The sequence below is a fragment of the Kribbella sp. NPDC020701 genome (assembly GCF_055562215.1).
The window spans coordinates 111,589-166,480 of the sequence record NZ_JBVHFT010000003.1 but is presented as its reverse complement, the minus strand read 5'-3'; the positions used below and the strand labels follow the sequence as shown (position 1 = coordinate 166,480).

56 protein-coding genes and 2 tRNA genes (1 of these 58 cut by a window edge) are annotated in these 54,892 nt (G+C 68.3%); 39 read left to right on the top strand and 19 right to left on the bottom strand.

The features are described 5' to 3' along the window. Nucleotides 1-100 precede the first annotated feature (100 nt). Nucleotides 101-397 (bottom strand): putative quinol monooxygenase, encoded by a 297-nt coding sequence (locus tag ACZ3HV_RS07845; RefSeq protein WP_465681985.1) that lies wholly within the window; start codon nucleotides 395-397, stop codon nucleotides 101-103. Between the two features lie 171 nt (nucleotides 398-568). Here ACZ3HV_RS07845 and ACZ3HV_RS07840 point away from each other — a divergent pair, with 171 nt between their 5' ends. Beyond that, nucleotides 569-1,363: a class I SAM-dependent methyltransferase gene (locus ACZ3HV_RS07840; RefSeq protein ID WP_465681983.1), complete on the top strand. Its 795-nt coding sequence runs from the start codon at nucleotides 569-571 to the stop codon at nucleotides 1,361-1,363. Here the strand turns inward: ACZ3HV_RS07840 and ACZ3HV_RS07835 are convergent. Both ACZ3HV_RS07835 and ACZ3HV_RS07830 read right to left on the bottom strand, forming a co-directional pair. Then, entirely contained in the window at nucleotides 1,360-2,163 is an 804-nt protein-coding gene (locus ACZ3HV_RS07835; RefSeq protein ID WP_465681981.1) for a TrmH family RNA methyltransferase, read from the bottom strand. The two genes, ACZ3HV_RS07840 and ACZ3HV_RS07835, sit on opposite strands and share 4 nt — an antisense overlap. A 13-nt stretch (nucleotides 2,164-2,176) precedes the next feature. Beyond that, on the bottom strand, nucleotides 2,177-3,253 hold the full coding sequence (locus ACZ3HV_RS07830) for a LacI family DNA-binding transcriptional regulator (protein WP_465681979.1): 1,077 nt from the start codon (nucleotides 3,251-3,253) through the stop codon (nucleotides 2,177-2,179). 212 nt (nucleotides 3,254-3,465) lie between these two features. Between ACZ3HV_RS07830 and ACZ3HV_RS07825 the strand changes: the two genes are divergently transcribed. From ACZ3HV_RS07825 to ACZ3HV_RS07780, 10 genes are all read left to right on the top strand, one after another. Further along, entirely contained in the window at nucleotides 3,466-4,755 is a 1,290-nt protein-coding gene (locus ACZ3HV_RS07825) for an ABC transporter substrate-binding protein (protein WP_465681977.1), read from the top strand. A gap of 8 nt (nucleotides 4,756-4,763) precedes the next feature. Then, nucleotides 4,764-5,699, top strand: coding sequence for a carbohydrate ABC transporter permease (locus tag ACZ3HV_RS07820; protein ID WP_465681974.1), 936 nt, complete (start codon nucleotides 4,764-4,766; stop codon nucleotides 5,697-5,699). Next, a complete protein-coding gene (locus tag ACZ3HV_RS07815) occupies nucleotides 5,689-6,567 on the top strand; it encodes a carbohydrate ABC transporter permease (protein ID WP_465681972.1) in 879 nt (292 codons plus the stop codon). Before ACZ3HV_RS07820 ends, ACZ3HV_RS07815 begins: the two co-directional genes overlap by 11 nt. Nucleotides 6,568-6,590: 23 nt before the next feature. Next, a complete protein-coding gene (locus ACZ3HV_RS07810) occupies nucleotides 6,591-7,355 on the top strand; it encodes an SDR family NAD(P)-dependent oxidoreductase (RefSeq protein WP_465681970.1) in 765 nt (254 codons plus the stop codon). Next, nucleotides 7,343-9,052 (top strand): heparinase II/III domain-containing protein, encoded by a 1,710-nt coding sequence (locus ACZ3HV_RS07805; protein WP_465681968.1) that lies wholly within the window; start codon nucleotides 7,343-7,345, stop codon nucleotides 9,050-9,052. Before ACZ3HV_RS07810 ends, ACZ3HV_RS07805 begins: the two co-directional genes overlap by 13 nt. Beyond that, nucleotides 9,052-10,974 (top strand): heparinase II/III family protein, encoded by a 1,923-nt coding sequence (locus ACZ3HV_RS07800; RefSeq protein ID WP_465681966.1) that lies wholly within the window; start codon nucleotides 9,052-9,054, stop codon nucleotides 10,972-10,974. The genes ACZ3HV_RS07805 and ACZ3HV_RS07800 overlap by 1 nt, the downstream gene beginning before the upstream one ends. Then, nucleotides 10,971-11,588, top strand: a complete 618-nt coding sequence (locus tag ACZ3HV_RS07795) for a YesL family protein (RefSeq protein WP_465681964.1) — start codon at nucleotides 10,971-10,973, stop codon at nucleotides 11,586-11,588. The genes ACZ3HV_RS07800 and ACZ3HV_RS07795 overlap by 4 nt, the downstream gene beginning before the upstream one ends. Nucleotides 11,589-12,103: 515 nt before the next feature. After that, complete coding sequence (locus ACZ3HV_RS07790; protein WP_465681962.1) at nucleotides 12,104-12,868, top strand: GDSL-type esterase/lipase family protein; 765 nt, start codon at nucleotides 12,104-12,106, stop codon at nucleotides 12,866-12,868. 10 nt (nucleotides 12,869-12,878) lie between these two features. Continuing rightward, on the top strand, nucleotides 12,879-15,188 hold the full coding sequence (locus ACZ3HV_RS07785) for a polysaccharide lyase 8 family protein (RefSeq protein ID WP_465681960.1): 2,310 nt from the start codon (nucleotides 12,879-12,881) through the stop codon (nucleotides 15,186-15,188). 10 nt (nucleotides 15,189-15,198) lie between these two features. Then, complete coding sequence (locus ACZ3HV_RS07780) at nucleotides 15,199-16,176, top strand: acetylxylan esterase (protein WP_465681958.1); 978 nt, start codon at nucleotides 15,199-15,201, stop codon at nucleotides 16,174-16,176. On the opposite strand, the gene ACZ3HV_RS07775 is transcribed toward ACZ3HV_RS07780, so the two are convergent. After that, nucleotides 16,142-17,320 (bottom strand): hypothetical protein, encoded by a 1,179-nt coding sequence (locus ACZ3HV_RS07775; RefSeq protein ID WP_465681957.1) that lies wholly within the window; start codon nucleotides 17,318-17,320, stop codon nucleotides 16,142-16,144. The genes ACZ3HV_RS07780 and ACZ3HV_RS07775 overlap by 35 nt on opposite strands. Before the next feature lie 61 nt (nucleotides 17,321-17,381). Then, nucleotides 17,382-18,380 carry a LacI family DNA-binding transcriptional regulator gene (locus ACZ3HV_RS07770; RefSeq protein ID WP_465681955.1) on the bottom strand — a complete coding sequence of 333 codons (999 nt, stop codon included), beginning with the start codon at nucleotides 18,378-18,380 and terminating at the stop codon, nucleotides 17,382-17,384. A gap of 164 nt (nucleotides 18,381-18,544) precedes the next feature. On the opposite strand from ACZ3HV_RS07770, the gene ACZ3HV_RS07765 reads away from it, so the two are divergent. The 4 genes from ACZ3HV_RS07765 to ACZ3HV_RS07750 are packed head-to-tail and all read left to right on the top strand — an operon-like array spanning nucleotide 18,545 to nucleotide 23,504. After that, nucleotides 18,545-20,407 (top strand): glycoside hydrolase family 127 protein, encoded by a 1,863-nt coding sequence (locus tag ACZ3HV_RS07765; RefSeq protein ID WP_465681953.1) that lies wholly within the window; start codon nucleotides 18,545-18,547, stop codon nucleotides 20,405-20,407. Between the two features lie 2 nt (nucleotides 20,408-20,409). Continuing rightward, the gene (locus ACZ3HV_RS07760; protein WP_465681951.1) at nucleotides 20,410-21,720 is read left to right on the top strand and encodes an extracellular solute-binding protein; all 1,311 of its coding nucleotides are present in this window, start codon (nucleotides 20,410-20,412) and stop codon (nucleotides 21,718-21,720) included. Continuing rightward, on the top strand, nucleotides 21,717-22,667 hold the full coding sequence (locus ACZ3HV_RS07755) for a carbohydrate ABC transporter permease (protein ID WP_360378598.1): 951 nt from the start codon (nucleotides 21,717-21,719) through the stop codon (nucleotides 22,665-22,667). The genes ACZ3HV_RS07760 and ACZ3HV_RS07755 overlap by 4 nt, the downstream gene beginning before the upstream one ends. A gap of 6 nt (nucleotides 22,668-22,673) precedes the next feature. Next, nucleotides 22,674-23,504, top strand: a complete 831-nt coding sequence (locus ACZ3HV_RS07750) for a carbohydrate ABC transporter permease (protein ID WP_465681949.1) — start codon at nucleotides 22,674-22,676, stop codon at nucleotides 23,502-23,504. A 181-nt stretch (nucleotides 23,505-23,685) separates the two neighbouring features. Here the strand turns inward: ACZ3HV_RS07750 and ACZ3HV_RS07745 are convergent, their stop codons facing one another. Continuing rightward, the gene (locus ACZ3HV_RS07745; RefSeq protein ID WP_465681947.1) at nucleotides 23,686-24,894 is read right to left on the bottom strand and encodes a TerC family protein; all 1,209 of its coding nucleotides are present in this window, start codon (nucleotides 24,892-24,894) and stop codon (nucleotides 23,686-23,688) included. 222 nt (nucleotides 24,895-25,116) lie between these two features. Between ACZ3HV_RS07745 and ACZ3HV_RS07740 the strand changes: the two genes are divergently transcribed. Next, entirely contained in the window at nucleotides 25,117-25,725 is a 609-nt protein-coding gene (locus ACZ3HV_RS07740) for an acyl-CoA-like ligand-binding transcription factor (RefSeq protein ID WP_465681945.1), read from the top strand. Nucleotides 25,726-25,800: 75 nt separating this feature from the next. Next, nucleotides 25,801-27,330 carry an FAD-dependent monooxygenase gene (locus ACZ3HV_RS07735; RefSeq protein ID WP_465681943.1) on the top strand — a complete coding sequence of 510 codons (1,530 nt, stop codon included), beginning with the start codon at nucleotides 25,801-25,803 and terminating at the stop codon, nucleotides 27,328-27,330. Here the strand turns inward: ACZ3HV_RS07735 and ACZ3HV_RS07730 are convergent. Beyond that, nucleotides 27,297-27,860, bottom strand: a complete 564-nt coding sequence (locus ACZ3HV_RS07730) for a helix-turn-helix domain-containing protein (RefSeq protein ID WP_465681941.1) — start codon at nucleotides 27,858-27,860, stop codon at nucleotides 27,297-27,299. The two genes, ACZ3HV_RS07735 and ACZ3HV_RS07730, sit on opposite strands and share 34 nt — an antisense overlap. Nucleotides 27,861-27,899: 39 nt before the next feature. Here ACZ3HV_RS07730 and ACZ3HV_RS07725 point away from each other — a divergent pair, with 39 nt between their 5' ends. After that, nucleotides 27,900-28,421 carry a GNAT family N-acetyltransferase gene (locus ACZ3HV_RS07725; RefSeq protein ID WP_465681939.1) on the top strand — a complete coding sequence of 174 codons (522 nt, stop codon included), beginning with the start codon at nucleotides 27,900-27,902 and terminating at the stop codon, nucleotides 28,419-28,421. Here the strand turns inward: ACZ3HV_RS07725 and ACZ3HV_RS07720 are convergent. After that, nucleotides 28,418-29,077 carry a M15 family metallopeptidase gene (locus ACZ3HV_RS07720; protein WP_465681938.1) on the bottom strand — a complete coding sequence of 220 codons (660 nt, stop codon included), beginning with the start codon at nucleotides 29,075-29,077 and terminating at the stop codon, nucleotides 28,418-28,420. The genes ACZ3HV_RS07725 and ACZ3HV_RS07720 overlap by 4 nt on opposite strands. Before the next feature lie 37 nt (nucleotides 29,078-29,114). Between ACZ3HV_RS07720 and ACZ3HV_RS07715 the strand changes: the two genes are divergently transcribed. The 3 genes from ACZ3HV_RS07715 to ACZ3HV_RS07705 all read left to right on the top strand — a co-directional run bounded on the left by ACZ3HV_RS07715 (nucleotide 29,115) and on the right by ACZ3HV_RS07705 (nucleotide 31,425). Continuing rightward, nucleotides 29,115-29,777, top strand: coding sequence for a response regulator transcription factor (locus tag ACZ3HV_RS07715; RefSeq protein ID WP_465681936.1), 663 nt, complete (start codon nucleotides 29,115-29,117; stop codon nucleotides 29,775-29,777). Next, nucleotides 29,774-30,856 (top strand): sensor histidine kinase, encoded by a 1,083-nt coding sequence (locus tag ACZ3HV_RS07710; RefSeq protein ID WP_465681934.1) that lies wholly within the window; start codon nucleotides 29,774-29,776, stop codon nucleotides 30,854-30,856. Before ACZ3HV_RS07715 ends, ACZ3HV_RS07710 begins: the two co-directional genes overlap by 4 nt. 77 nt (nucleotides 30,857-30,933) lie before the next feature. After that, nucleotides 30,934-31,425: a GNAT family N-acetyltransferase gene (locus tag ACZ3HV_RS07705; RefSeq protein WP_465681932.1), complete on the top strand. Its 492-nt coding sequence runs from the start codon at nucleotides 30,934-30,936 to the stop codon at nucleotides 31,423-31,425. Nucleotides 31,426-31,575: 150 nt separating this feature from the next. Here ACZ3HV_RS07705 and ACZ3HV_RS07700 read toward each other — a convergent pair whose 3' ends face one another. Next, nucleotides 31,576-32,475, bottom strand: a complete 900-nt coding sequence (locus ACZ3HV_RS07700) for a M23 family metallopeptidase (protein WP_465681930.1) — start codon at nucleotides 32,473-32,475, stop codon at nucleotides 31,576-31,578. A 316-nt stretch (nucleotides 32,476-32,791) separates the two neighbouring features. Between ACZ3HV_RS07700 and ACZ3HV_RS07695 the strand changes: the two genes are divergently transcribed. Both ACZ3HV_RS07695 and ACZ3HV_RS07690 read left to right on the top strand, forming a co-directional pair. Further along, entirely contained in the window at nucleotides 32,792-32,905 is a 114-nt protein-coding gene (locus tag ACZ3HV_RS07695) for a putative leader peptide (protein ID WP_465681928.1), read from the top strand. Between the two features lie 90 nt (nucleotides 32,906-32,995). After that, on the top strand, nucleotides 32,996-33,589 hold the full coding sequence (locus ACZ3HV_RS07690; RefSeq protein WP_465681926.1) for an ABC transporter permease subunit: 594 nt from the start codon (nucleotides 32,996-32,998) through the stop codon (nucleotides 33,587-33,589). Between the two features lie 359 nt (nucleotides 33,590-33,948). Here the strand turns inward: ACZ3HV_RS07690 and ACZ3HV_RS07685 are convergent, their stop codons facing one another. Next, nucleotides 33,949-34,281, bottom strand: coding sequence for a hypothetical protein (locus ACZ3HV_RS07685; RefSeq protein WP_465681924.1), 333 nt, complete (start codon nucleotides 34,279-34,281; stop codon nucleotides 33,949-33,951). A gap of 20 nt (nucleotides 34,282-34,301) precedes the next feature. On the opposite strand from ACZ3HV_RS07685, the gene ACZ3HV_RS07680 reads away from it, so the two are divergent. After that, nucleotides 34,302-34,628 (top strand): DUF1684 domain-containing protein, encoded by a 327-nt coding sequence (locus tag ACZ3HV_RS07680; protein WP_465681922.1) that lies wholly within the window; start codon nucleotides 34,302-34,304, stop codon nucleotides 34,626-34,628. Then, nucleotides 34,607-34,795 (top strand): hypothetical protein, encoded by a 189-nt coding sequence (locus ACZ3HV_RS07675; RefSeq protein WP_465681920.1) that lies wholly within the window; start codon nucleotides 34,607-34,609, stop codon nucleotides 34,793-34,795. Before ACZ3HV_RS07680 ends, ACZ3HV_RS07675 begins: the two co-directional genes overlap by 22 nt. Here the strand turns inward: ACZ3HV_RS07675 and ACZ3HV_RS07670 are convergent. After that, nucleotides 34,792-35,424 (bottom strand): DUF899 family protein, encoded by a 633-nt coding sequence (locus ACZ3HV_RS07670; protein WP_465681918.1) that lies wholly within the window; start codon nucleotides 35,422-35,424, stop codon nucleotides 34,792-34,794. The two genes, ACZ3HV_RS07675 and ACZ3HV_RS07670, sit on opposite strands and share 4 nt — an antisense overlap. A gap of 191 nt (nucleotides 35,425-35,615) precedes the next feature. Here ACZ3HV_RS07670 and ACZ3HV_RS07665 point away from each other — a divergent pair. From ACZ3HV_RS07665 to rpmG, 3 genes are all read left to right on the top strand, one after another. Continuing rightward, nucleotides 35,616-35,688 (top strand) — tRNA-Thr (locus ACZ3HV_RS07665). A 50-nt stretch (nucleotides 35,689-35,738) separates the two neighbouring features. Then, nucleotides 35,739-35,812: transfer RNA gene (locus tag ACZ3HV_RS07660), tRNA-Met, on the top strand. Between the two features lie 66 nt (nucleotides 35,813-35,878). Next, a complete protein-coding gene (rpmG, locus tag ACZ3HV_RS07655; RefSeq protein WP_360364232.1) occupies nucleotides 35,879-36,046 on the top strand; it encodes a 50S ribosomal protein L33 in 168 nt (55 codons plus the stop codon). Between the two features lie 60 nt (nucleotides 36,047-36,106). On the opposite strand, the gene ACZ3HV_RS07650 is transcribed toward rpmG, so the two are convergent. Then, nucleotides 36,107-36,853 carry a hypothetical protein gene (locus tag ACZ3HV_RS07650; protein ID WP_465681916.1) on the bottom strand — a complete coding sequence of 249 codons (747 nt, stop codon included), beginning with the start codon at nucleotides 36,851-36,853 and terminating at the stop codon, nucleotides 36,107-36,109. A gap of 71 nt (nucleotides 36,854-36,924) precedes the next feature. Between ACZ3HV_RS07650 and ACZ3HV_RS07645 the strand changes: the two genes are divergently transcribed. The 10 genes from ACZ3HV_RS07645 (at nucleotide 36,925) to ACZ3HV_RS07600 (ending at nucleotide 47,523) form a co-directional block, all read left to right on the top strand. Beyond that, nucleotides 36,925-37,347, top strand: coding sequence for an FAS1-like dehydratase domain-containing protein (locus ACZ3HV_RS07645; RefSeq protein ID WP_360364228.1), 423 nt, complete (start codon nucleotides 36,925-36,927; stop codon nucleotides 37,345-37,347). Next, nucleotides 37,344-37,751, top strand: coding sequence for a MaoC/PaaZ C-terminal domain-containing protein (locus ACZ3HV_RS07640; RefSeq protein WP_360364226.1), 408 nt, complete (start codon nucleotides 37,344-37,346; stop codon nucleotides 37,749-37,751). Before ACZ3HV_RS07645 ends, ACZ3HV_RS07640 begins: the two co-directional genes overlap by 4 nt. Next, a complete protein-coding gene (locus ACZ3HV_RS07635; RefSeq protein ID WP_465681913.1) occupies nucleotides 37,748-38,773 on the top strand; it encodes a UDP-N-acetylmuramate dehydrogenase in 1,026 nt (341 codons plus the stop codon). The genes ACZ3HV_RS07640 and ACZ3HV_RS07635 overlap by 4 nt, the downstream gene beginning before the upstream one ends. Before the next feature lie 152 nt (nucleotides 38,774-38,925). Beyond that, on the top strand, nucleotides 38,926-39,798 hold the full coding sequence (locus ACZ3HV_RS07630; protein WP_465681911.1) for a DUF559 domain-containing protein: 873 nt from the start codon (nucleotides 38,926-38,928) through the stop codon (nucleotides 39,796-39,798). A 163-nt stretch (nucleotides 39,799-39,961) separates the two neighbouring features. After that, nucleotides 39,962-41,263 (top strand): ABC transporter substrate-binding protein, encoded by a 1,302-nt coding sequence (locus ACZ3HV_RS07625; RefSeq protein WP_465681909.1) that lies wholly within the window; start codon nucleotides 39,962-39,964, stop codon nucleotides 41,261-41,263. Then, complete coding sequence (locus tag ACZ3HV_RS07620) at nucleotides 41,263-42,192, top strand: carbohydrate ABC transporter permease (RefSeq protein ID WP_360364219.1); 930 nt, start codon at nucleotides 41,263-41,265, stop codon at nucleotides 42,190-42,192. The genes ACZ3HV_RS07625 and ACZ3HV_RS07620 overlap by 1 nt, the downstream gene beginning before the upstream one ends. Beyond that, the gene (locus ACZ3HV_RS07615) at nucleotides 42,185-43,006 is read left to right on the top strand and encodes a carbohydrate ABC transporter permease (protein WP_465681907.1); all 822 of its coding nucleotides are present in this window, start codon (nucleotides 42,185-42,187) and stop codon (nucleotides 43,004-43,006) included. The genes ACZ3HV_RS07620 and ACZ3HV_RS07615 overlap by 8 nt, the downstream gene beginning before the upstream one ends. Beyond that, the gene (locus ACZ3HV_RS07610; protein ID WP_465681905.1) at nucleotides 43,003-44,382 is read left to right on the top strand and encodes a hypothetical protein; all 1,380 of its coding nucleotides are present in this window, start codon (nucleotides 43,003-43,005) and stop codon (nucleotides 44,380-44,382) included. The genes ACZ3HV_RS07615 and ACZ3HV_RS07610 overlap by 4 nt, the downstream gene beginning before the upstream one ends. Nucleotides 44,383-44,401: 19 nt before the next feature. Beyond that, nucleotides 44,402-45,313 (top strand): MurR/RpiR family transcriptional regulator, encoded by a 912-nt coding sequence (locus tag ACZ3HV_RS07605; RefSeq protein WP_465681903.1) that lies wholly within the window; start codon nucleotides 44,402-44,404, stop codon nucleotides 45,311-45,313. Between the two features lie 14 nt (nucleotides 45,314-45,327). Then, nucleotides 45,328-47,523 carry an FAD-dependent oxidoreductase gene (locus ACZ3HV_RS07600; RefSeq protein WP_465681901.1) on the top strand — a complete coding sequence of 732 codons (2,196 nt, stop codon included), beginning with the start codon at nucleotides 45,328-45,330 and terminating at the stop codon, nucleotides 47,521-47,523. Between the two features lie 45 nt (nucleotides 47,524-47,568). Here the strand turns inward: ACZ3HV_RS07600 and ACZ3HV_RS07595 are convergent, their stop codons facing one another. Genes ACZ3HV_RS07595 through ACZ3HV_RS07585 form a run of 3 tightly spaced genes read right to left on the bottom strand, consistent with a single transcriptional unit; the run spans nucleotide 47,569 to nucleotide 50,477 of the window. Continuing rightward, a complete protein-coding gene (locus tag ACZ3HV_RS07595) occupies nucleotides 47,569-48,219 on the bottom strand; it encodes a hypothetical protein (RefSeq protein ID WP_465681899.1) in 651 nt (216 codons plus the stop codon). 15 nt (nucleotides 48,220-48,234) lie between these two features. Beyond that, nucleotides 48,235-48,864: a 2'-5' RNA ligase family protein gene (locus tag ACZ3HV_RS07590; RefSeq protein ID WP_465681897.1), complete on the bottom strand. Its 630-nt coding sequence runs from the start codon at nucleotides 48,862-48,864 to the stop codon at nucleotides 48,235-48,237. Between the two features lie 32 nt (nucleotides 48,865-48,896). Next, nucleotides 48,897-50,477 (bottom strand): hypothetical protein, encoded by a 1,581-nt coding sequence (locus tag ACZ3HV_RS07585; protein WP_465681895.1) that lies wholly within the window; start codon nucleotides 50,475-50,477, stop codon nucleotides 48,897-48,899. A 285-nt stretch (nucleotides 50,478-50,762) separates the two neighbouring features. On the opposite strand from ACZ3HV_RS07585, the gene ACZ3HV_RS07580 reads away from it, so the two are divergent. Further along, the gene (locus tag ACZ3HV_RS07580) at nucleotides 50,763-51,266 is read left to right on the top strand and encodes a hypothetical protein (RefSeq protein WP_465681893.1); all 504 of its coding nucleotides are present in this window, start codon (nucleotides 50,763-50,765) and stop codon (nucleotides 51,264-51,266) included. A gap of 13 nt (nucleotides 51,267-51,279) precedes the next feature. Here ACZ3HV_RS07580 and ACZ3HV_RS07575 read toward each other — a convergent pair whose 3' ends face one another. The 4 genes from ACZ3HV_RS07575 to ACZ3HV_RS07560 form a co-directional block, all read right to left on the bottom strand. Further along, a complete protein-coding gene (locus tag ACZ3HV_RS07575; protein ID WP_465681891.1) occupies nucleotides 51,280-52,650 on the bottom strand; it encodes a TrpB-like pyridoxal phosphate-dependent enzyme in 1,371 nt (456 codons plus the stop codon). Between the two features lie 63 nt (nucleotides 52,651-52,713). Continuing rightward, the gene (locus tag ACZ3HV_RS07570; protein ID WP_465681889.1) at nucleotides 52,714-53,289 is read right to left on the bottom strand and encodes a histidine phosphatase family protein; all 576 of its coding nucleotides are present in this window, start codon (nucleotides 53,287-53,289) and stop codon (nucleotides 52,714-52,716) included. Beyond that, the gene (locus ACZ3HV_RS07565; RefSeq protein WP_465681887.1) at nucleotides 53,289-54,332 is read right to left on the bottom strand and encodes an adenosine deaminase; all 1,044 of its coding nucleotides are present in this window, start codon (nucleotides 54,330-54,332) and stop codon (nucleotides 53,289-53,291) included. The genes ACZ3HV_RS07570 and ACZ3HV_RS07565 overlap by 1 nt, the downstream gene beginning before the upstream one ends. A gap of 37 nt (nucleotides 54,333-54,369) precedes the next feature. Further along, nucleotides 54,370-54,892: the end of a pyridoxal phosphate-dependent aminotransferase gene (locus ACZ3HV_RS07560; RefSeq protein ID WP_465681885.1), read on the bottom strand. The gene runs 671 nt beyond the window's last position; 523 of the gene's 1,194 nt are visible here — the last part of the coding sequence; its start codon lies off the right edge, out of view; its stop codon occupies nucleotides 54,370-54,372.

Genomic DNA, 54,892 nt, shown 5'->3' with positions numbered 1-54,892 from the left:
ACCCCCAACCCCCCCCCCCCCCCCCCCCCCCCCCCCCCCCCCCCCCCCTCCTCCCCCCCCCCCCCCCCCCCCCCCCCCCGGGCCAGGTCGGCCTGCGTGCTCACAGGCTGACCAGCAGTTGGTGGTCGATCTCGACGAACTCCACGATCAGGTCGGCGAACCGCCCCGCGATCAGCTCCTTGTACGCCGCCGATCCGGTGTGTGCGTCGTACGCCGCCTGGTTCGCGAAGTGCTCGACGAACAGCAGGTAGTCAGGGTTGGCCGGATCGCGGTACACCCGGAACGACAGCGTCCCCTCCTCGGCACCCGGCCCCTTCGGCGCGAACTCCTGCACGATCTGCTCGGCCACCGCCTGGTTGCCGTCCTTCAACTTGATCGGAAACACCTTTGCCAGCACTTGATTCCTCCTGAGGTGGTCTCTGGTACCCCTCAAGATTCGCCCGCGGACCCACCCCGGGTCTGGCCATATTCGGTCATCTCCGCCTGCTCGCCATATGAGACGATATGTCTCACAAAACAAGATTCTGAGTTAGCGTAAGGCTTGCTGGCGAGGGCAAAGGAGCCTGGGATGAACAACGTGTACACGCACGGCCACCACGAATCGGTACTGCGGTCGCACAGCTGGCGCACCGCGGAGAACTCGGCCGGCTACCTTCTTCCCCATCTCCGGCCCGGCATGTCGCTGCTCGATGTCGGCGCCGGCCCCGGCACCATCACCGCGGACCTGGCCCGCCTGGTCGAGCCCGGCCGGACCACCGCGCTGGAAGCGAGCGAAGCCGCCCTCGACATCACCAGGTCGACCTTCGCCGAACTCGACGTGAAGGTCGAGTTCGCCGTTGGTGACGTCCATGCGCTGGACCTTCCGGACGACACGTACGAAGTCGTCCACGCACACCAGGTCCTGCAGCACGTCGCGGATCCGGTGCAGGCGTTGCGGGAGATGCGGCGGGTGTGCAAGCCCGGCGGGATCGTCGCGGTCCGGGACTCCGATTATCACGGCTTCGTCTGGTACCCGGAGTTGCCCGAGCTGGACGAGTGGATGGCGCTCTACCAGCGGATGGCCCGCGCGAACGGCGGCGAGCCGGACGCCGGCCGGCGACTGCTGTCCTGGGCGCTGGAGGCCGGCTTCGAGAAGGTCGACGCAACCGCGACCAACTGGGCATTCACGAACGAAGACGATCGCGCGTGGTGGGGCGGCATGTGGTCGGACCGCATCCTGAAGTCCGCGCTGGCCGATCAGGCTCGCGGTGCCGGCGTACCCGAGGAGGCGCTCACCGCCATCTCCCAGGCCTGGCAAACCTGGGCCGCCCGTCCCGACGGCTGGATCTCCGTCCTGCACGGCGAACTCCTCTGCATCGCTTAGCGCGAGCGCTGTCGGGAGATCTCGTACAGGACTGCCGTTGCTGCGTTGGCGGCGTTGAGAGAGCTGGCTGAGCCGGTGATGGGGATGCGGACCAGTTGGTCCGCGGCTTCTTTCCACGCGGCGCTCAGACCAGCTGTCTCGTTGCCGATCAGGAGCAGCGTGGGCTGGGTGAAGTCGAAGTCGAACACGTCGACGGATCCGTGCTCGTCGGTGCCCACGACCACGATCGGTACGGCGTGCCGTCGTACCCAGTCGAGGACCTCACGATGCGACGGCACTCGTACGGCGGGAACCGCGAAGAGCGACCCGGTCGTCGCGCGGACCGCCTTCGGATCGTAGACGTCAGCCGCGTGCCCGGTGACGATCACGCCATGCGCACCGAACGCGTCCGCGGACCGGATGATCGACCCGATGTTTCCCGGTCCGGTCGGCCGGTCGAAGACCACGCCCAGGAAGTCCGGCCGGACCTCGATCCGGTCCAGATCGTCGGCCGGCAGTTCCAGCACCGCGATCAGCTCGGGCGCGGCCTCGCCCTTCTCGCCGAGCTCGGCCAGCAGCTCGCCCGCCATCGCCACCCGCTCCACGCTGGGTAACCGCTGCAACAGGTCCTGTGCCCAGCGTGACAACGGCCGGGAGGCATCGGTGATCACCGTGCGCACCGGCCATCCGTTGTCCACGGCAACCGAAATCGGCCGGACCCCCTGGACCAGGAACTCCCCGGCCCGCTGCCTCTTGGTCCGGTTGGTCAGCAACGCCTGCCACACCTGAAACCGGGCATTCCGAGCCGTGATCCGCTGCACCCGACCACCCTACTCAGGACGGCGGCGCTGCCGTCGACTCGCGGACGATGAGCTCCGGACGGAACAACAGCGACTGACCCTGCTTCGGACCGGAGTCGTCCAGCCGGGACCGGAGTTGGCTGAACGCGGCCGCCGCCATCTCCCGCATCGGCTGGCGGACGGTCGTCAGGGTGGGCGCGTACAGGTCGGCGAGCACGATGTCGTCGAAACCCACCACCGACACGTCCTTGCCGACCTCGAGCCCGCCGTCGCGCAGCCCACGGCACACCCCGAGCGCACACATGTCGTTGATCGCCACGATCGCGGTCGGCGGATCGTCCAGCGCCACCAGTTCCGCGGCGGCCGCGCGCCCCAGTTCGGACGCCTCGACATCGCCGAAGTCGTCGGCCCCGGTGCCGGTCGGCGCGCGCAATGCCTCCGCCGGATCGAGGCCGGCCTGCTCGAGCCCGGCGACGAAACCGCGATAGCGCTCCTTGCGGTTCACGCTCGCCAAGGCCCCCGAAACGAAGGCCAGCCGGCGGTGGCCGAGGTCGGTGAGGTGCTGCGTGGCGAGCTGGCTGCCGATCGCGTTGTCCACACTGATGCTCACCAGTGACGCGGGATCGCCGGCTTGCGACGTACGGTCGAAGGCGACCAACTGGAGTCCGCGCTCGACCAGCGGTAGCACGTGCTCGAGCGACGGCAGCGACGAGCACAGTACGACGCCGTGGACGCCGTCGGCCCACAGTTCGTCGATGTAGTCGCGTTCGCGGCGTGGATCGCGCTCGGAGTTGCAGAGCAGCACGTGATAGCCCTCGGCCAGGGCGGCGGACTCCAGGTGCCGGGCCAGCGCACCCCAGAACGGGTTGCCGACCGACGGGACGACGAGCCCGATCGTGGTGTTCCGGCCGGTGCGCAACTGCCGGGCGGCGCGGTTCGGCCGGTAGCCGAGCTTGTCGATCGCCGTCTCGATCCGCTGCCGGGTCTCCGGCAGCATCCGATGGTTCCGCCCGTTCAGCAGGTTCGACACCGTGCTCGGCGAGACGCCTGCCTCGGTCGCCACCTGCTGGATCGTCACCTCACCCATGCCCACCCGCGCATTCTTCCTCACCTTCGCCCCGTCGTTCTGCCATGTCGCAGTGCAACGATGCATCACGAATCGGCGAAAGTCCAGCAGAAGCCGATCGAGCTCAGCCTCTTGACGATCGCCGGAATCGCTTCCTAGCATGCGGTGCATCGTTGCACCAGCTCGCATCCGCAGCGCCGCTGCGGCTGGTAGATCGTTGCACCACTCCCATCTCGCAGCACCACGAAAGGCGCGCCATGGAGTACTCCCGCAGATCAGTCCTGACGGCCCTCGGCCTCGGCGCGTTCGCCGCCGCCACCGGGTGTTCCGCATCGCCGTCCGGGGACGGGCAGGCGGCCGCCGAGGGTCCCGCCGAGGGCGAGATCACGCTGCTCACCCCGATCTTCGAGGGCAGCACCGGCAAGCAGTTGCTCGAGGGCAAGCTGCTGGCGGCGTTCAAGCAGAAGAACCCGAACGTCACGGTCAACGTCGACTACACGACGTACGCCGCGCTGAACGAGAAGCTCACCACCGGCCTGGCCGGCGGCCTGATGCCGGACGTCGTCATGCTCGGCGTCGGCTGGATCCCGCCGTTCGCGCACAAGAAGGTGCTCGCACCGCTGCCGGACGAGCTCGCGAAGCGCTACCAGTACGAGGACCGCGTCCTCGAGCCCTCCCGGTACGACGGCAAGCTGTACGCACTCCCGTTGGTGCTCGACACCCGGATCGTCACCTACCGCAAGGACATGTTCGCCGAGGCCGGGATCACGCAGCCGCCGAAGGACTGGGCCGAACTGCGCGAGATGGCCAAGGAACTGGCCCGGGCCGACGGCTCCGGCAAGCTGACCCGGGTCGGGTTCGACCCGTTCTCGATCGACCTGCGGCAGTGCTGGGAGACCTTCCTGTTCGCGAACGACGGCAACCTGTTCGACGAAGCCGGTCAGCAGGTGAGGTTCGACGACGAGCGCGGGGTCGAGGCGTTGCAGCTGTTCCTCGACGTGATCAAGGACAAGTCGGGTGACTACTCGTTCAAGTCGTCCGCCGGTCAGCCGAGCACGCTCGCACAGGGTCGCTCGGCGATGATGATGGCGAACAACTCGCTCTGGGTGCAGCTGCAGCAGCAGAATCCGGAGCTGCTGAAGGAAGACAAGGTCGGCGCGTTCATCCTCGCCAACAAGGTGCCGGCGATGCTGCAGGGCGGGACCCTGGTGGCCCGCTCCGCCTCGACCAAGCACGCCGCGGCGGCCCAGGCCCTGGTGGAATTCATGGGGACGCCGGAGAGCATCCTGCCGACCGCCCAGCAGCGCGGTTCGGTGCCCGGCGTGCAGGACCTGCGGACCTCGGACTACGTCAAGAACAACGGCTTCGTGAAGCTTGCCCTGGACAACATGAGCAAGGCTCGCTCCGAGGGCGGTACGCCGGCCTGGATGGAGATCCGGGAGAAGATCAAGACCACCTTGGAGACCGCGGTCGTCGGCCAGAAGACCGCCAAGGAAGCGATCGACGAGCTGGCGAACCTGAGCAAGCAAGCGATCTCCCGGTTGTGAGCGGCACGATGGTGTCGACACTGGAGAAGGTGCGCGAAGTCGCACCCGGTCCGGCCACCAGCCAGCCCCGTCGCCGCCTCTTGCGCAGTCGGAGACGGGCCGGGCTGCTGATGGTCGCGCCCGCGCTGCTGCACGCGCTGATCTGGATCGGGATCCCGCTGGTCGCCGCAGTCGTCCTGAGCTTCACGTCGTACGACGTCCTGACGCCGCCGCGCTTCGTCGGCCTGGAGAACTTCCGCGACCTGCTCGCCGACGACGTGTTCCGGCGCGCGGTGCTGAACACCAGCGTCTACACGTTCTTCACCGTCCCGGTGGCGATGTCGATCGCGTTGCTGATCGCGCTGATGCTGAACACGAAGCTGGCCGGCCGGGCGATCTTCCGGACCGCGATCTTCATCCCGCAGGTGACCGCGACGATCGCGGTCGCGCTGGTCTGGTTGTGGATCTACGATCCGCGCAGCGGCCTGGCGAACGCCGTACTGTCGTTCCTTGGTCTGGACGGCCCGAATTGGCTGTCCTCGACGCACTGGGCGATGCCGGCGGTGATCGTGGTCGGTGTCTGGCAGGGCATCGGGCTGAAGATGCTGATCTACCTGGCCGCGTTGCAGAGCCTGCCGACCGAGCTGTACGAGGCGGCGTCGGTGGACGGCGCCTCGAAGGTCAGGCAGTTCTTCAGCCTGACCGTGCCCCTGCTGAAGCCGGCCACCTTCTTCGTCTTCGTCACCTCGGTGATCGGCGCGTTCCAGTCGTTCGACCAGGTGTACATCCTGACCGATGGCGGCCCGGCCAACAGCACCACGATGATGACGTACGAGATCTACAAGTCCGCGTTCCGGGAGTTCCGGATGGGTTACGCCTGCGCGCAGAGCCTGGTGCTGTTCGCGCTGCTGCTGGTCCTGACCCTGGTCAACCGGCGGATCACCGGAGGCGACCGTGCCCGTTGACGGCCTCCGCCGGATGAGGGCCGGCCGGATCGCCCTCTACCTGACACTGACCGCGATCTCCCTGGTGATGATCGTCCCGTTCGTCTGGATGCTGCTCACCTCGCTGAAGACGCCGACCGACATCGCCGCGGTGCCACCCCGGCTGTTCCCGACGAAATGGGCCTTCAGCAACTATGCCGACGCGTTGCACGCCGCCCCGTTCGCGACGTACGCGCGGAACAGTTTCGTCATCGCGGCCAGTCACACCCTGCTGAACGTGCTGATCGCCTCGATGGCCGGGTACGCGCTGGCGCGGCTGCGGTTCCGCGGCAGCTCGCTGATCTTCCTCGGGTTCGTCGGTGCGCTGATGATCCCGACGTACACGAAGATCCTTCCGGAGTTCCTGATCGTGCGGTTCATGCCGCTGTTCGGTGGCAACGACATCACCGGTCAGGGTGGGACCGGCTGGCTGGACACGTGGTGGGCGCTGATCATCCCGGGCGCGGTCAGCCCGTTCTCGGTGTTCCTGTTCCGGCAGTTCTACCTGGACCTGCCGGTCGAGCTCGAGGAGGCGGCCCGGCTGGACGGCCTCGGCGAGTTGGGCATCTACGCCCGGATCATGACGCCGCTGGTGAAGCCGGCGTTCATCACCGTCGCGCTGCTGACCTTCGAGGGCTCGTGGAACAACTTCCTCTGGCCGCTGCTGGTGACCAAGAGCGACAGCCTGCGGGTGATCCAGGTCGGGTTGTCGGTGTTCCGGACCGAGAACGACACCCAGTGGGCGTTCCTGATGGCCGGTACGACGCTGGCCACCGTGCCGATGGTGGTCTTGTTCCTGATCGGGCAGCGCTACTTCGTCCAAGGTTTCGCGACCGCGGGCATCAAATGACACTCAGCGAAAGGAACGTACCTATGACCGGGGAACTGCAAGGCACGCGAGCGCTGGTGACCGGGGCCGGGCACGGCATCGGCCGCGGGATCGCGCTCGGTCTGGCGGCCGCCGGAGCGGACGTCGCGGTCCACTACGGCAAGTCCGCGGACGCCGCCGCGCAGACCGTCGCCGCCATCGAGGATCTCGGCCGGAAGGCGATCGCGGTCGGTGCCGACGTCACGAATACGGCGGACGTCAACCGGCTGCTCGACGATGCGGTCGGTTTCCTCGGCGGGCTCGACGTCCTGGTCTGCAACGCCGGCCACCTGATCGGCCGGGTCAAGGTCGAGGAGATGTCCGACGAACACTTCCAGCAGGTCGTCGACGTGAACCTCGGCGCCACCTTCCGCACCACCCGGGCCGCGATCCCGTACCTGGCGCAGTCCTCCAACCCGCGGATCATCACGATGGCCTCGCTCGCCGCGCACAACGGCGGTGGCCCCGGTTCGGTGATCTACGCGGCGGCCAAGGCGGGGATCCGTGGATTCACCAAGGGCCTGGCGAAGGAGCTCGGCCCGCAGCGGATCACGGTCAACTCGGTCGCGCCGGGCTACATCGCGGAGACGGCGTTCCACCAGACCTTCTCCACCGAGCAGGCCCAGGCGAACATGGTGGCCGGTACGCCGATCGGCCGCGCCGGTCAGGTCGAGGACGTGGCGAACGCGGTCCGGTTCCTCGCGCTGCCGGCGTCGGGCTACTTGACCGGGATCACCATCGACATCGACGGTGGCACATGGCCTCGCTGACCGGACATCCGCCGACCGAGCGCGGTGGCTGGTGGCACGAGTACGTCTGCCCGGCGCACGGTGTCGAGCTCGAGCACGTCGAGTTCGAAACCGGTGAGTTTCCGGTCGGCGGCGTACCGTGCTCGTACGGCTGCCGCGTCGACACCCCGGCGGTGCGGGGCGCCTGGCGGGTGCTCGCGCATCACTGGTGGGCGCGGCGGATCCGCTTGCTCTCGTACGACGGTGGCGGCGCCGAGCTCCTCACGTCGTACGCGCGGCTGTATCAGGACCTCACGAGATCCGGGGAGCACGAGCAGGCGCAGGGGTGGATGCAGCGCGGGCGGCTGTTCCACCAGGCGCTGACCGATGCGGTCTGGGGCGTGCCGATCGCGCACGCGATCCTCAACCTCGTCGGGCACGCGGGGTTGGCCGAGACATTGCCGATGCTCGACGACATGGTCGCCGGGGCGCGGCGGGCGCGGGACGCGATGGTTGCCCAGGACAAGTTCTCCTCGAACTACACGGCGTGGTTCAACGCGCTCGGTACTGTGGCCGGACAGGCCGCGGCCGCCGTACGGGGTGAGCCGTGGGAAGGCGACAAGGAATGGCTGACCGGAGAACATGGTCAGTTCGCGCACTTGGAGATCGCGACCGGCGAGGATGGCTGGGAGTGGGAAGCCAGCACGTATTACCACGGCTTCGTCCTCCGGGCTTATCTCCTCAGCCTGCGGGGTGCCGATCCCGCTGACGTCCCCGACCGGCTGGGCGCGATGATCGGCGCGCTCGCCGGGATCGCGACCGACGGCGGCATCCTGCCCGCACTGCACGACGGTCCGTACCGTCGCGTCCCGCTCGCGCTGGAGTGGCTGGAGATCGTTGCCCTCGCACGTCAGTTCACCGCTAACCACGGGCTGGACGCCGTTGCCGCCCACGCCCGCGCGGAAGTGGGCGCGGAGTACGACGGTCTCGAGGACAGGTTCGGCGGGTGGTTCGCAGGCCCACCACGCTCGGGCGCGGTGCAGCTCCGCCCGCTGACCGGTTGCTATGCGGTGATTCGCGCCGGCGGCATTCACGCGATCCTCGACCATGGACCGCACGGTGGATCGCACGGTCACCATGACAAGCTCTCGCTCTACCTGTACGGCGGGACCACGCCGTGGCAACCCGACCCGGGGCAGGTGCCGTACGGGCATGCCGAGTGGCGGCGCCACTACAAGTCCGCGGCCGCACACCCGACGATCCGCATCGATGGCCTCGAGCCGAACGAGGCGACCGGTGTTGTCACGACGGACGACATGTCGGTAACGGCGGAGGTCGCCGATTGGTACGACGGTGTCCGCGCGACGCGGCAGGTGATCGCAGGAGACGGCTATCTCGTCGACGTGGTCCGGGTGATGGCAGATCAGGAACGCGAGATCGTGCTGCAGTTCCGCCCCGATGTCGACCTGACCGTGGAGGTGGGGCCAGGTGTGGTCCGCACAGTGTGGGCGGGCCAGGAAACGCTGTATGGCTACCACCTTGGTGTTGGGGTGCCGGTGACTCAACCGGGACCTGGGCCGGCAGATGACCCACAGCGGACACGAACTGTTCTCGACTGGACCGTTGTCGGCACCTCCGCCACCTTCTGTTCTGTCTACTCGACCACCGACGTTGCCGTCGAGGTGACCGGCGACGTGGTCACGGTCGGCGGGCATGTGCATCGGATCGGGGGCCGTTGATGCTGATCGACAAGCGTCTGGACGACCTGCGCGACAGACTGGACGGTCAACATGCCGCGCGCTGGCGGCGGCTGCGCGAGCAGTGCGACTGGTACCGCACTCAGACCCCACCGACCGAGCACCCATCCGCGAGCATCACCTACTTCGGCCCGGCCGCCGCGAACCTCGCCCTGGCCTACCGCCTGACCGGCAACCCCGGCTACCGGGCCGAGGCCGCGCGCTGGATCTCCGCGGCGATCGGGTTCCCGCACTGGGGCAAGGCGCACCTGCCCGACCACGACCTCGACGCCGGCTGGCTGCTGCACGGGCTGTCGCTCGCACTTGCCTGGCTCGGTGACGACTTCGAGCTGGCCGACGAGTTGCGCGCGAAGCTGGAGCTGCAGGGATCGCGGTTGTACGAGTTCGCCGTCGAGTCCGAGGGGTCCTGGTGGAGTTCGTCGTACTGGCAGAACCACAACTGGATCTGCTACACGGGCCTCGCCGCGGCCGGCTATGCGCTCGGCAAGACGGAGTGGACCGAGCGGGCGAAGGAGAACTTCGCGACCGTGATCGACCTGCTGCCGGCCGACGGGTCCGACATGGAGGGTGTCGTCTACTGGCGGTACGGCGTCCCGTGGCTGGCGACGTACCTGGATCTGCTCCAGGACCAGGAAGGGCTGGACTGGTGGAACCGGTGTCCCTTCCTCGCCAACACGTTCTCCTATCGGCTGCAGCAGTGTGCGCCCGGTTTCGAGGAGAACATCGACCACGGCGACTGCCACGATCGCCGCAGCGGCCACAGCGTCGCGCTCTACTACAAGCTCGCCTCCGCCTACCGGATCGGCGAGGCGCAGTGGCTCGGTGATCTGGTCGCCGACCGTTTCTTCTGGCGCGAGGCGTACGCGAGTGGCGTGAAGCCCGGCGTGCTGCCCGAGGCCTACCTCGAGCTGCTCTGGTACGACGACTCCGTCCGGGCAACGCCGCCGGAGGAGAAGACGCCGTTGTCGGCGTACTTCCCTGACCTCGGCCTCGTCACGGCACGGACCGGATGGGACGACGAGGCAACGATGGTGTCGTTCAAGGCCGCACCGGGCGGCGGGCATCGGGCCTGGGAGACGTCGCACCGGCTCGACCGCGAGCGTGGTTGGGACACGCTGAGTGCCGGGCATCATCATCCGGACGCCGGGTCGTTCGTGCTCACCTCGCGGGGTGCCTTCCTGGCGGTCGACGAGGGGTACAGCAATCGCAAGCGGGCCGGAGACCACAACCTGATCCTGGTCGACGGGCAGGGTTTCGCCGACGAGGATCGGTACCACGTCTACAAGGGTGCGCCGTACGAGCGCCAGGCCCGGATGGTCGACGTACTCGCGGCGGGCGGGATGCTCCACGCGACCGCGCGGATCGCCGCGATGTATCCGGCTGAGCTGGAGATCACCCGACTCGATCGAACCCTCGTATTCACGCCCGCCGGCCGGCTGGTCCTGCTTGACCGGTGTGCCGCTGGGTCGCCGCGGGACTGGACGTTCCTGCTGCACGCCGACTGGCCGCTCGAACTCGACGACGAGATCGTGCTGCGCTCGGGCGGCGCGCAAGCCTGGGTCCGCCTGCACACGCCGCTGACCGTCGAGTCGGCCGTCACCGAAGTCGAGGCGAATCCCACCTCGAGCACCCCGAGCCTGCGCCTGACCCGCACTCTGCACACCCTCCGCGCCACCGCCGAACGTCGTGCGGCGGCGACCTTGCTGACGACGATCGAACCAACCTCGGCTCTCCGCCCGGCACCACCCACCGCACGCCGCCTCGACCTCACCCGAGGCTTCGGCATCGCCTTCGACGGAGAAACCGTCCTGTTGGCCGACGACGACGGCGTCATCGAGGGCGAGGGCTTCGCCGAGCAAACCAAGGCCGTCATCCAGACCGCCGACCGGAGGATCACGGTATGAGCCGCCGGGGCGATCACCTGGTGACCCGCCGGGACGGTCTTGGGGTGACTCGGCGGGCTGTCGACTGGCTGGGGTGGTTGGCGAGTCCGGTGCTTGCGGGGGCGGCGTTCTCGATCCTGTGCTTGGGCGTGGTGACCTGGTTGCCGGCGCTGGCGGCGGTCGGGTTCGCGCTCAACCGGTGGCGGACCGACGGCGACACCCGGTGCTTCGCCGGGGTCTTCACCGGATGGCGCGTGTACTGGCGTCCGTTGTTGCCGCACTCCGTCCTGATGACTGTTGCGGCAGTGGTTGCTGCCAGCAACTTGTCCTTCCTCTCCGGCCATTCCGGGCCGGTCGTGCTGACCTTGTTCATGATCCACGTCGGGCTGGTCGCGGCCGCGGTCACCTACCACCTTGCGCTGGCCGTTGCCGCCGGTCGCGACCCGTCCGGCTCGGCATCCAGCTGGCGTCGTACGGCGTTCCGGCTCGCCTTCACCTCCGTCCCGCGCGGTACCGCCCTGCTCGGCGCGGCCGTCGCGGCCCCGATCGTCTCGCTCGTCGTTCCGGCGGGCCCGCTGCTCCTCGGCACCACAGTCCCCGTACTGGTCGGGCTCCTGGTCGCCGACCACGCATAGCCCCGCCAACCGCCCGACAGGAGGACCACTATGTCCAGAGCCGTCCCGATCCCGCTCCCAACCACCACCTGCTGATGCCCACTCCCTCCCGCCGAGACCTCCTCACCGGAGCCCTAGGCGGACTCCTAGGCGGCACAGTCCTCGGCAAACCAGCCACAGCCCACGCCGGCTCGCCCGCCGCTCCGGTCCCGACGACCCCACACCCTCGGTGGATCACCAGCTGGGCCGCAGCTCACACAGCCCCAACCCCCACCGATCTCGACGCCACCACCGGCTTCACCAACACCACAATCCACAACACCATCCACCTATCCGCCGGGACCGCGCCCGGCAGAACCGCCTCCGCCCAGCTTCGGCTCCGTTTCGCCAACCCTTTCGGCTCGGCACCTCTCCTACTGGGCCCCGTGACAGTAGCGGGGGCCCACCAACCGGTTGCTGCGGCTTCTGCCACCACCTCCCGTCGCGTGTTGTTCGGCGGTGATGAGCAGGTCGTGCTGGCTGCTGGGGCGACTGTGGTGAGTGATCCTGTTGATCTGGCCGTACCGGACGGCAGCGACTTGGTAGTGAGCATGTACTTGCCGGGTCCGACAGGCCCGGTGAGCTTTCACCGGAACGTGCATGCCACTGGGTTGATCGGTGATCGGCCGACGAAGTCGGTGTTCCTGCTGAGTGGCGTCGACGTACTCGCGAACGGCCGGCAGACGCTGGCGGTTCTCGGTGACTCGATCACCGAAGGAGTAGGAACCCCGGACGACGCCAACCTTCGCTGGCCGGATCAGTACGCCGCGCGGTTCCGGCATCGACCCGCGGTCGCCAACCTCGGGATCAGTGGGAACCGACTGCTGCTGGACGACGCCCGCTTCGGCCCAAGCGGTCAAGCACGCTTCGACCGCGACGTCCTCGCACTACCAGGACTCCAAGCGGTACTGGTCTTCCTCGGCATCAACGACATCCAGCAACCACCGAGCCAGACCGACCCCGCGCGACTCCTGGCCGGCTACGAACAGCTCGCCCGCCGGGCCCGCGACCACCACCTGAAGGTGCTCGGGGCAACCATCGGCCCCTTCAAGGGCTGGATCCGTTACACCGAACCGCTCGACCAGATCCGCCACCAGGTCAACGACGTACTCCGATCCGGCCGCATCTTCGACCGCATAGCCGACGTCGACGCCGTACTGCGTGATCCGGCCGACCCCGCGCAGTTGCGACCGGCCTTCAACAGCGGCGACGGCCTGCACCCGAACGCCGCCGGAGCCAAGGCGATCGCCTTATCCGTTTGAGAGGACTCACATGCCAGACCTCACCCTCCGCCGCCGGACTGTGCTCGGTGGCATGCTCGGCTCGGCCGCGCTGCTGACCGTGCCGACCCCGTCCTGGGCCGACGACTCGACCGACGAACTCCGCCGCCGTTGGCAAGTGCGGCTCACCGGCGGTCCAACCGTCGATCCAGCCGACCCCGACCTGGCCGTCGCGATCGCGCGGATCGACAAACTCGCACGCTCCGCCCTGACCACCCTCGATCGCTCCGCGACCCGTACGGCGCTCTGGCCGGATCTCGCGAGTACGACGCTGTCGAACCACGTCGCGTCGAACTTCCGCCGGATCGAGCAGATCGCGGTCGCCTGGGCCACGAGCGGCTCGGCGTACCAGGGCAACGCGAGCGTCGCCACGGACATCCTCGGCGCGCTCGACTGGATGCACACCAACCGCTACAGCCCGAGCCTGCCGCGGTACGACAACGACTACGACTGGGAGATCGGCGCCGCCTCGGCGTTCGCGGACACTCTTGTCCTCCTGTACGACGTGATCCCCGCCGGCCTGCGGACGACGTACACGACCGCGATCGACCACTACACTCCGGACCCGAACCTCTGGCGTGCCGACCGGCAGATCGCAACCGGCGCGAACCGCGTCTGGATCGCCACCGTGGTCGCGATCCGCGCGGTCCTCGACGGCGACACCGCGGCACTCGTGCGCGTCCGGGACGCGATCAGTGATGTGGAAGGCGGCGGTGCGAACAGTGTCCTCGCGTTCAACGACGCCCCCGGCCGGATCGACGGCACCGGCGAAGGCTTCTACAGTGACGGCTCGTTCCTCCAGCACTACAAGCACCCGTACAACGGCGGCTACGGCAAGGAACTGCTGGGCACACTGTCGTCCCTGCTCTACCTGCTCGGCGGTACGCCGTGGACCGTCACCGATCCTGACCTCGACAACATCTACCGCTGGATCGACGACGCGTTCGACCCGTTGATGGTGCGCGGCGACCTGATGGGCTCGGTCTGCGGTCGCGAGATCGCCCGTCCCAGCAAGCAGAACCACGCGCCGACCCAGACGATCATCGAAGGCACCCTCCGGCTGATCCCGGCCGCGCCGGCCGACCGGGCGGCGCGACTCACCGGGCTGGTCAAGCAGTGGATCACCGAGGACACGTTCCGCGATTTCCTGACCGTCACCGACCCGGCCTCGCTGGTGGCGGCCCGGGCCGTCCTCGCGTCGACCACGCCGGCTCGTGGGGCACTTGTCGTACACAAGCAGTACCCGCTGATGGACAAGGTGGCGCACCACCGCCCGGCCTTCACCGTCGGGCTGAGCGCGTACTCGTCCCGGATCTACAACTACGAGTCGATCCAGAACGAGAACCTGCACGGCTGGCACCTGTCCGACGGGATGGTGCTCGTGTACGACGACGACCTCGGCCACTACTCGGGCGACTACTGGCCGACGGTCGACCCTTATCGGTTGCCGGGGACAACGGTCGACACCCGGCGGCTGGCCGACTCGTACGGCTTCCGCACGACGAGCGAGGCCGACTGGGTCGGCGGCGCGGCGATCCCCGGCCGGACGATCGGTGCCTACGGCATGGATCTCAGAAGCTACGGGACGAACCTGAAGGCCCTGAAGAGCTGGTTCCTGATCGACGACGCGGTGGTCTGTCTCGGCTCCGGCATCACCGGCGACGGCGCGGTCGAGACCATCGTCGAGAACCGCAAGCTGCGCGTCGGCGACGAGACGTTCACCGCCGCACCCGGGTGGTGTCACCTGGCCGGCACGGGCGGCTACATCTTCCCCGACCGAACGCCGATCCGGACGCTGCGCGAGAACCGTACGGCGACCTGGCGCGAGATCAACCTCAAGTACGGCACCGACGTTCCGGTCACCCGCCCGTACCACACCGTCTGGATCGACCACGGCACCACGCCCGTTGCCCAGGGCTACTACTATGTGCAGTTGCCGACGGCCACCTTGGCTCAGACGAAGACGTACGCGGGCAAGCTGCCGGTCCAGAAGCTCCGCGCCGACGCCACCGCCCACGCTGTCCGCCTGCGCAACGTTCTTGCGGCCAACTTCTGGACCGCGGGCACGGTCGCCGAACTGACAGCCGATGGTCCAGCCTCCGTGGTCGTAGCGGCCGGCACGATCGCGATCTCGGACCCGACGCAAACCCGTTCGTCGGTCACCGTCGACCTCAGCCGGCCCGGCCTGCGCCTGGTGAGCGCCGACGACGGGGTACAGGTCAGTCGCCACGGTTCCGGCTGGCGCCTGGTAGCCGACACCTCGAACCTCCATGGCGCCAGCCTGACCGCGACCTTCCACTGAGGAGACCTTCATGCTCGTTGACATGCCCCTCGACCGGTTGCGCGAGTACCGGCCCGAACCCGAGGAGCCCGCGGACTTCGACGCGTTCTGGAAGCAGACGCTGGACGACGCGGCCGCCCACTCGATCGACGCCCGGTTCGAGCCGTACGCCGCGCACCTCGCGACCGTGGACGTGCAGGACGTGACGTTCCGCGGATGGAACGGTCAGCCGGTGAAGGCCTGGCTGCTCCTGCCACGCCATCGCAGCGGCCCGTTGCCCGCGGTCGTCCAGTACATCGGCTACAACGGCGGCCGCGGCATCCCGTACGAGTGGCTGACCTGGAGCGCAGCCGGCTACGCCCACCTGGTGATGGACAACCGCGGCCAAGGCGGTGGCGGCAAAACCGTCGCGGACACCCCGGACGTCGCGCCGGACGGCCACGGCTCGTCGTCACCAGGCTTCCTCACCCGTGGCATCGAGGACCCCTACAAGCACTACTACCGCCGGCTGATCACCGACGCGGTGCGCGCCGTCGACGCGGTCAAGAGCAGCCCGGACGTCGACAGTGACCACGTCGCCGTCCTCGGTGGCAGCCAGGGCGGTGGGCTCGCGCTCGCGGTCGCCGGGCTGCGCGACGACCTGTCCGCCGCGATCGCCGACGTACCGTTCCTGTGTCACTACCGGCGCGCGTCGCAGATCACCGACAACGGCCCGTACGCCGAGATCGCGCGCTGGCTGAAGGGGCACCGTTTCGCCGTCGAGACCGCGATCGGCACCCTGTCGTACTTCGACGCGGTGAACTTCGCGGCCCGCGCGGTCTGTCCGGCGTGGTTCTCGGTCGCGCTGATGGACAACGTCTGCCCGCCGTCCACGGTCTTCGCGGCCTACCACCGGTACGGCGGTCCCGCGCAACTGGAGGTGTTCACCTACAACGGGCACGAGGGCGGCGCGGAGTACGACCTGCCGCGCAAGCTCAGTGCGCTCGCCTCCGTTTTCGGCGCCGCCTGACAAGTCCCCACAGGATCAAGGCCGGCAGCCAGAGCACCAGTAGCCACGGGAGCCACCACCAAACCGAGCCGCCGTCGAGCTCTGGCTGCTCGCCGGCCACCAGCGGTCGCGCGGACGCGGACCAAGCCAGGAACGCGTCCCCGATCGGCACCGCGCCGAACAGGTATCGCTTCGTCTTCAGGCCGGTGAGCGGCAGCCCGAGCAGCTCGCCTTCCCGGGACAGCCGGTCGGCCACCGGATCGTGCTGTACGCGCGCCGCGCCCAGCGTCACCACGGTCGCGGACAAGCTCATCCCGAGGATCAGCGGTCCGGAGTCCACATCACCTTGGCCGACCGTACCTTTCGGATACTCCCGTACGCCGATCCCGTTGACGAATCGATCCCTGAAGATCTCGTACTGCGCCCGCGCGAAGGCCGGATCGATGTCGACCAGGAAGCGCTGGATCATGCCCTGCGACGACGCCCGTGCCCCGACCAGCGCCGGCGTCGCCTGGTGCGGGAGCAACCCGGTCGCCGGATCCAGTTTGGTCTTCGCCGCAGCCACCCAGTTCGTCGCGATCTGGCCGAACCGCGGTGCCACCAGGTCGTCGTACAGGCGCAGGGAAGCGATCGCGACGACCGAGTCGACTGGCCAGGCCTGACCCGGGTACGAGTCCAAGAACGGGGTCCGCGCGGTCCGGAACGCGGTCGCGATCTCGACCGACTTGCTGGTGAACTCGTCGATCTCGGCCGCGTCGGAGTGCTTGAGTGCGATCAGTCCGCCGCGCAGCCAGTTCGTCCAGCCCGCATGGAAGACGCCGTACCGCGGCTTGAGCGAGGCGTCGAATGGCGCGGTGCCGTCCGCGGACTGCAGCCGGTCGAGAGCCCAGCGCGCCTCGGCGGCCGCATCGGCGGAGCGGGCCGGCTCGGTGAGCCCGACCTGCACCCACGTCAGTCCGTAGAGCGCGTTGAGGAAGAAGTACCCCTCCGGGAACTGCTTCTGAGCGGCGTGGTCCGCGCCGCCCTCGATCTCGGCACGCAGGAACGCCAACTGCTTGACCATGCCGCGGGTGGGATCGGCCCGGGGAAGGACCAGGCGCGCGGTGCCCACCCCCGCCACGATCGTGGCGATCACCGCTACGCCGATCACGAACTTGCGCAGCACCCGAAGCAACCTAGCGGGACTGGGCAACGAATGGCAGTCGTACGGGCGACTATCCGATGACTCAGGTGCCGAGCGTCGACTCGCGGGTCACCAGGCGGGTCGGAAGTTCCATCAGCCCGGGGTGGGCCGAGCCGGCGATGCTGTCGAGCAGGAGATTCGCCGTCCGGCGGCCGAGTTCCTCGAGCTCCAGGTCGACAGTGGTCAGCGGCGGCCGGCTGGCCAGCGCCATCACCGACCAGTTGTCGTACCCGGTGACGGCGATGTCGTCGGGGACAGCGCGGCCCAGCTCACGGAGGCGATCGCAGACACCACGCGCGATCTGGTCGCTGCCGCAGGAGATGGCGTCGAGATCAGGCGTCGTACGCAGTAGGACGTCGACCGCATGCCGTCCCCACCGCTCCGTCCACTCGCCATGCATCGGCTCGCCGACCATCGCGTCGCCGGCAGTCTCGACGGTCGCCGCGGCGCGGTCCCGCGCACTCTGATGGCTCGCGGGGCCGGTGACGTGCGCAATCCGTTGCCGGCCGAGCGAGAGCAGGTGCCGGACGGTCGACCCCGCTCCGCCGTGATCGTCCACGACCACCGAGGTATCGGCCGGATCGGTCGACGGGCTGAAGGCATAGACAGCCGGAATCGGTACGTCGATCGGCGCGCGAGGCTCGGTCCGCCGACCGGTGACGATGATCCCGTCGACCCGCCGCGACACCAGCGACCGCAGGTAATGCTGCTCGCGCAGCGGATCGTCCCGGGTGTCGCAGAGCACCAGCGCCATCTCGCCCGCACTCAACGCGTCCTCAGCGCCGAGCATGATCGGAATGCTGAACCGGCCGGAGCTGTCGGTGGTGATCAGCCCGACCGTGAAGCTGCGCCCGGACGACAACGCCCGGCCCCGGCTGTCCGGGGTGAACCCGAGCCGCTCGGCGGCACGGCGTACCCGCTCTCTGGTCTCCTCGCGAAGCTGACCGGTGTCGTTCAGCGCCTTCGACGCCGTACTCGTGGAAACGCCCGCCAACGCGGCCACGTCGGTGATCCGGGGCAGCGAACGTCCGCGTGACGCCATCCGGCAACTCCTTTCCGAACTTTCCGGAAACAGTACAGCAAGGATCCCGGCGTGTCCGGATCTCGCCAGGTCCCAGGGGTTGACCAGGCCGTTGACCGTCTCTACCTTCGTCAAGGAAAACGTGTTCTGGATTTTCCGCAGCCTTCCCCCAGGAGTCACGCCCTATGAGCGCTACCCCGGAAGCAGTCACCACCTCCCGCAGCCCGGCCGCCACGGCCGCCGGCCGTCGGCAACCCTTGGGACTCGGCCAGGCGAAGATCACCGGCGGCTTCTGGGCACCGCGCCAGCTCCGCAACGGCGAGAGCGCGATCCCCAGCGGTCAGGACCAGCTGGAGACGGCCGGCAACCTGCAGAACCTGCGACTCGCGGCCGGCATCGGCGAAGGCGAGGCGATCGGTCCGGTGTTCGCCGACTCCGACGTCTACAAGTGGCTCGAGGCAGCCGCCTGGGAGTACGGGCGCAACCCGAGCGACGACCTGCTCAAGCGCATCCGCGAACTCACCGCGGTCGTCGCCGCCGCGCAGCGCGAGGACGGCTACCTCGACTCGGTCGTCCAGCTCCGGTACGGCGACGAGGGCCGCTACCAGCAACTCGTCTGGAGCCACGAGCACTACTGCGCCGGCCACCTGATCCAGGCCGCGGTCGCGCAGGTCCGCTGCACCGGCGACCGAGCGCTGCTCGACGTCGCGATCAAGCTCGCCGACCACCTGGTCGCAACGTTCGGTGAAGGCGATGGCAAGACCGTCGACGTGGACGGCCACCCGGTGATCGAGATGGCCCTGGTCGAGTTGTATCGAGAAACCGGTACGACGGCCTACCTCGACCAGGCCAAGTGGTTCGTCGAGGCGCGCGGCCACGGGATCATCAAGAACCACGGCCACGAACCGGCGTACTTCTCCGACCGTATCCCGGTCCGCGAGGCGACCTCGGTCGAAGGCCACGCGGTCCGCGCCGTCTACCTCGCCGCCGGCGCGACCGACGTCGCACTCGAGACCGGTGACACCGACCTGCTCGACGCGCTGAAGCGGCAGTTCGAGCACATGTGGTCGACGAAGACCTATGTCACCGGCGGTCTGGGTGCGCGCTGGGAGGGCGAGGCGTTCGGCGACGAGTACGAGCTGCCCGCGGACCGTGCGTACGCCGAGACCTGCGCGGCGATCGGCGGGATCCAGTGGGCCTGGCGGATGCTCCTCGCGACTGGTGACGCGTTCTACGCGGATGCGATCGAGCGGATGCTCTACAACGGCTTCCTCGCCGGCGTCTCGCTGAAGGGAACCGAGTACTTCTACGTCAACCCGCTCCAGCTGCGCGGAGCCGCGCACGCGGACAACGGCCGCAGTCCGGCGCACGGCCGGCGCGGCTGGTTCGACTGCGCGTGCTGCCCACCGAACATCATGCGCACCCTAGCCAGCCTCGACGCCTACCTCGCCACCACGAACGACGGTGTGGTGCAGATCCACCAGTACGCAGCTGGAGTTCTTCAGACCGACAAGGGTGAATTGAGCATCGAGACCAACTACCCATGGGATGGCGCGGTCCGAATCACTTCTCCTGTCGCAGTTGAGCTCAGGATCCCGGCCTGGGCGGACGGCGCCACCGTGAACGGCGAGCCGGTGGCGGCGGGCACCTATGCCCGGGTCGAGGCCGCCGAGATCGATCTGCAGTTGCCGATGACGACCCGCGTGGTCGGCGCCGATCCTCGCGTCGACGCCGTACGGGGTTGTGTCGCGCTGGAACGCGGCCCGCTCGTCTATGCGGTCGAGCAGGCCGACCAGCAGGCGAACGTCGACGATCTGCACCTGTTGCCTGAGGCACCAGTTGCTGCGGTGCACGACGACGAGCTGCTGGACGGCGTGACCGTGCTTCGCACCCGTGGGCTGGCCGGGACCGGTCACCGCGACGGCTGGCCGTTTACCTCGTCGGCCAAGGACGGAACCGGTGACGAGGTGGACGTGGTCGCGGTGCCGTACTACGCCTGGGCCAACCGCGAGATCGGCGCCATGCGCGTCTGGTTACCCAGGGCCTGAGCATGCTCACCCGGCGGAAGTTCCTCGGTGCGTCGGCCGCGGCAGTCGCGGCCGGCGCCGTACCGGGCTGCAGTTCGGTCCAGCCCGAACCCGACGTCCAGGCAGCTGGGTTCGGGCAGGAAGCCACCGGCACCGTGCAGGTGTGGTGCCGGGCGGCGACGCAGACCGGCCTGACCGACTTGGTGAAGAAGTTCAACGCGTCCCAGGACCGGCTCACCGTCGAGCTGACGCCGGTCCTGGACGCCCAGTACGTGACCAAGCTGGCGACCGCGATCCGCGGCCGGAGTGTGCCGGACCTGGTCGACATCGACGACATCAACTCGATGCTGTTCATCTACCGCGACGCGTTCACCGACCTCACCGAACCCCTGCAGGGACTGGACTTCCGGGACAAACTCAGTCCCGGCCACCTGCGGCTGGCGACGAAGGACGAGCGCGTGTACGGCGTTCCGTACCTCGCGGACAACTCGATGTTCTGGTTCAACACCGAGCTGTGCGACCGGGCCGGCGTCGACCCGGACGAGGCGATCAAGTCCTTCGACAACCTGCTCGACGCGGCCAAGAAGCTGCGGAAGCTGGGCGACGACATCTACGCGTGGAGCTTCCCGGCCAACAGTCCGGGTGCGCTCGGGTTCGTCGTACAGCCGATGATCTGGGCGGCCGACACCGACCTGATCCAAGGCACGATCGGCGAGCAGTCCGGCCACATCGTCGGGAACGACGTGGTCCAGCGGATGCTCGAGCTGCACCGGCAACTGTGGGTCGACGGGCTGGTGCCGCGGGCGAACTTCTCCGACGACGCGTCCCGGTGGGGGAGCGACTTCCGGGCCGGCAAGATCGGCATCTTCCCGTCCAATTACAGCGTCGTGGTGTCCGCGTCCGACGACAAGTTCCACCAGAAGGTCACACCCCGGTTGCTGTCCGGGCCGGACGGTGGCGCGGCGTTCTTCGACGGCGGCGACAACATGTGCATCCCCCGCGGCGCTCGTAATGCCTCTGGCGCCTGGGAACTCGTCCGCTTCGCGCTCGACCTGCCGCAGCAGGTCGACCTGCCGGCGGGCGGTTACACGCCGGTGCGGTCGGACGCGCGGACCGCGGAGTTCGCGAAGAAGTTCCCGCTCGCGACGCTGCCGTTGGAGCGCATCCAGGAGGGCTACGCGCCGACCACGCTGTCCTACAACCTGCTCTACAACCAGCCGGACGGGCCGTGGCTGCAGATGTTCCGCCGGGCCGTCTTCGACGGCGAGCTGGAGGCCGCGATGAAGGAAGCACAGCAGAACTACGACCGGATCCTGAAGCAGGGGCAAGCATGAGTACCGCGGTCAGAGGTGCTCGCCGGTTGGATCCGGGTTCGCGCAGGGCAGCGGTCGCCGGGCGACGGGCCGGACGAGGCTCACTCACGCATCCGGCGCGGACCGGGCTGCTTCTGGTGACTCCCGCCGTACTGTTCGTCGGGGTCTTCGTGCTGGTGCCACTGGCCTTCGCCCTGGTGATCTCGCTGACCAACTGGCCGCTGATCGGGACGGTCAAGTTCAGTGGGCTGAAGAACTACGGCGCGATCGTCTCCGACGCCGCGTTCGCGAAGTCGGTCCTCTACACCATCCTCTACACGGTCATCGTGACCGGGCCGATCCTGGTGCTCGGCTACGCCTTGGCAGTTCTGGTACGACGCAAGCGCCGCGGCTCGACGTTGTTGCGCACAGTCTTCTTCCTGCCGTTCGTCGTCGGGCTGTCCACCCTCAGCTTCGTCACGGTGCTGGAAGCCCAGCCCGACAGCGGCGCGATCAACATCATCCTGCGCAAACTCGGCATCACCGACGGTACGACGGCCTGGCTGGTGAGCGGGCCGCTCGCGACCGGACTGATCTGCGTGCTGGTGATCTGGGGTGTCAGCGGGCTGACCATGATGCTGCTGATGGCCGGTATGCAGGCGATCCCGCGCGAGTACTACGAGTCCGCCGACCTGGACGGCGCGGGCTGGTGGAAGCAGGAGCTGGAGATCACCATCCCGATCCTGCGGCGCACGATCGCGATGGCGGTGATCATCTCGGTGATCGGCTCGCTGCTCGCGTTCACGCAGTTCTACATCCTGACCCGCGGCGGTCCGGGCACGGACACCACCACGGTCGTGCAGTACATCTACAACCGTGCCTTCGTCCAGCTGCAGCTCGGTGCCGCGACCGCGCTGTCGATCGTCCTGGTGATCGTGGTCGGGCTCGTCACCGCGGCCCAGTTCTGGCTGCTCCGGGAGAGGGACTGACTCACGATGAGACTGAAGAACACGCTGTACGTCGTCGGCGGTGGCGGCGCCTTCCTCGTCTTCGCCGTACCGTTGCTGTGGGCACTCTTCCGCTCGGTGCAGCCGAACGACGTGATCGTCGCGGCACCGAACGCGTCGACCTTCTTCCACCTGACCTGGGACAACTTCCGCACGCTGATCGAGGGACCGGGCAACCTGATCCGGGCTGTCGGCAACAGCCTGATCGTTGCCCTGAGCACCGCGGCGCTGACCGCCGTACTCGCGACCTTCGCCGGCTACGGGTTCGCGCGCTTCCGGTTCCGGAGTGCGCCGCTGCTCTTCGCCCTCGTGGTGGTGTCGATGATGATCCCGTTCCAGGCGATCCTGACCCCGCTCTACCTCGAGATGAACACGCTGCGGCTGACCGACAGCCTGTTCGGCCTGGTGCTCTTCTACACCACCGTCAACCTGCCGTTCGGCGTCTTCGTGATGCGAAACTCCTTCGCCTCGGTCCCCGTCGAACTAGAGGACTCCGCCCACGTAGACGGCTGCGGCACGCTCCGCATGATCGGCTCGGTCCTGCGCCCGCTAGTCACCCCCGGCGCAGCCACCGTAGCCCTCTACGCCTTCCTCGCCGCCTGGACCGAATTCCTAGGCGCCCTCACCTTCCTCACCAAAGACGAGCTCTACACCCTGCCCGTAGCCCTCGTAAACGTCCAAGCCGGCGCCTACGGCGAAGTCAACTTCGGATCCCTGGTCGCAGGCTCAGTCATCGCCATGATCCCCTGCGTAGTCCTCTACATAGCCCTCCAACGCTTCTACGTAACCGGCCTAGCCTCCGGAGCCGTCAAAGGCTAACCACCCACTCCGCCGCTCGGGCAAACCCTCCAACTCAGGGGTCATCCCCTCGGCTGGAGGGTTGCCCACTGAGAATCTCAGGGGGCAACCCTCCATCTCAGGGGGCAACGCTCAGTTGGAGGATTGCCTGTTGAGCATCGGAGGGGTGGCCTGCGGCGGCGTAGTCAGGCGCGGGGGAGAACTAGAGGCTGGGGCGGACTTCGTGTTCGGGGTGGGCGGCGGCGTGGGCGTCGGCTACCTGGCGGCAGAGGGCCATCAGTTCGGTCTCGTTCTTGACCTGCTGGCGGGCCTCGGGGCCCAGCTCGATGATGTGGTCTCGGGCGCGGAGGAGGCGCTGGAAGATGCGTTCGCGTTCGCCCTGGTCTTCGGTGTACTCCGCGTCCAGGTAAGCGGTGGCGTCGCGGCGGATATGGGCCATCGCGGTCTGCGTGCGGCCGCGCGTACTGAACAGGGACGCGAAGATCGTGATCAGGAGGACGACGAGGATGACGACCAGCGACAGGCCGGTGCTGATCTCGACGACCTCGACGTGCTCGCCGCCGTTCACGAACGGCAGGTTGTTCTCGTGCAGGGCGTGCAGGATCAGCTTGGCGCCGATGAACATCAGGATCGCGGCCAGTCCGAAGGACAGGTAGATCAGCCGGTCCAGCAGGCCGTCGAGCAGGAAGTACAGCTGGCGCAGGCCGAGCAGGCTGAACGCGGTCGCGGTGAACACGACGAACACGTTCTGGGTCAGGCCGAAGATGGCCGGGATCGAGTCCAGCGCGAACATCAGGTCGGTGCCGCCGATCGCGACCATCACCAGCAGCATCGGCGTCATCATCCGGCGCCCGTCGACCATGGTGGTCAGCCGGTCGCCGTCGTACTCCTCGCTGGTGCGGAACAGCCGCCGGCTCAGCCGGACCACGATGTTCTGCGCCGAGTGGGACTCCTCGGTCTCGGGCTTGAGCATGTTGCCGGCGGTCAGCAGCAGCGCGATCCCGAACAGGTAGAACACCCAGGAGAACGTGTTCAGCAGCGCGGAGCCCACGAAGATGAACGCGGCCCGGGCGATCAGCGAGACCACGATGCCGACCAGCAGCACCTTCTGCTGGTTCTCCCGCGGCACCCGGAAGCTGGTCATGATGATCAGGAACACGAACAGGTTGTCGACCGACAGCGCCTTCTCGGTGATGTAGCCGGCGAAGTACTCCGAGCCCATCGCCGTACCGCCGAGGACGAGGGTGCCGAGTCCGAACAGTACGGCGATCCCGACGTACACCGAGGACCAGATCGCGGCCTCCCGCAGCGTCGGGACGTGCGCGGACCGGACATGGAAGAAGTAGTCGAACAGCAACAACCCGACGATCCCGAGCAGCGTCAGGATCCACACCAGCGGGGACACGGTCATGCGGCCTCCCGGCCTGGACTGAGGAGCGGAGGGAGCGAAGCGACTGCAGCGACGAGGGAAGGCCGGGAGTTCCAGCCCCATGACCCGCCGCGCCGGAGGCGCGGCATCAATACCGCCATGGGGGCAACCCAACCATGACCGCCAACCCCTTTGTCGGCCACATCAGAAAATTGCCTAAAAGGCATCTTTGCCTAAACGGCAAAGTTTGGTACGGTCGTGGACATGGCCGAAGGACTGCGGGACCGGAAGAAGCAGGAGACGCGGATCGCCCTGAGCTGGGCGGCGGTCCGGCTCACGGTCGAGCGGGGCCTGGCGAACGTGCGGATCGAGGACATCGCGGCCGAGGCCGGCGTCTCGCTGCGCACGTTCCGGAACTACTTCAACAGCAAGGCCGAGGCGATCGCCGCCCGGGAGGTCGACCGCAGCCTGCTGATCGCCGCCGAGCTGCGCGCGCGGCCGGCCGACGAGCCGTTGTGGACCGCGATCCGGGCGTCGATCGAGTCGCAGTTCGCCCTCGGCGCGAACGGCCACGGTGCGGAGCTGCCGCCGGACGAGCAGTGGCTCGCCGGGATCCGGCTGATGGTGACCGAGCCGTCGTTGCAGGGGGAGATGGCGCGGGCGTACGCGGCGGCGGGTGAGGAGTTCGCCGCCGCGATCGCGGACCGGACCGGTACGCATGGGCTCTATCCCCGCCTGGTCGCCGATGTCGTCGGCGCTGCCAGGTCAGCGGCGTCGGCGGAGTGGCTGCGTGCCGATCCGCCGCGACCGATGACGGAGCTGCTCGGGGAGGCCCTCGACCTGGTCGCCGCAGGCCTGCCGGTACCCGACTAGAACCCACACCTCAACCACATCCCCGGCGCCGCCGGGGTGATCAGTCACGCCCAATTTCGCTGGAAGGACACATGCATGGATGCCGATGTCGTCATCGCCGGAGCCGGACCGAACGGCCTCATGCTCGCTTGTGAACTGCGCCTGGCCGGAGTCCAGCCGATCGTGCTGGAGCAGCTACCCGAACGGAGCGAGGTGCCGCGGGCCAACGGCCTGGTCGGTCAGGTCGTCCGGATGCTCGACCGTCGCGGCCTGTACGAGCGTCTCAGTGGCCGGCCCGGCCCGCCCGAGCCGCAGCCTGGATACATGTTCGGCGCGTTCCCGCTCGACCTCACGTCGATCGAGCAGAACCCCGTCTACATGCTGCCGGTGCCGCAGCGCCGGATCGAGGAGGTGCTCCAGGAACGGGCCCTCGAGCTCGGTGCCGAGGTCCGCCGCGGCCACGAGCTGATTGGGTTCTCCCAGGACGCGGACTCCGTCACCGTCGAAGTCGCCGGCCCGGACGGCCCGTACCAGCTGCGAGCCCGCTACCTCGTCGGCGCAGACGGAGGCCGCAGCCTCACCCGCAAACTCGCCGGAATCGACTTCCCCGGCGTCACCAACGACGCCATGGTGTCCCGGACGGCGAACGCGTTCGCACCCGCGGAGTACATCGACCCTGCCACCGGTGCTCTGTCCGTCCCCGGGTACGGCGTGATCCCCGGCCTGATGCATCACCGGACGGAGCGCGGCCTGTTCGTGTACGGGCAACTGCCCGGACGGCCGCCGGTCGTCAGCACCGGTGAGTGGGATGTTCCGCCCGACGGCCCGATGACGTTCGACGAGCTGCAGGAGAGCGTGGATCGCGTCCTCGGTGTGCATCTGCCGCTGACTCCGCCCGAAGGTGACGGGCCGTTCCTGCTGCGCCGGCTGACCGGTGGGAACAGCCGGCTGGCCGACCGTTTCCGGGCGGGCCGGGTATTGCTCGTCGGAGATGCCGCCCACGTCCACTCGGCGATGGGCGGGCCCGGTCTCAACCTCGGCCTGCAGGACGCGGTCAACCTGGGCTGGAAGCTCGCCGCCGAGCTGCAGGGCTGGGCGCCCGAGGGACTGCTCGACAGTTACGAGTCGGAGCGTCGCCCGGTCGGTCAGCGGGTCGTGATGCAGACGCAGGCGCAGTCCGCACTGATTGCCCCGGGCAATGACGTGACCAGGTTGCGCGAGCTGTTCGGCGAGCTGCTGACCGATCCGCAGAACGTGCAGCGGATCGCGGACCTGATCTCCGGCGCGGACATCCGCTACCACGACGGTCCGCATCCACTGATCGGCCGCTGGGCGCCGGATCTCATGATCGGCTCGATCCGGCTGGCCGAGCTGATGCGCACGGGCCGTCCACTGCTCGTCGACCTCACCGCGGACGGCTCGTTCGCGGCAACCGTCAGCGCTCTCCGGGTCGAGGTCGTCACCGGGAGCGGGGAGTCGCCGATCGCCATGCTGATCAGGCCCGACGGGTACGTCGCCTGGGCCGCGAACCACGATGGTGTCGTCGAACAGGAGGGATTGCGTACGGCGCTGGCCCGCTGGTTCGGCGTACCTCAGGAACGGCCCTTGACCAACGCCACCAAATAGCGGCACGGACTCGTCCACGGGTTGTGGAACGTGGTCGCCGACGGCGGCCCGAGCTGGAGGCAGTCGCCGGTGAGCAGGTCGTGGACAACCGGACCCTCGTGGAAGCGGAGCTGTCCGTCGAGGATCCAGAGCTGCTGGTACTTGAAGATGTAGGCGTCGGCCGGGTACGAGACCGAGGCGCCCGGTGGCAGCTCGACCTCGACCAGCTCGAGCGGGCCGTCGGTGACCGGGGAGACGGCCCGCCGCTGGTACCCGGTGACCGGGTCGGTCCAGATCGGCTGATCGCCGGCCCGCCGGAGGAGCTCGCCGGTGTTCTCGGCCCGGGTGACCAGCTCGGACAGCGTCATGCCGAGGGCGCCGGAGAGCCGGCCGAGCAGCACCGCGGTCGGCTGCGCCTCGCCGCGTTCGATCTTGCCGATCATCGCGCGGGACACTCCGGAGCGCTCGGCGAGCGCGTTCACGGACAAGTCCTGCGCGACCCGGGCAGCCTGCACGGTCGCGGCCAGTGAGGCGGAGAGCTCATCAATCACGCTTGCCACTATAGCGGCAGTTGTGGCTACTATCGTGACATGCCAAAGACTAGAGACGCCTCGGAGCTCGACGCCGAGGCTTGCGCGGCGATCTACACGCCCTATGTCACCGACACCGCGATCACCTTCGAGATCGACCCGCCGACCGTCGCGGAGATGGCCCAGCGGATCGCGAGCGCGCAGGCGACCCACGCCTGGATGGTGCTCGAGGACGACGGTCGCGTCGTCGGATACGCGTACGCCGGTCCGATGAAACCGCGAGCGGCGTACCGCTGGTCCTGCGAAGTGAGCGTCTACCTCGAGCTCGGACGCCGCCGTACCGGTGGTGGGCGCGCCCTTTACGAGGCCCTGTTCGAGCGCCTGACCGAGCGCGGCTTCCGGACGGCGATCGCCGGCATGACCCTGCCGAACGACGCCAGCGTGGGACTGCACCAGGCGCTGGGGTTCGAGTCCATCGGCACGTATCGGAAGATCGGGTGGAAGCTGGACGCCTGGCACGACGTCCACTGGCGCCAGCGTCCCCTCGCCGTACTCGCGGATCCGCCGGAGGAGACCCGCTAGCTCATTTTCGGGCAGGGCGCGCCCGGCGTCGTGACGAGCTCGAAGTGCCACATCTCGTTGGACAGGGTCTGGCAGAGCCCGAAGCGGTTGCCCTTGCGGATCAGCCAATCGTCGGCGGCGGTGGGGCCGATGTCGACCGCGTGGCCGGTCACGTGATGCGACTCGTCGGGATCCGAGACCCACTTGAGGGCCTTCTCGCGGCTGCCGTACTTGCGGATCGCCTTGTCCAGCAGCTCTTGCTGGTACTTCTTGCTCCGCCAGCCCGTCGTGACCTGCATCCTGATGCCGTCCTCCCGCATGGCCTGTTCGGCCTGCTGGACCGCTGTCCGCAGTGCGGGGTCGAGCTTCGCGATGCCGGGCAGGCTGGTGTCGAAGGCGGAGGTGTGGTCGGGCAGTACGCCGTCCTCGGAGCCAGGCTTCTTGGACTTCGAGGGGCTGCCGGCGGCCGAGGTCTGGGTGGTCGACGGTGCCGGGTCGTCCTGCGCGGACACCGCCGTACAGGAGGCCAGCGTCAGTCCGGTGACCGCGGCGAGGATCGCGAACCCGGCCAGAATGGTCATCCGGCGTTCGCGCTTGCGGGTGGCAACGAGTTCATCGGTGAGCATGGCCACCAGTCCACCCGGGCCGATGTTGCCGGAGCGTCTGCGTTTCGGCATACGTTTTCGATATGCGCGGCCTGGTTCAATGGTCGGTATGCGGGTGCTGGTCGTCGAGGACGAGGTCTATCTCGCCGAGGCGATCCAGGCTGGGCTGCGGCTGGAGGCGATCGCGGCCGACCTGGCCTTCGACGGTGACACCGCGCTGGAGGCGGTGACGGTGAACGCGTACGACGTCGTCGTCCTGGACCGTGATCTGCCGGGGATCAGCGGTGACGTGGTGTGCGGGCAGATCGTTGCGCAGGGCATCGGCTGCCGGGTGCTGATGCTGACCGCGGCCGGTGATCTGGACGACAAGGTGACCGGGTTCGAACTCGGGGCCGACGACTACCTGACCAAACCCTTCGAGCTGCGGGAGCTCGTCGTACGCCTCCGAGCTCTGGTACGGCGGCCGTCCACGGCCACACCCACCGTGCTCGAGTACGCCGGGGTGCGGCTGGATCCGTACCGGCGCGAGGTGTACCGGTTCGGGCATTACGTGAAGCTCACGCGGAAACAGTTCGCCGTACTGGAGGTGCTGATGGCAGCGCGCGGTGGGGTGATCAGCGCGGAGATGCTGCTGGAGAAGGCGTGGGACGAGAACGCGGATCCGTTCAGCAACGCGGTCCGGATCACCATCTCGGCGCTGCGCAAACGGCTCGGGGATCCGTGGGTGATCCACACCGTGCCCGGCGTCGGCTACCGGATCGGTGAGCCGTGAGCGATCCGATGATCGCCTGGCGGCCGCGGCTGACGGTCCGGCTGCGCCTGACCTTGAGCTATGCCGGGCTGCTGGTCGTCGCCGGTGGTGTGGTGGCGTGTGTCATCTGGCTGGTCTTCCGGATCGTGCCGAACTACCCGCTCACCCCCGCCAACCCGCGCGACGGGCGCCTTCTTCCGCCGTCGCGGGGGGACCTCCTCGACCTGGTGGTGAAACTGTCGGCGTACGCGCTGATCTTCCTGGCGATCGTCGGGCTGGTCGGTGGCTGGTACCTGGCCGGCCGGATGCTGAAGCCGCTGCAGGACATCACGGCCGCGGCCCAACGAGCGGCGGGTGGTTCGCTCGATCACCGGATCGGGCTGACCGGGATCCGGGACGAGTTCACCGACCTGTCGGACACGTTCGACGCGATGCTGGACCGGTTGCAGCGGTCGTTCGAGCAGTACCGGCGGTTCGCGGCGAACGCGTCGCACGAGTTGCGGACACCGCACGCGGTGATGAAGACGATGCTCGAGGTGGCGGCGGCCGATCCGGATCATCAGGATGTACCCGAGCTGGTCAAACGTTTGGCCGAGACCAACCAGCGCGGGATCGACATCGTCGAGGCGCTGCTGAGCCTGACGGCGCTGAACAACCGGACGGTCGAGGTGGATCCGGTGGATCTCGCCGCCGTGGTGCGGTCCGCGCTGCCGGCGCTGACTTCGGAGGCTCGCGACGTGGGTGTCGAGGTGACGTGTGACCTTGCGGAGTCGGTTGTTGAGGGCAACGAGGTGTTGTTGCACCAGGTGGTGATGAACCTGGTGCAGAACGGGATCCGGCACGGCGGTCGGTCGGTCGGGATCACGGTCGGCGGCGGGCGTCTCGTCGTACGCAACGATGGAGTCGTGCTCGATCCGGCGCGGGTCCGGACGTTCGTCGAGCCGTTCGCCAAGGATCGGTACGGCGCTGGGCACGGGCTCGGGCTCGCACTGGTCGACCGCATCGTGGAGACCCACCACGGTCGGCTCGCCCTGACCGTGAACCCCACCGGCGGCCTCACCGCGACCGTGACGCTACCCATGGCCGACCTGATCGGATGAGGACGCGGCCAAGGGCTGACCTGGTGGGATGAGGACGCGGCTGAGGGCTGACCTGGTCGCGGGGTGAGGATGGTGGGGTGACCGACCCACACCTGACCGTCCGGCGCGCGGTCGAATCCGACGACGCCGCCCTGCTCGAGATCGATCAGACCGCCTGGGACGCTTCCTCGGGCTTCCCGTCGTACCAGGACACGCTGCGCGACAGCTTCTTCGCCCGCAGCGGCCCGGAGGCACACCTGGTCGCCGAGTACGACGGCAAAGTCGTCGGTTACCTCCGCCTGCAGGACAAGTACCAGTTCCCCGAAGGCGCCGGTGTCCTGACCATCAACGGCCTCGCCGTAGCCGAGTCCGCCCGCGGCCGAGGCGTGGCGAGCGCCCTGCTCGCCGCCGCCACCGCGGAGGGCAGACTCCGCGACGCCCGCAAGATCAGCCTCCACGTCCACAGCACCAACACCGCCGCCCGCCGCCTCTACGAACGCCACGGCTACACCATCGAAGGCACCCACCCCAACGAATTCCTCATCGAAGGCACCTACATAGCCAGCGTCGACATGGCCAAAACTCTGTAGTGACGACGCCGGGGCGCTGTCAGCATCTGGGGATTCCCAGGTTTCGTGCGTTTGACGGGGTTGAGCCGGCCTACCGGGTGCTGGAAGGCGCCGCGCATCATCCGTGGATGGATGAGCGCGACGCCTTCGTGACAGCGGTGAGCGGGTTCCTCAGGGGGTGACGCCGTGCTCGCGGAGCCAGGGCTCCGGGTTGATCGGCGAGCCGCCACCGGGGAGAACCTCGAAGTGGACGTGCGGGCCGGTGGTGTTGCCGGTCATGCCGATCGCGCCGACCTGGGTGCCGGCCTGGACGCTGTCGCCGACCGAGACGTCGAACTCGGACATGTGGCTGTACGACGTGACCGTGCCGTCGGCATGCCGGACCTTGACCTGGCGGCCGTAGGCGCCTTCGAAGTCGGCCTGGATGACCTCACCCGCCATCACCGAGCGCACCGGCGTGCCCATCGGGGCGGCGAAGTCGAGGCCGGTGTGGTTGTGGGCCCAACGGCCGCCGGCCTGGTCGAAGCGGGCGGTCAGGTGGTAGCCGGTGGTCGGCAGGACGACCTTCGGCGCGGCCTTGGCCTTGGCGATCGCGGCGGCCTTCGCCGCGGCGAGCGCCCGGGCCTTGATGGCGGCCTTCTTGGCGGCGGCCGCCTTGGCCGCGGCCAGGGCCTGGGCCCGGCGCTGGGTCAGCGTCGCGTTCGCGACCAGTCGTGCGGCGCGCTGCTTGGCGATCTGGTCGGCCTTGGCCTTCTGGGTCGCCGCGAGGCCGAGGTCGATGCGGGACGCGTCCCGGGAGCCAAGGTCGCGTCGATCGACCCGGGCGGCGGTCAGCGCGCTGGCCTGTGAGGGGCTCAGTCCAGTGCTGCCGGCGACGGACGGTCCGGTCGCGGACGAGGTGAGTCCGACGGCGGTGGTGCCGGCCGCGGCGGCCAGCGCGGCGGTCAGGCCGATCAGCTGTTTGCGGCGTCCGAAACCTCGGCGGGAGGAGCGATGCTTGGCGGCCCGACGCGGCGCAGCCGGAGGGTGTGCCGGCCGTTCTGCGGCCGGCACGTCATGGTGAGGGGGCACGGGGATGGAAACCTTCCAGGGAGGGGCGGCCGCCGTTGGAGGGGGTACGGCGACTCATCGACCATAACGAGGAGGTCACAGCCGCTCAAACGTCCCTTGCGGTCAGATCAACAAAATCGCACACATACGGTGAGGGCACCCTGTCCCCGTGTGCGCGCTCAGGCGTAAAACGAACCGGTGGGTAGTTGAATGCGGACGTGACGCGGATCACTCGGCCGATGGCGCCGAACAGGCCCTCGCGGCCGGTATAAGCCGTCCACATAATGAGAGCTTTGTCGACCAAGTTACTAATCTTTCAACCCCGGCTCATACTGAGATGACCGAGCCGATTCAGGGCCTAAAGGAGGGGACGGAGATGACGCGCAAGCCGCCGTACTACCGCCTCCACATCGACCTTCTCCGGGTCTCCAGCGCGCTCTGTCTGCGCTGAGCACACCCCCTCGCACCGTCTGACGGCGTCCGCTCCGGACGTCTGCCGCGCCGTGCCCGCGAAGCCTGCCCACCGCCAGGGAGAGTCACTGTGTCGACCACCTCAGTCACGTCCGCGACGGATACCGCCGGACCACCGCAGTACGCCGTACCGCACGATGCCGACCTGCCCGTCGTCGCCCGACGGCATCCGTGGCGCTGGGTCGGTGTCGGGATCGTCCTTGTCCTGCTGGCGATGTTCGTGCACGGGCTCGTCACGAACCCCGGCTGGGACTGGCCGACGTTCTTCCAGTTCTTCACCACGCGGACGATCTTCTCCGCGTTGTGGGTGACGGTGCAGTTGACCGTGTACGGCACCGTGCTCGGGTTCGTGCTCGGTGCGGTGCTGGCGTCGATGCGCCTGTCCAGCAGCCCGTTCCTGCAGATAGTTGCCTGGGGCTACATCTGGGCGTACCGTTCGATCCCGTTGATCGTGCAGCTGCTGTTCTGGTTCAACATCGCATACCTGTACCAGGAGCTGAGCCTCGGGATCCCGTTCGGGCCGGAGTTCGTGCACTTCAGCACCAACAACCTGTTCGGCCCGCTCGGTGCCGCCGTCCTCGGGCTCGCGCTCCACCAGGCCGCATACGCCGCCGAGATCATTCGCGGTGGGATCACGCGCTCTGGACCGCGCCGACCGGCCTGACCGGAGGCGGCGGGAACTCGACCGCCCTCGTCGGTACGCCGGACAGCGTCGCGGCAGCGCTGCTCGACTACTACGACCTCGGCATCCGGATCTTCTCCGCCCGCGGCTACGACATCTACGACGACGCGATCGATTTCGGCCGGTACGTGATCCCGCTGGTCCGATCCGAAGTCGCCCACCGCGAGGAGCGAAAGGACTTGGCCTCATGAACGAGCGAAGCGAGTTCATCAGCAAACACAGCCCGCCTCGTGTCTCATCGGCGCCCGGAGCGAAGCGAGGACGTCGATGAGCATCGTCACCGATCTCGATCAGGACTGGGCAACCTGGCACGCCGCCCGCGAACGCGACCTGGACACCGACTACGGCTGGCTCTCCATCGCCGCCTTCGACTGGTTGCCCGCGGCCCCTACTGTGCTGGACGGACTGCCCGGCAAGTGGGAGGCCGACGAGGAGCGCGCGTACGTCACGGCCGCCGGCGAGCTGACCCTCGGCGGCGAGCCGGTGTACGGCACCGTGTCGGCCAGCGTGCCGGAGGCCGGTTCCCTGAGCTGGCTGCTGTACGGCGATCGACTGGCAGAGCTCGTGCTCCGCGGCGGACGGTACGCCGTTCGCCAGCGCGATCCGCGGGCGACGACCCGGCGCGCGTTCAGCGGGGTCCCGGCGTACCCGTTGGACGACGAGTGGGTGGTCAAGGGCGTACTACACGCCGTACGTGAAGCCGGAGCAGGTGGAGGTCTCGACCGCACGGGACGACTTACGTCAGCACGTGACTGCGGTCGGCACAGTCCAAGTGGCGCTCGGCGGAGCGGCGTACGAGCTCGTCGCCACGGCTGCCGGTGGCGGGCGGCTGAACTTGTCGTTCCATGACAAGACGAACGGCGAAGAGACCGCTCCCTGGCGCACGGTGACGACCGGGGTGGTCGGGCGGGACGGGTCGGTGGCGATCGACTTCAACCGGACGATCAACCTGCCGTTCGCGTTCACGGCGTACGGGACCTGCCCTTCTCGGCGAACGGCTTGGAGAAGTACGCCGGGCTGATCCGGCACTACCGGGAGCGGTGGGAGGCGTACGGGCACGAGCTGTCCGGCATCTCCCTGGAGGTCGCCGGGCTCTCGGAGGATGAGAACCGTGCCTCGGTGGAGACCTTCGTCACAGAGGTGATGCCGGCACTGCGCTCGACGTACCCGAGCCGCGTGTGGGCCTAGCCGTAGGTGGGGTGCTGCGGCCAGCCCTCCGGGGAGTCCTCCCAGGCTTCCTGGCGGCCGTACGGCGCCAGGTCGAGGAGGTTGTTGACGAACAGGATGCGGTCGACGCCGCGCTGGCCGGTGGAGTAGGTGCGGTAGACCTCGTCGCCGTCCCGGATGAACAGGTTGAGGAGGAAGCCACCGCCCGCGCCGCAATCGGCGGAGAACGTCGTACCGGCCGAGGACGCGAACGGCACCATCCACTCCTTCTGCTTCCAGTAGCCGGCCATCTGGTCGAGCGGCATGTCCGACACGGTCGCCCAGGCGACGCCGCCGCGGGCCAGGCCGTCCAGGTTGGCCACCTGCTCGGTGAAGTACGTGCAGCCGGGGCAGAAGTGGTCCGGGCCGCCGTGCATGAACTGGTAGAGCGCAAGCTGCTGCTGCTCGCCGAACAGCTCCCGCAGCGTCACCGGGCCATCGGTCGACGCGAACGTGTACTCCGCGAACCGCACCATCGGCAGCCGCCGCCGCTGCGCCGCGATCCGGTCCTGGGCCCGCGTGGCCTCCTTCTCGGCGGTCAGCAACTCGGCTCGCGCCTTCTCCCACTCCTCGGCCGACACGACCGGAGGCAGTGCTGTGTTGTCCGTCATTGGGTGTCCTCTCGTCTGGTCCTGAACGTACGACGAAGCCGGTCACCCGTTCTCTACATCGAGGCGGAAAATTGGTCAGAAGCGCTCCCGGGAACCGGTATGCTTTCCGGGACGGACTGAGGGGCCTGCAAGGTGTGCCCGGCTCGATTTCACATCGGGGCGGCGGACCGTGTAATCTCTCTCCTCGGCCCGCCCCTTTAGCTCAGTCGGCAGAGCGTCTCCATGGTAAGGAGAAGGTCTACGGTTCGATTCCGTAAAGGGGCTCTGAGCACGACATCTCATCCGGTCCACCGGATGGGATGACGGACTCTCCCGGCGGGGTAGCTCAGGTGGTTAGAGCACACGGCTCATAATCGTGGTGTCGCGGGTTCGACTCCCGCCCCCGCTACCTAGCAAGGCAGTATCTCAGAGTGCGATCACCCAAGTTGCGCACTCCTGACAAGAAGAGGCAGCAGTGGCCAAGTCAACCGACATCCGCCCGAAGATCACGCTGGCGTGCACGGTCTGCAAGGAGCGCAACTACATCACCAAGAAGAACCGGCGTAACGACCCGGATCGTCTTGAGCTGAAGAAGTACTGCTTCCGCTGCAACGACCACACGGACCACCGCGAGACCCGCTGACCTTCAGCTTCTTTCGCGAGGGCCGCTTCGGACACCCGGAGCGGCCCTTTCGTTATGCCTCTACACGGTCAGGATCGGCCGTCCGCCTTCGTAGGCGGTGAGACGCTCGTTACGCGGAGTGAGGCAGCACGAGCCGCAGAGCGTGCCGGTGCCGACCTCGCTCGTGTAGTAGAGGCAGCACGTGTTGCGGAGGTAGACGAGTTTGCCGGCGGCGGTCTCGACGTCGCCGAGCCGGGCCAGGCCGCCGGGCGCCTTGGCGACGAACGTCTGCCAGCGCTCCAGCAGGTACGCCGGATCAACGGTGGTCTCCTCGCGGGTCGCTGCGCAGAACCCCATCGCACACCCTGCCGCCACCGCGCCGTACACCTGCCGGAGCCCGGCTCGCGTCCGCCGGTGCAGCTCCTCGGCCAGCGGAAGTAGGTGCTGCCGCAGCACCACGTCGTACAGCGTCTGCAGCCCGCCGGGGAGGAAGACAGCCTCGCGTACGGCGACCGCCGCGACGCCGTGCCCCTCGTGCGGCCGGACCCACAGGTTCTCCGGCCGGATGTCGAGGACCCGGCCCTCCAGCGCCCAGAGCAGCAGCGCGGCGGCCGGTGCGCGTCCGGCGTAGAACGACATCATGCTGAGCGCGTTCGCGTGGGCCGTCCGGTGACAGCTCGCCTCATCATCGCGCTTGAGTAGCTCGGTCAGCTCGGGACTCCCCGGCTCCAGGATCCGATCCACCCGCAACCACTCGGAGCCTTCCGGCTCCCCCATCTCCAGCGCGTACCTCGGCGCATATTTGGCCAGCTCAGCCACTGCCGTCACGTTCAACCTTCCCCAGTCGGATCATGGGTGGCGGCGTCCCGGGGAACAGTGTGCCAGTAGGGTTAGCGGATATGACGATCGACGCCACGATGGTCGGCCGGAGCTACACGGCCGCCGAGTCCTACCAGGTCGGCCGGGAGAAGATCCGTGAGTTCGCCGACGCGATCGGTGACGGCAACCCGGCGTACCGGGGTGATGACGCGATCGCGCCGCCCACGTTCGCCTTCATGCTCGGCAGCCGCGCGCTCGAGCAGCTCCTGAACGACGAGGAGCTCGGCCTCCGGCTGGACCGGATCGTGCACGGCGCGCAGAAGTTCACCTACACCCGCCCGATCAAGGCCGGCGACGACATCGCCGCGACCGCGACCATCACCACCGTGCGCAAGGCCGGTGACGTCGAAGTGATCATGTACGAGACCGCCCTGACCACCGTCGACGGCGACCCGATCGCCACCTCGACCTCCACCATCTCGCACAACCGGGCGGACGCATGAAAACGGCGGCGCCGGGTTTTGAGCTACCCCCGCTGACTGTCACCTTCCGGCGTGAGGACCTCGTCCGGTACGCCGGTGCGAGCGGTGACTTCAACCCGATCCACTGGAGCGACCGGATGGCCGCCGCGCTCGGGCTGCCCGGCGTGATCGCGCACGGAATGCTCACGATGGCCTCCGCGGTCCGCGTGGTCACGGACTGGCTGGACGACCCGGCCGAGCTGGTGGAGTACGGCGTACGCTTCACCAAGCCGGTCGTCGTACCGGATGACGACAAGGGCGTGAGCGTGACGTTCTCGGCCAAGGTCGACAAGGTCGCGGACGGGCTGGCCGAGATCGACATCACCGCGATCGCCGGCGAGGAGAAGGTGCTCGGCCGGTCCAGGGCGGTCGTGCGCGTCCAGTGAGAACCCACGTACCTCTGGCCGACTTCACCACCCTGCGGATCGGCGGACTGGCCGACAAGCTCGTCGAGGTCAGCACCGAAGACGACCTGATCACCGCGGTCCGCGACGCCGACGCCGCCGGGGAGCCGGTGCTGCTGCTGTCCGGCGGCAGCAACGTCGTCATCGGCGACGACGGCTTCCGCGGCACCGCGATCAAGGTCGCGACCACCGGGATCCGGGTCGACGCGGACATGTGCTCCGGGGCAATGGTCCACATTCAGGCCGGCGAGGACTGGGATGCCGTGGTCCAGCGCGCGATCGCCGAGGAGTGGAGTGGTCTCGAGTCGATGTCCGGCATTCCCGGGCTGACCGGATCCACGCCGGTCCAGAACGTCGGTGCCTACGGACACGAGGTCGCCGAGACGATCGCGTCCGTCCGGGTCTGGGACCGCGTCGACAACCAGGTCCGGACGATCTTCGCCGCCGACTGCGGTTTCAGCTACCGGAACTCCCGCTTCAAGGCCGACCCGTCCCGCTACGTCGTACTGGAGGTCGCCTTCCAGTTGAGCCTCGGCGACCTGTCCGCCCCGGTCGGGTACGCCGAACTCGCCCGCGTCCTCGACGTCGAACCAGGCTCGCGCGCCCCGATGACCGACGTCCGCGAAGCCGTCCTAGGCCTGCGCCGCAGCAAAGGCATGGTCCTGGACCCCGCCGACCACGACACCTGGAGCGCGGGCTCCTTCTTCACCAACCCCATCCTCGACACCCCCGCCGAGGTCCCCGCCGGCGCTCCCCAATGGCCCCAGCCCGACGGCCGCGTCAAAACCAGCGCCGCCTGGCTGATCGAACACGCCGGTATCTCCAAGGGCTTCACCATCGGCTCGGCAGCCGTCTCCGCCAAACACACCCTCGCCCTCACCAACCGAGGCACCGCCACCGCCAAAGAACTCCTCTCCCTGGCAGCCCACGTCCGAACCCAAGTCCACCAGGCCTTCGGAATCACCCTCATCAACGAACCAGTCCTGGTGAACTGCACCCTCTGAGGCGTACCGAAGGACGGGTAGTGGTCCCGTTCCGGCCGGATGACAAGCGTCGGCTGGGCGTGCGCTGGGCGGTCAATCGTCACCACTACCCGTCCGTCGGTACCTGTGGATAACTTCGGCGGGGACTCGGCGCGAGCGGCCAGGATGATCGGGTGGCGTCCGTCGTGGAGGTGCTGGCCCGGCTGGGAGGCTGGGCCACGTCCGCCGAGCTTGTCACGGTGACTTCCCGGCGGTCGCTGGCGGCGGCAGTTCGGTGCGGTGATGTCGAGCGGCTCACCCGCGGGATCTACGGGCTCCCAGGTCTCGCGACCGACCTGGCCACGGCCATCGCGCACGACGGCGTGCTGTCGCACACGAGTGCAGCCGCGGTCTGGCGATTGCCGCTGCTCACGACACCCGCGAAGCCCCACATCACTCTGCCGACGAACAGAAATGCCAAGCCCGGTCCGCCTGCAGTGTTGCACTGGGCGACCCTGCCGACTGCGGACCTGCGTGCGCGCCGGACCTCGCTGGTGCGGACGGTCCTCGACTGTGCCCGGATTCTTCCGTTCGGCGAGGCATTGGCCGTGGCCGATGCGGCCCTCGCGACCGGCTGGCTGACCCACGACGAGTTGGCTGCAACCTCGGCGGCGATGTCTGGGCTGGGTCGGCCGAATGCGATGCGGGTCGCGGCAGCCGCCACCGGGCGATCCGAGAGCTTCCTCGAGTCGATGCTGAGGAGTCTGCTGGTGACCGCCGGCATCGAGGGGTTCGAACCGCAGGTGGTGGTGGAGACCGGGGAGTCGCGTGTGCGAGTGGACCTCGGGCATCGGCCGGCCCGCGTCGCTCTGGAGGCCGAGGGGTACGAGTTCCACGGCACGGCCGGAAAGTTCGCCGCCGACTGTCGTCGCTACGACGAACTGGTCGCGGCTGGCTGGCTCGTGCTCCGGTTCACCTATCAGCAGGTCATCGGGGATCCCCGGTGGGTGGTCGCGACTGTCGAGAGCGCGGTTGCGCAGCGGATCGGTGTACCGAAGAACGGGTAGTGGTGGTGGGTCGATCGCCCGGGCAGGCGTGGACCGGAGCAGCAATGTCGGCGTTCGGGGTACCACTACCCGTTCGTCGGTACGCTGAAAAAGATTTGCAGTGGGGGTAGGCAAGAGGGGTTGGAGTCGCTAATCTTTTGCGCAATCTGGTGGGAGGTGGGTTGTGAGGCGCAAAAGATTTTCGCGGCGGGATGTGCTCGCTGGGCTCGGCGCGGCGGCTGCGGCGGCGGTGGTGCCGGGGTGTTCCGGTGGTGGGGGTGGGCGGTCGAGCGTGCTGCAGGTGTGGGGTGGGGTGCCGGCGGCGTCGGGGCCGGCGGATGTGGTGAAGGCGTTCCAGCAGAAGTATCCGCAGTACAAGGTGAACTACACCCGGTTCGTGAACGACGCCCGCGGCAACCTCAAGCTGGACACGGCGCTGCAGGGCGGGCTCGACATCGACGTGTACTTCACGTACTCGCAGGCGTCGATGGCGTTGCGGGCCGGGTCCGGACTGGCGGCGGACCTGACCGATCGCGTCAGCGGGGACCCTGAGCTCAAGCCGTTCCTCGACACGGTCGAACCTCGCGCGTACGCCGAGAACGGCAAGATCAAGGCCCTGGCCACGGCCCGCGAGCCGAACTTCGTCCTGTTCAACGAGAAACTCCGGCAGCAGGCCGGCGTCGACCTACCACGGCAGTGGACGATCGACGACTTCCGCGCGACCGCCCGCAAGCTGACGACCGCGGACACCATCGGTGCTTACGCCGTGCCGGACGTCGCCCGGATAGCACTCGGTCCGAACTACTGGTACGACGGCGATCACTCGAACTTCGGTGATCCGCACTTCGAGCAGGGCCTCCGGCTCGGCCGGGGCATGATCGCGGAAGGGTCCGCGTTCCCGCAGACCGAGATCCTCGCCCGGCACCTCGACGCGTATCAACAGAACTCGTTCCTCGGTGAGGAGTTCCATCTCTGGTCGACCGCGCCCTTCAACCTGCGGTACCTCTACGACCCGAAGAAGTACCCGCACGACTTCAAGGTCTCGTTCGCCCCGCCGCCGACCGTCGACGGCAAGGACTGGAACGGCGGCAGTTACAGCAACTTCGTGATGGTCAACCCGAAGTCGCCGAAGCTCGAGGCGGCCTGGGCGTTCGTGAAGTTCTGGCTGACCGAGGGTTCCACGCCGATGCTCAAGGCCGGCAAGCTGCCCACCCTCGGCAACGTCACCGACGAGCAGGTGGTCACCGGCATGCTCGGCAAGGAGCCGGACAAGTACTTCGACGTCGAGTCGTTCCACCGCGTCGTCCTGGACGCCGAGCCCAAGCTCGCCACCGACACCCGGCTGACCGGATTCCCCGAGATCAGCCTCGTCGTGAAACAGCAGCGCGACCTGTGCCTGCTCGGCGAGAAGGACGCGAAAGCGGCGATCCGTGAGGTACGCCGGGTCGCCGACGCCGCGATCGCCCGCAACCAGAGGAGGCCCTGATGGCTACCGCAACCGTCGCCGCGGCCACGGCGGTCCGGACCGAGAAGGCCCCGGGAATCAAGCCACGGGGCTGGATCGGCTTCCTGTTCATCGCCCCCAACCTGCTCGGGGTCATCGCGTTCACCCTGATCCCGCTGATCAGCGTGATCGTGCTCGCCTTCACCGACTGGAACCTGGTGTCAGGCCTCGGCGGCATCACGTTCAACGGCCTGGACAACTTCGTCGCGATCGCCCGTGACCCCGGGTTCTGGCGGGCGGTCGGCCTGACCCTGGTGTACGTCGGGGTGTCCGTGCCGCTGACCGTCGTACTCGGACTCGCTCTCGGCATCGCGCTCAACCGGCCGCTCCCGGGGCGCGCCGTACTCCGGGCGATCTTCTTCCTGCCGTACATCGTCAACGTGGTCGCGATCGGCATGACCTGGTTGATGCTGATGAACCCGAAGGCCGGCCTGGTCAACCAGGTCCTGGACGCCTTCGGGATCCAGCCGGCCTGGTTCGCGTCCTCGCACTGGGCGCTGCCGGCGCTGATCGTGATGGCGGTGTGGGGCGGCGTCGGCTACTGCTCGCTGATCTACCTGTCCGCGCTGCAGGATGCGCCACGACAGTTGTACGAGGCCGCCGACATCGACGGTGCGTCGGCGTGGGCGAAGTTCCGCGTGATCACCTGGCCTTCGTTGCTGCCGACAACGATCTTTCTGCTGGTCACGCTGATCATCGGTGCGTCGCAGGGCTTCGGGTTGATCGCGTTGATCACCGCCGGCGGTCCGGGGGACGCGACCACGACGATCTCTTACTACATGTACCAGACGGGCTTCCAGTTCTACCGGTTCGGCTACGCGTCGGCGATCGGCCTGGTGACCTTCATCGGCGTCCTCGCGCTGACCCTGGTGACCTGGCGGGCGCAACGAGGAAGGGCCCTCCATGACTAGGCGCAGCAAGTGGTACTGGGGGATCCCGTTGTGGATCCTCGCGATCGCCTTCCTCGCGCCGTTCGCGTGGATGATCTCGACCGCGCTGAAGCCGGACGTGGACGCCTACAAGATCCCGATGCAGTGGATCCCCGATCCGTTCCAGTGGGACAACTTCAGCACCGTGCTGAGCGGCGCCACCTCGGTGCTGCCGGCGTTCGGGCGGTCCGTCTTCGTCGCCGTACTTCGGGTGGCCGGGGAACTGATCACCGCGACGATGGCCGGCTACGCGTTCGCGCGGATGTCGTTCAAGGGGCGGGACAAGTTGTTCCTCTTGTACCTGGCGACCGCGATCATCCCGGCACAGCTGCTGCTGGTGCCGCGGTTCATCTACTTCCAGAAGCTCGGGCTCTACGACACGCTGTGGGCGCTGATCCTGCCCGGCATGTTCACCGTGCTCGGGACGTTCCTGATGCGGCAGTTCTTCGTCAGCCAGCCGGCCGAGTTCGCCGAGGCGGCGCGGATGGACGGCGCGAACGAGTGGCGGGTGTTCACCCGGATCTATTTGCCGTTGGCAACACCGGTGATGAGCGCGCTCGGCATCCTGGCGTTCGTCTGGTCCTGGAACGACTACGAGACGCCGCTGGTGCTGATCAGCAACCCGGACCGCTACACGCTGCCGCTCAGCCTGACCAACTTCGTCGACGAGCAAGGGCAGATCGCTCCCGGCCTGACGATGGCCGCCTCGGTGATCTCGATCGTGCCCGTGCTGATCGTCTTCGTCGTCCTGCAACGCCGGTTCATCGCAGCCATGACTCACACAGGAATCAAATGATGCAGAACGTCTCAGGGGTCTTCCCGCATCTCGCCCAGGTCGGCGACTTCGGTCCGCCGCGCAGCGAGCTCGGCGTCGGTTCGCTGATGCCGTGGAACGGGAAGCTCTACGTCCAGAACTACAACTCCCACAAGGCCCCGTCCGGTGCCGGTGTCAGCCTCCGCCGGATCGACGCCGACCTGTCGATGGAGATCGTCGCCGAGACACTGGGGGTGGACGGCACCTACACCAACCGGTTCGTACACTTCCCGACCTCGCAGCTGGTCCTCGGGCCACAGGTGATCTCCGCCGACCACAAGATCGTCACGATCCCGGAGCTCCAGCCGCTCCGCGTCTGCGGTACGTCGCGACACCTGACCAAGCCGGACACGCATGTGTACGTGCTCGCGATGGAAGGTGAGCTGCTCGAGCTCGACCTCACGACGTACGAATGCACGCAGCTCTTCGACCTCAACGACGAGCTCGGCACCGACGGCGAGATGAAGGTCCACTACAAGGACTGCTACACGTCCTTCGGCCGGCTCGTGGTGTGTTCCAACGAGTACGCCGAACCCGAGTGGGCCGGCGTACGGTCGCGGGGCCGGTTGGCGGAGTACGACGGCCAGTCGTGGAAGGTACTGCGGGAGGATCCGTTCACCGCGATCGGTGGACGGCACGAGTTCGGCGGGACGATCTTCGCGACCGGGTGGGACCGGGCGTCGGCGATTCTCGAGGTGTTCACCGAGGCTGACCAGCAGTGGACGCGGTACCGGCTGCCGAAGGCGTCGCACTGCTTCGACCACAAGTGGCAGACCGAGTGGCCGCGGATCCGCGAGGTCGAGCACGAGCGGTTGCTGCTCGACCATCACGGCATGTTCTACGAGCTGTCGCCGTGGGCGTACGGGGGCAGGATCTGGGGCGTACGGCCGATCTCGACGCACCTGTGGGTGCTCGGCGACTTCTGCTCGTGGCGCGGGATGCTCGTGGCCGGCGCGGACAACGCGTCGCCGAGTCACGGGCTGAATCCGACCACCGCGGAACCGCAGTCCGGTCTGTGGTTCGGCAAAACCGACGACCTGTGGAGCTTCGGCAAGCCCGCCGGGTGGGGTGGTCCGTGGTGGGAGACGCCGGTGTCGGCTGGGGTGCCGTCGGATCCGTACCTGATGACGGGCTTCGACGGGAAGTGCTTGCACCTCGAGAACTTCAGCGAGGACACCATGGTTGTGACGGTCGAGATCGACTTCCACGGGCACGGGCGGTTCGGGGCGGTCGAGCGGTTGACGGTGGAGCCGGGGCAGATCCGGACCCACGTGTTCCCGCCCGGGTTCAGCGCGCACTGGGTGCGAGTAGTGAGCGACACCGACGGTGTGGCGAGTGCCCAGTTCGTCTATACGTGACGATAACGGGATGGCAGACATGGAGAGAGCGGACAGTCCGAGCCCGCTGCAGCTGGTCAAGCGCGCGCAGCCGGAGCTGAACGGCGCGATGCAGCGGGTCGCCGAGCACATCCTGGCGAACCCGGACGAGGTCGCGCGCGGGTCGATCACCAAGCTGGCCGAGGCCGCGCAGACCTCGGCCGCGACGGTGACCCGGCTGTCCACGCACCTCGGGTTCGCCGGGTACCCCGCCTTGCGCGCGGCGCTGGCGATGGAGATCGGCCGCGGCATGGAGGCGGGCTGGGCGAGTGACATCGGCCTGGCGATCGGCCCGGCGGATCCCCCCGAGCAGGTCCTGAACGTACTGGCGTCCACCCAGGCGAACGCTCTCCGCAATGCCCTGGCCGCGATCGACCTGGCCGCGGCCACCCGCGTCGCCGATGCCGTCGCGGGCGCACGGCGTACGCATATCTATGGCGAGTGGGGAGACGCGATCCCGGCGCGCGAGCTCTACATCCGGTTGCTGCGGATCGGGATCCCGGTGTGGTTCTTCGACGGACCGCAGTCGTCGCAGATCGGCGCCGGGCTGCTCGGGGCCGGCGATGTTGCGTTGACGGTCACGCGGTCCGGAACCGACCCGACCTCGCTCGAGTTCATCCAGCGTTCGGCCGGCGAGGGCGCGCTGACGGTCGCGATCACCGGGGTCGTGGACTCGCCGATCGGGCGGGCCGCGGAGGTGGTGTTCGACACCGGTACGCCGAATGGGACGACGTGGACCGAGTTCTTCGCGGGCCGGGCCAGCGACGTACTCACGGCCGGACTGCTGTTCGTACTGGTCGCCCAGCGCGTGCCAGACCACCTCACCGCCAACCATCCGAACGGCCCGGGGCAACCCGTCGTCCATCCGGCCGCCGACCTCCGGCCGCCGACCGTCGTTCATCCAGACACCTGAGAGGTTCGTCTTCTATGCAGCAGCTCGACGTCCAGACCGATCTGACCGTTGTCGGGGGAGGCCTCGCCGGCATCTGCGCGGCGATCGGCGCCGCGCGGCAGGGGAGCACGGTGGCGCTGGTGCAGAACCGGCCGATGCTCGGCGGCAACTCCTCCAGTGAGGTGCGGGTCTGGGTGTGCGGGGCGACCGCGCACGGCGTTCAGCACTTCGCCCGGGAGACCGGGATCATGGGCGAGCTGTTCGTCGAGAACCAGTACCGGAACCCGCTCGGGAACCCGTACTACTGGGATCTCGTGCTGCTGGAAGCGGTACGCGCGGAGCCCCGGATCTCCCTGTACCTGAACACCGACGTGCGGACCGTGGATGCGTCCGACGGTGTGATCCGGTCGGTGACCGGATGGCAGATGGGGGCGGAGAAGGAGATCCGATTCGTCAGCCCGGTCTACGCCGACTGCTCGGGCGACGGGTTGGTCGGTCTGCTCGCGGGCGCGGAGTACCGGACCGGACGAGAGCCGCGATCGGAGTACGACGAATCGTGGGCGCCCGAGGTCCCGGACGGGAACACGCTCGGGAGCACGATCCTGTTCTACTCCAAGGACGCCGGGGAGCCGGTGCGGTTCGAGCCGCCGTCGTTCGCCCGCGACATCACCGAAACGGCCATCCCCGATCGGCGGATCATCCGGACCGAGCTGAACGGGTGCGCCTATTGGTGGATCGAGTGGGGTGGTGAGCTGGACGTCGTCGACGACAACGAACGGATCCGGGACGAACTGCAGGCCGTCGTCTACGGGATCTGGGATTACATCAAGAACTCTGGACAGTTCGACGCGGAGAACCTGACGTTGGAGTGGGTGGGGTCGGTGCCGGGGAAGCGCGAGCACCGGCGTTTCCTCGGTGATCACGTGCTGACGCAGCACGACGTACTCGGGCAGGTCGAGTTCGAGGATCGGGTGGCCTTCGGCGGATGGTCGATCGACCTGCACCCGCCCGGTGGTGTCTACGCCGCCGAGCGCGGATCGAAGCACTGGCATCCGGATGGGAACTACCACATCCCGCTGCGGTCCCTGTACTCGCGGAACGTCGAGAACCTGTGGATGGCCGGGCGCAACATCAGCGCGAGTCACGTAGCCTTCGGTACGACGCGGGTGATGGCGACCTGCGCCGTCCTGGGGGAGGCCGTCGGGATCGGCGCTTCCGTTGCCCTGCGCAACGGTCTGACGCCGCGGGGGCTGGCCCGGGATCGCTTCGACCTGATGCGTCGCGCACTGCTGCGGGCCGACGCTTCAGTCCTGGGTGTCGTCGATGACGATCCGGCGAACCTGGCTCTGGCCGCGTCCGTGACCGCCTCGTCGACGCTGTCCCGGCCTGCCGTCGAGGTCTCCTCCGGAACGTTGCCGCTGACAACCGACATCGCCATGGTCGCCCCATCGCTGGACGGCTTCGAACTGCTCGTCGACTCCACCGGCGGTTCCCTGACGGTCGAGCTGCACGATCCGGGCAAGCCGCAGAACTACCTCCCGGCGGCGCTCGTCGACTCGTGCACTGTGGAGGTCCCGCCCGGCGAGAAGCGCTGGGTCGACGTTCCGCTGAGCTGGCAGTCCGCGAACGGGATCGTCGTACTGCGGAAGACTCCGGCGATCTCGGTTCACACCACTGATGCCGCGCTCCCCGGCATGATGTTCCTGGCGCACCGCGAGCCGGCGCCGGACGAGCAGTGGACCGAGCAGTTCCGTCCGTGGAAACACATCCTGCCCCGATCCGGTCTCTGCCTCCGCCTCGGTGAGACTGCGGCGTACGCACCCACGAACGTTGTCGGCGGTTACGCCCGCCCGTACGGCGGCCCGAACCTCTGGTCCTCGGAAGACCTCGCTTGGGATCCGGCTCCCTGGATCGAGCTCACCTGGCCGGCCCCGGTGGAGATCTCCGAGGTCGTCGTCGTCCTCGACGATGACGTCAACGAGGACCTCATCAACCTCCACCACCACCGCACACCCTTCGAGACCCTCCCGACCCTTCTCGCCGACTACACCCTCGAAGCACGCAATGGCACCTCTGAGTGGCATCCCGTAGCCACCATCACCGCCAATCACCACCGCACGAACCGCCACTCTTTACCCACCCCCGTCCAGGCAACCCACCTCCGCCTGACAGCCCACACCACGAACGGCGCGCCCCGAGCCCACGTGGTCTCACTCCGCGCCTACTCGTGAACGCTCGGACGAGCTGTTCGCCGTACTGCGGCCTTCGGCGCCGGGTCAGTAGCGCCATTGGAGTTCGTGGGATTGCATCCAGGTCAGGAGGGGGTCGGCGGTGGTGGGGGATGGTGCCGCGCCGGTGAGGAGGTCGGTGAGAACCTGGGTGGGGGCTGCGAGGCGGAGACCGGTCGGTGTCTTGCGCGGGCGGGTGTAGACCACGTCGGTTGAGGGAGTCGCGAGTACGACGTCACCGGTGCTGGTGGGGATGAGGTTCCACGCATCGGCTGCCGCGTGGGGGTCGGGCGTGTAGATCGTCAGCGTGGTGGCCGGGGTCGCCGGTGCCCAGAGGCGTGCCGCGAAGGTGCCGGTGACGGCGTACGGCAAGGTTGCCGGCGGGATGCGGTCGGCCAGCGCGTCGAGTCCGCCGACCGCCTGCCACTGCGTGATGGTGCTTTCGCGGGTGAAGCGGAAGTCCTGGGCCCAGCGGTGCAGCAGAGCGATCCAATCGTGTACGGCGACGACCGCGCCGGCGGTCCGCGTGACGAGTTCCTCCCGCTCGAGGCAGCCGACGACGCGATGGATCGTCGGTGCGGGAACCCGGCTGAGGGCGACGAGGTCGTGGGTGGTCCAGACGCTGCGGAAATCGAGCAGCGCCCGGATCACGCCGGCGGCCGAGCTGTCGGCCAGGGCCGGTGAAGCCTTCTCTGTCACGGACGTTTCTCCTGGTCAGATGTGACGTGGGACGCCCAGGCGCACGGTGGCATACGTCGTCCACTCGTAGCAGTGCTGGTCCCGGTTGAGGTTGATCAGGCTGGCGTGGGTGATCTCGGTCTTCGCGACGCCGCCTCCCAATGCGGCCAGGCGTTTCTTCAGCGGTGCGGCGTCAGCGGCCTGGCTCCAGTAGCCGAGGGAGATATGTGGATCGAGCTCCGGCAGCGCGGGGACGGAGTCACGGCCCCAGACGTCGGTGATCGCGGCGCGGAGTTGGGCGCGGAGACGGCGCAGACGATCGACGGGCTGGGCCGGCAGTTGGAGGCTTTCGGGGTCGACGACGGCGGGACCGATCCGGATCTCGAAGGGATGAACGGGCTCGAGCCGGCGCTGGGCGGCTTCGACGATCGGGTCCAGGTCCTCCTGGGTGAGCTTGTCCGCGAAACCAACGCCTTGCATGGTCAGATGCAGCCACTGCGCCGGAACCGGAGTCAGACCTGCTAGCGACCGGACCACCGGCTGGTACGCCGCATGCAGGTCGCTGAGCACGGCGTCGTTCTGGAAGGTGATGTGCCAGGTGTAGAACGAGCGGCCGGCACTCCAGCCGGGCCGCCAGTACCAGTGGTCGCGGACTTGATCGACCATGCAACTGCTCCTCTCAATAGCGCGGCACACAATCAGCCCGCAGACCGAACCGCCTCAGACCCGCGGACGTCGGGGCCGTCGGACTCGGGTCGGTGGGCATCGGGTCGCTGGGTATCGGGTCGCTGGGTATCGGGTCCGGGGGACTCGGCGCCGTGCGGGTCCGCGCGGGCGGGGACTTTGCGTTGGGTGTCGGGGCGTTGAGTTCCGGCGTGTCCGGAGTCGAGGCGTTCGGCGCCGGGCGGAGGTTCGAGGGCGCTCGGGGGCGGTTCATCGGGCTGCTGCCGTTTCGGCTTGCGGCGGCGGGTGGAAGTTGGGCGGGCGGGGAGATCGGGATGCTGGGTGAAGTCGCGGATCCGCTCGCGAATCTGGCGACCCCGCGGGCTGCGCGCGTACGGCGCTGTGAGAGCAGCGACCTCGCCGATGCGGTGGATCAACGGGCGAACCCGGTACTCCAGTGGTGTGCTGAGCACTGGCTCGAGCGTCTCGGCGGCACCGTCGAGCTGGCCGAGCACCAGCCGCGCCTTGGCCTGCTGCAGGCGGACCATCCGCTCGGAGCCGAAATTCCTGAGCAGGTGCGGCGCACCCTCGAACATCGCGACGGCGCGATCCGCGTGCCCGAGGGTGTGCCGGGCTTCTCCCAGCGCGAGGTATGCGTCCGACCAGATGCCTTCGGCGCGTTCCGGCGTACAGAGGAAGAGTCCGCCTGGTTCGGACTCCGCCGGCGTGACGGCCAAGCGTCGGGCCTTGCCGAGCGCGTCGCGGGCGTCGTCCAGGCGTCCGGACCGGGCGAGATCGACCGCGGCGGCGCTCGCGAGGAAGAGGGCCGAGGTTCCGGCGGCGTACCGCAGGCCGTCCTGCGCGTAGGCGGCCGCGGCGTCGAAGTCGTCCTGCCAGAAGGCGGCGGTGTGCTGGGTGGCGCGGATCCAACCCCGCAGTACGTCGTGATCGGCGGCCTCGGCGCACGCCCAAGCCGTCCGGGTGTGGCGCTCGGCGACGTCCGGCCGGCCGAGGTCGACCGACATCCAGGCCAGCAGGGTGATCGACCAACCGGCTGCCGCGTAGATGTCGCGAGACTGCTTGGGCGACTGCCGGCCGGCCAGGAGCCGGAACGCGCGGTCGCGGATGGAGCGGCTCCGGACGAACAGCGGTCTGGTCGGCGTGCGGAGGTAGCTCTGGGCGATGCGCAGGATGTCGGCGTGCAGTTGCTCGACGGTGAGGTCGCCGACGTTGGACTCCTCGGCGAACGTGAGCAGCGCGATCGACTCGTCGCCGGCGTCCATCACGTCGTCGTCGAGCCCGACGGTCGACGGCAGCGTCAGATCCGGCTCGGTCACCACCACGCCGGGTGGCGGGCTGAAGCCGAGATCGTTGTCTGAAGCAACATTCAGGACGTAGCGCAGACCGGATCGGTACGCGGCGCCCGGCCAGCGGACGGCACCTCGTTCCAGCTTCGCGATGTAGTGGCCGTCCAGCTCGTACCTGACTTCGGTGGTGTCCCACAACCACGCACAGACCGCCTCGGCGAGCTCCGCCCGGGACAGGTGTTCACCCGGTGCGCGGCGCGACGGCGTGCGCTCCCGCGCGGCGCGCAACAACTCGTTGGCCTCTGACATGGCGGTAACTGTAGGTGTCCAACCACCCTCCGCGACCACGAAAATCGCCCCTGTGGACGAGCTGCCCCACGATGCCCCGAACTGCCCCGGGTTGCCCCCGATTTCCAACGCTGAAAGGGGTTTTCAGGGGTCGGTCGACGGCTGTCGACGGAGTGTTGCGGCTCGATGGGCCGCGAGGACTTCCTAGCTGAGCGTGATCGGTCGGGGCAAGGTGGGGCAGATGAGGGCAGGTCGGGGCAGGGCCGGGCAGATGAGGACCTGACCGGGGCGGACTAGGGTGTCCGCGTGCCCGAGGAAGCCATCACGACGCTGCGAGCCGAGCTGGATCGCTTCGAGCGAGCCGAAGAGGGATTCGCGTTGCTGGAGGTGTTTCTCGAGGTGGCGCGACCTCAGCTGGGCGCCGTCGCACTGGATCCGGTGGGTCTGCGGTTGCCGGAAGGCATGACGGATGACCGGGCCCTCGTGCAGGAGTTGCTCGAAGAGATCGAGCGGGAGCCCCGAGGCAGCGGACGTGTCGTCGAGCGGGTGTTCGACATGGATGACGAGCAGGCACGGTGGGACTACGTGCGACTCGCCTACAGCTCCAACCAGGCGACGGTGTGGAGCGCCCGGCACCGTACGACGTACTTCGAAGCGGCTGGACCGCACAAGGCGACGTACTGGTTACCGGACAGTCTCAAGGCGGAGTACTTCGGGGCGCTGACCGCCAGGGGATGGGCCGTTCCGCAGGACTGGCTCGAGGCCGTGGCGAAACGGCCCAAGCCGTGGTGGAAGCGCGGCGGGCGTTAGGCGGTATCGCCCCCTAGCCGAGCACCGGTAGGCGGGTCAGGGCCTGGGCCACGGCCGATTGGATGTCGGCGTCGTCCCAGGAGCGGTCGGTCATGTTGCCGGTGAGGTAGGCGTCGTAGGCGGCCAGGTCCAGGTGGCCGTGGCCGCAGAGGGCGGTGAGGATGACCTTCTCCTCGCCGGATTCCTTGCAGCGCTGGGCTTCCTCGATCGCGGCGGCGAGGGCGTGGGTCGGCTCGGGCGCGGGCACGATGCCCTCGGTACGGGCGAACTGGAGACCGGCCGCGAAGCACTCGGACTGGGCCTTGGCGACCGCCTCGATCTCGCCGGTCTCGTAGAGGTGGCTGATCAGCGGGCTCATGCCGTGGTACCGCAGGCCGCCGGCGTGGATCGGGTCGGGGACGAAGTCGTGGCCGAGCGTGTGCATCTTCATCAAAGGCGTCATCCCGATCGTGTCGCCGAAGTCGTACGCGTACGTCCCCTGGGTCAGCGACGGGCACGCGGCCGGCTCGATCGCCCGGACGACCGGAGCCATCCGCCCGGCCCAGCGCTCGCGCAGGAACGGGAACGCGAGGCCGCCGAAGTTCGATCCGCCGCCGGTGCAGCCGACCAGGAGGTCGGGCGTCTCGCCGGCCATGGCGAGCTGGATCAACGCTTCCTCGCCGATGATCGTCTGGTGCAGCAGCACGTGGTTGAGCACCGAGCCGAGCGCGTAGTGAACGTCGGGATCCTGGAGGGCGGCCTCGACCGCCTCGCTGATCGCGATGCCGAGTGAGCCGGGGGAGTCCGGATCCCCGGCGAGGATCTTCCGCCCGGCCTCGGTCAGCTCCGACGGGCTCGGGTGCACGGTCGCGCCGAAGACCTCCATCATCGTCCGGCGGTACGGCTTCTGGTCGTACGACGCCCGCACCTGCCAGACCTCGCAGTCCAGGCCGTATTGCGCGCAGGCGAACGCGAGGGCCGTACCCCACTGGCCGGCACCGGTCTCGGTGGTGAGCTTCCGGACGCCGGACTTCGCGTTGTAGTAGGCCTGCGGCACGGCAGTGTTCGGCTTGTGCGAGCCCGCGGGCGAGACACCTTCGTACTTGTAGTAGATCCGCGCCGGAGTATCGAGCGCCTTCTCCAGCCGGTGCGCCCGGTAGAGCGGGCTCGGCCGCCACAACCGGTACACATCGAGGACTTCGCCCGGGATATCGACGTACTGATCCTGCGAAACCTCTTGCATGATCAAGTCCATCGGGAACAACGGCGCGAGGTCGTCGGGCCCGATCGGCTGCCCGGTCCCAGGGTGCAGCACCGGCGGGGGCGGCGTCGGTAGATCGTGCAGCACGTTGTACCAACGGGTCGGCAGCTCGTCCTCTGGCAGCAGGATCTTCGTCGGCGTCATGCTTGAAAACTACGGCGCGCCGAGGTGCCCGGACAATGCCCTGCTCCGGAACCGAGCCGGCACTTATTCTGCCGCCGTCAGCCGATCGATCTCGCCGCCGGAGCCGACCCGATAGACCACATCGGACGGTTGCCCGAGGTGTAGCGCATCCGCTACGCCCAGTTGCTTCAGCAGCATCCGGCCGATCATCTCGTGCGATACCAGCAAAGGCCGTCGCGCGCCCCGCCGAGCGATCTCCGCCAGCGCCCGCCCGGCCCGTAGGTCGGCATCCGCGTAACTCTCGCCGCCAGGAAAGCGGAACGCGTACTTGTCCTGCTCCCGCGCAGCCCGCATCCCCGGCCAGATACCGTCGATCTCCGCCGACGTGAGCCCGGACCACGCGCCGTGCGCGATCTCGGCCAGGTCGTTGAGGACCTCCACGGGCAAGGCTGGCGCCAAGATCTCCGCGGTACGGCGGGATCGGGGGAGGGGACTGGTGAAGACGGCGTCGATCTGGTGGTTGCCGAGGAGGTCGGCGTTGCGTTGGGCCTGCAGCAGGCCGTGGGGTGTCAGCGGTGAGTCCAGCCGGCCCTGGCGGCGGCCTTCGACGTTCCACTCCGTCTGGCCGTGGCGGGCCAGGTAGACGGTCTCGAAGGCCATTAGTACGCCGGGACTGGGGCGGGGGTGGAGGCGCCGAGCCAGTTGTTGATTTCTGCCAGGAGGGCCTTCTGGGTTTCGGGTGGGGCGGTGGAGGCCAGGACTGAGCCGCGGGCCAGGTCGGCGAGCTCTTCGTCGGTGAAGCCGTGGACCGTGCGGGCGGTTTCGTACTGCTCGGCCAGGCGGGACCCGAAGAGCAGAGGGTCGTCGGCGCCGAGGGCGATGCGCGCACCGGCCTCATAGAGCTGTCGGAGCGGCACGTCCTCCGGGCGGCGGTAGACGCCGAGGGAGACGTTGGACGCCGGGCAGACCTCCAGTGCGACCTGTGCGTCGACCACTCGCTTCAACAGGTCCGGGTCCTCGACAGAGCGCACGCCATGGCCGATGCGACCGGCTTCCAGCTCGTCAAGGCAGGTCCGGACGGTCGCCGGGCCACACAGCTCACCACCGTGCGGTGTGGAGAGCAGTCCGGCGTGCCGTGCGATCCGGAAGGCCGGTGCGAACTCGGACGTCGTACCGCGGCGCTCGTCGTTCGACAGACCGAACCCGACCACACCACGACCGACGTACTGCGCTGCCAGCCGGGCCAGCGTCCGCGCGTCGAGGGGATGCCGAGTGCGGTTGGCCGCGATGATCACCTGGACGTCGATCCCGGTGCCGGCCGACGCGTCACGGGCCGCGTCCAGGACCAGATCGGTGAACTCGGTGATCCCGTGGAAGCGGTTCGCGTACCCGGACGGGTCGACCTGGATCTCCAGCCAGCGGGAGCCGTCGGCCCGGTCGTCCTCGGCCGCCTCGCGGACCAGACGCCGTACGTCGTCCTCCGTGCGCAGCACCGACCGCGCGATGTCGTAGAGCCGCTGGAACCGGAACCACCCGCGCTCGTCGGCCGCCGACAACTGCGGCGGCCAGTCGGTGCGCAGCGCGTCAGGCAGCCGGACGCCGTGCTTGTCCGCCAGCTCGACCAAGGTCAGGTGCCGCATCGACCCGGAGAAGTGCAGATGCAGGTGTGTCTTCGGCAGCACCCGCAGATCCCGCTGCGTCATTACCGAAGGTTACCGACCACCCACCCGTCGGGAGAAATCAGCTCAGCAACTTGGCGATCCGGCCGACGCCTTCGGCCAGGTCGGCGTCGCCGAGCGCGTAGGACAGCCGCAGGTAGCCGGGGGCGCCGAAAGCCTCGCCCGGCACCACTGCCACCTCGGCCTCGTCCAGGATGATCTCGGCCAGCTCGGCCGAGGTCGACGGCGTACGCCCACCGATCTCCCTGCCGAGCACGCCCTTGACCGACGGGTACGCGTAGAACGCGCCGGTCGGCTCGGGGCACTCGATGCCGGGGATCTCGTTCAGCAGCCGGACCATGGTCTGCCGGCGCCGGTCGAACGCCAGCTTCATCTCGTCGACCGCGGACAGGTCGCCGGTCAGCGCGGCGATCGCGGCCCGCTGGGCGACGTTGCAGACGTTCGAGGTCTGGTGCGACTGCAGATTGGTCGCGGCCTTGATCACGTCCTTCGGACCGATCATCCAGCCGACCCGCCAGCCGGTCATCGCGTACGTCTTGGCGACACCGTTGAGTACGACGGTCTTGTCGGCCAGCTCCGGCACC

What these genes read in the sequence shown, in the direction of transcription:
- ACZ3HV_RS07840 (WP_465681983.1), top strand. Translation starts at nt 569, where the DNA reads ATGAACAACGTGTACACGCACGGCCACCACGAATCGGTACTGCGGTCG.
- ACZ3HV_RS07825 (WP_465681977.1), top strand. Translation starts at nt 3,466, where the DNA reads ATGGAGTACTCCCGCAGATCAGTCCTGACGGCCCTCGGCCTCGGCGCG.
- ACZ3HV_RS07820 (WP_465681974.1), top strand. Translation starts at nt 4,764, where the DNA reads ATGGTGTCGACACTGGAGAAGGTGCGCGAAGTCGCACCCGGTCCGGCC.
- ACZ3HV_RS07810 (WP_465681970.1), top strand. Translation starts at nt 6,591, where the DNA reads ATGACCGGGGAACTGCAAGGCACGCGAGCGCTGGTGACCGGGGCCGGG.
- ACZ3HV_RS07805 (WP_465681968.1), top strand. Translation starts at nt 7,343, where the DNA reads ATGGCCTCGCTGACCGGACATCCGCCGACCGAGCGCGGTGGCTGGTGG.
- ACZ3HV_RS07800 (WP_465681966.1), top strand. Translation starts at nt 9,052, where the DNA reads ATGCTGATCGACAAGCGTCTGGACGACCTGCGCGACAGACTGGACGGT.
- ACZ3HV_RS07795 (WP_465681964.1), top strand. Translation starts at nt 10,971, where the DNA reads ATGAGCCGCCGGGGCGATCACCTGGTGACCCGCCGGGACGGTCTTGGG.
- ACZ3HV_RS07785 (WP_465681960.1), top strand. Translation starts at nt 12,879, where the DNA reads ATGCCAGACCTCACCCTCCGCCGCCGGACTGTGCTCGGTGGCATGCTC.
- ACZ3HV_RS07780 (WP_465681958.1), top strand. Translation starts at nt 15,199, where the DNA reads ATGCTCGTTGACATGCCCCTCGACCGGTTGCGCGAGTACCGGCCCGAA.
- ACZ3HV_RS07770 (WP_465681955.1), bottom strand. Translation starts at nt 18,380, where the DNA reads ATGGCGTCACGCGGACGTTCGCTGCCCCGGATCACCGACGTGGCCGCG.
- ACZ3HV_RS07765 (WP_465681953.1), top strand. Translation starts at nt 18,545, where the DNA reads ATGAGCGCTACCCCGGAAGCAGTCACCACCTCCCGCAGCCCGGCCGCC.
- ACZ3HV_RS07760 (WP_465681951.1), top strand. Translation starts at nt 20,410, where the DNA reads ATGCTCACCCGGCGGAAGTTCCTCGGTGCGTCGGCCGCGGCAGTCGCG.
- ACZ3HV_RS07755 (WP_360378598.1), top strand. Translation starts at nt 21,717, where the DNA reads ATGAGTACCGCGGTCAGAGGTGCTCGCCGGTTGGATCCGGGTTCGCGC.
- ACZ3HV_RS07750 (WP_465681949.1), top strand. Translation starts at nt 22,674, where the DNA reads ATGAGACTGAAGAACACGCTGTACGTCGTCGGCGGTGGCGGCGCCTTC.
- ACZ3HV_RS07745 (WP_465681947.1), bottom strand. Translation starts at nt 24,894, where the DNA reads ATGACCGTGTCCCCGCTGGTGTGGATCCTGACGCTGCTCGGGATCGTC.
- ACZ3HV_RS07740 (WP_465681945.1), top strand. Translation starts at nt 25,117, where the DNA reads ATGGCCGAAGGACTGCGGGACCGGAAGAAGCAGGAGACGCGGATCGCC.
- ACZ3HV_RS07735 (WP_465681943.1), top strand. Translation starts at nt 25,801, where the DNA reads ATGGATGCCGATGTCGTCATCGCCGGAGCCGGACCGAACGGCCTCATG.
- ACZ3HV_RS07725 (WP_465681939.1), top strand. Translation starts at nt 27,900, where the DNA reads ATGCCAAAGACTAGAGACGCCTCGGAGCTCGACGCCGAGGCTTGCGCG.
- ACZ3HV_RS07720 (WP_465681938.1), bottom strand. Translation starts at nt 29,077, where the DNA reads ATGCCGAAACGCAGACGCTCCGGCAACATCGGCCCGGGTGGACTGGTG.
- ACZ3HV_RS07715 (WP_465681936.1), top strand. Translation starts at nt 29,115, where the DNA reads ATGCGGGTGCTGGTCGTCGAGGACGAGGTCTATCTCGCCGAGGCGATC.
- ACZ3HV_RS07695 (WP_465681928.1), top strand. Translation starts at nt 32,792, where the DNA reads ATGACCGAGCCGATTCAGGGCCTAAAGGAGGGGACGGAGATGACGCGC.
- ACZ3HV_RS07670 (WP_465681918.1), bottom strand. Translation starts at nt 35,424, where the DNA reads ATGACGGACAACACAGCACTGCCTCCGGTCGTGTCGGCCGAGGAGTGG.
- ACZ3HV_RS07645 (WP_360364228.1), top strand. Translation starts at nt 36,925, where the DNA reads ATGACGATCGACGCCACGATGGTCGGCCGGAGCTACACGGCCGCCGAG.
- ACZ3HV_RS07640 (WP_360364226.1), top strand. Translation starts at nt 37,344, where the DNA reads ATGAAAACGGCGGCGCCGGGTTTTGAGCTACCCCCGCTGACTGTCACC.
- ACZ3HV_RS07620 (WP_360364219.1), top strand. Translation starts at nt 41,263, where the DNA reads ATGGCTACCGCAACCGTCGCCGCGGCCACGGCGGTCCGGACCGAGAAG.
- ACZ3HV_RS07615 (WP_465681907.1), top strand. Translation starts at nt 42,185, where the DNA reads ATGACTAGGCGCAGCAAGTGGTACTGGGGGATCCCGTTGTGGATCCTC.
- ACZ3HV_RS07610 (WP_465681905.1), top strand. Translation starts at nt 43,003, where the DNA reads ATGATGCAGAACGTCTCAGGGGTCTTCCCGCATCTCGCCCAGGTCGGC.
- ACZ3HV_RS07605 (WP_465681903.1), top strand. Translation starts at nt 44,402, where the DNA reads ATGGAGAGAGCGGACAGTCCGAGCCCGCTGCAGCTGGTCAAGCGCGCG.
- ACZ3HV_RS07600 (WP_465681901.1), top strand. Translation starts at nt 45,328, where the DNA reads ATGCAGCAGCTCGACGTCCAGACCGATCTGACCGTTGTCGGGGGAGGC.
- ACZ3HV_RS07590 (WP_465681897.1), bottom strand. Translation starts at nt 48,864, where the DNA reads ATGGTCGATCAAGTCCGCGACCACTGGTACTGGCGGCCCGGCTGGAGT.
- ACZ3HV_RS07585 (WP_465681895.1), bottom strand. Translation starts at nt 50,477, where the DNA reads ATGTCAGAGGCCAACGAGTTGTTGCGCGCCGCGCGGGAGCGCACGCCG.
- ACZ3HV_RS07575 (WP_465681891.1), bottom strand. Translation starts at nt 52,650, where the DNA reads ATGACGCCGACGAAGATCCTGCTGCCAGAGGACGAGCTGCCGACCCGT.
- ACZ3HV_RS07570 (WP_465681889.1), bottom strand. Translation starts at nt 53,289, where the DNA reads ATGGCCTTCGAGACCGTCTACCTGGCCCGCCACGGCCAGACGGAGTGG.
- ACZ3HV_RS07565 (WP_465681887.1), bottom strand. Translation starts at nt 54,332, where the DNA reads ATGACGCAGCGGGATCTGCGGGTGCTGCCGAAGACACACCTGCATCTG.